Origin of the sequence: Streptomyces sp. NPDC021012 (assembly GCF_044333355.1) — a bacterium.
Taxonomy (GTDB): Bacteria; Actinomycetota; Actinomycetes; order Streptomycetales; family Streptomycetaceae; genus Streptomyces.
The window spans coordinates 507811-563996 of record NZ_JBIRQU010000002.1 but is presented as its reverse complement, the minus strand read 5'-3'; the positions used below and the strand labels follow the sequence as shown (position 1 = coordinate 563996).

Here is a 56186-nt window from a genome sequence, read left to right as displayed (position 1 = left end):
CAGTTCGGGATCGGTCTCGTCGGTCATGGTGCGCAGCGAGAGCGTGAAGGACTGGACGACGAGCAGCAGGGACCGGGCCTGCAGGTCGGGCCGGACGCGGCGTACGGAGCCGTCCTCGTGGCCCTCCTCCAGGGCCGTGTGGAGCAGCCCGAGCAGGGCGTCCTGGCTGGCGCCCCGCCGGTCGAGGATGTACGGCAGCAGCAGCTCGGGGTCGACGTCGAGGATCTTGTGGAACAGCGGGTGGGCCCGGAACGCCGCGGCTCCGGCGACGAGCCCCTCGACGATCCGCTCCCGCTGGGGCCGGTCGTCCTCGTCGAGCGGCATGGCGCCGGCGGCGACGGCGATCCACTCACGGGTCATCAGGTCGCCGACGAGGCTGCGCACATCGGGCCAGCGCCGGTACAGCGTCATCCGGGACACGCCGGCCCGCCGGGCGACGTCGGTGAGGGTGGTCCGGCGTACGCCGACGGCCAGCACGCAGTCGCGTGCGGCGTCGAGTACGGGATCCGCGTCCGCATGGTTGTGACGAATGGGCGTCATCTGTCACAGTGTAATGCCAGCGCAGGCCGAGTGGCAGCGTCGTTCGTGAAACAGACCGTGAGGAACCTCTCGAAGTGGACATGTTGTGGAGCGGCTGGGGCGACCCGGCCAAGGCGGCGCCCCTGCCCGAATCGGTCACCGGCCTCCTGCGGGACCTGCTCGGCGTCACCCCTCGCGAGAGCGGCCCGTCCGCCCTCGCCGACATCGACGTGCCCGCCCCGGCACTGACCGACGAGGCGGGCGCCGCCCTGCGCGCCGCCGTCTCCGCGCCGGACGGCGTACGGGACGACGCCGAGAGCCGCATCCGGCACACCCGCGGCAAGTCGACCCCCGACCTCCTGCGCATCCGCGCCGGCGAGGTCGACGACATCCCCGCCGCCGTCGTCCTCCCCGGCAGCCACGACGAGGTCCTCGCCGTCCTCGCGGCCTGCGCCGAACACGGCCTGTCCGCCGTCCCGTTCGGCGGCGGCACCTCCGTCGTCGGCGGCCTCGCGCCCACCACGAAGCGGCCCTTCGTCGCCCTGGACCTCCGCCGCCTCGACCAGCTCCTCGCCGTCGACGAGGTCTCCCGCACCGCGATCCTGCAGCCCGGTCTGCGCGGCCCGCAGGCGGAGGCGCTGCTCAACGCGCGGGGCTGGACGCTCGGCCACTTCCCGCAGTCCTTCGAATGGGCCACCGTCGGCGGCTTCGCCGCGGCCCGCTCCAGCGGCCAGGCCTCGGCCGGCTACGGCCGCTTCGACGAGATGGTCCTCGGCCTGACCGTCGCCACCCCCGAAGGCACCCTGGAGACCGGCCGGGCCCCGCGCTCCGCCGCCGGCCCCGACCTGCGCCAGCTCGTCCTCGGCTCCGAGGGCGCCCTCGGCGTGATCACGGCGGTGACCGTGCGCGTCCGCCCGCTGCCGCAGAAGCGGATCTACGAGGGCTGGCGCTTCGCCTCCTTCGAGGCGGGCACGGCGGCCCTGCGCCGACTCGCCCAGGACGGCCCGCGCCCCACCGTGCTGCGGCTCTCGGACGAGTCCGAGACCTTCATCGGCCTCGCGCAGCCGGACGCCATCGGCAACACCGAACTCCCCGAGAACCCGGGCTGCATGGCCATCGTCGGTTTCGAGGGCACCGAGCAGGAGACGGCCGCCCGGCGCGCCGCCGCCCGTGAGGTCCTCCTCGCCTGCGACGGCGAGTTCATCGGCGAGGAGGCCGGCGACAAGTGGGAGCACGGCCGGTACAACGCCCCCTACCTGCGCGACGCGCTCCTCGACGCCGGCGCGTTCGCCGAGACCCTGGAGACGGCCGCCTTCTGGTCCGCGATCCCCGGCCTGTACACGGCGGTGCGTGAGGCGCTGACCACCACCCTCACCGAGGCCGGCACCCCGCCGCTCGTCATGTGCCACATCTCCCACACGTACGAGAACGGCGCCTCGCTGTACTTCACCGTCGTCTCCGCCCAGGGCGAGGACGCCGTCGCGCACTGGGAGCCGGTGAAGCGGGCCGCGAACGACGCGATCCTGGCGGCGGGCGGCACCATCAGCCACCACCACGGCGTCGGCACCGACCACCGCGACTGGTACGCCCGCGAGATCGGCCCCCTCGGCATCCGCATGCTCCAGGCCGTCAAGGCCGAGGTCGACCCGTCCGGCGTGCTCAGCCCCGGGGTCCTGATCCCCGTCCGCTGAGCACCGCCCCCCGCACCTCTCCTCCCGAACCTCTCCTTCTGCCGCCCGGAGGCCAGATCCATGCGACAGTTCACCGCCGTCGTCAACCCCACCGCAGGGGGTTCCAGCGGCACGGCGGGCCTGCTCCCGCTGGCCCGGCTGCTGCGGGAGGCCGGCGCGCGGCTCGACACCGTCTACAGCCGCAGCCTGGAGCACGCGCGGGAAGTCGCCCGGGAGGCCGGGGCGAAGGGGCACACCGTGCTCGCCGTCGGCGGTGACGGCATGGCCGGCACCGTCGGCGGCGCGCTCAGCGGCACGGACACGGTCTTCGGCCTGGTCCCCGCCGGCCGCGGCAACGACTTCGCGCGTGCCCTGGGGCTCCCCACCGACGCCCCGGGCCTCGCCAAGGTGCTGCTCGACGGCGAACCGCGGGCCGTCGACACCATCGAGGTGGAGTCCGCCCGGCACCAGGGGGTCCACGTCCTCGGCAGCGTGTACGCGGGTGTCGACGCGGTGGCCAACCGCCACGCCAACGACTCCCGCCTGCTGCGCGGCGCGGCCTCCTACTACGCCGGGGGCCTGCGGGCGGTCCTCTCCTGGAAGCCCGCCGCGTACCGCCTCACGATCGACGGGGTCCGGCACGAGCGCACCGGCTACACCGTGGTCGCGGCCAACTCCGGCTTCTACGGGTTCGGCAGGAACATCGCGCCGGGCGCGCGGGTCGACGACGGCCTCCTCGACATCGTGGTCATCAAGGAGGCGCCCAAGCGTCTCTTCTTCGCCATGATGAACGAGCTGAAGACGGGCGTGCACGTGAAGCGTCCCCAGATCGAGATCCTGCGCGGGAAGGAGGTCCGCATCGAGGCCGACCGCCCCCTCCCGTACGGCGCGGACGGCGAGGTCGACGCGACCCTGCCGGTGACCCTCAGGGTGAGGCCGGCGGCCCTCCGCGTACTGGCCTGACCACGGTCCGGGACCGCCCCCGACCGGTGGACACGACCGATGTCGGGCGTCGACGAGCACCCCGGGCCGCGCAAACCTAGCGTGGAGGGTGGGAACCGACGCGACGGAGGGACCACGGGCATGAACACCGGCATGGAGAAGGCCAAGGGCAGGATCAAGGAGATCGCCGGAAAGATCACCGGCCACGAACGCCTGGAGGCCGAGGGCAGGACGGACCAGGTGAAGGCCAGGATCCGACAGACGGTGACGAGCGTGCGTCACAGGGCAGAGGGCATCAGGGACTCGCTCAAGCACGACCGCTGACCGCCACGGACGGACTCACCCCGGTGCCCCGCCGCGATCCCGACGACGCCGAGCGGCCCGCGGCACGAGCGCGTCCCACCGCGGGCGACCCGGCGCGGAGCCGGTGGCGCGGGACGATCGGCACCTGGCCGGCCGTCGGCCTCGTGGTCGCCGTTCTCGTCGGGGCCAACCTGCTGTTGCACCACTGGACCGGACCGCTCCGCCTGGTGACGGCCGTCGCGGTCAGCGCCCTGCTCCTCGGCGTGCTCCGCTGGTCGGGCGGCACCCTGGCGGACGCGGGACTGGCACGCGGGACACTGGCCCGGGGCGCGAGGTGGGCGCTGGTCCTGATCGGCCTCGTCGGACTCGTCTACGCCGTCGGAGCGCTGCTGCCGGACACCCGCTCGCTGTTCGAGGACCGGCGGTACGACGGGATGACCGGGAGCGGGTTGGCGGTGCGCGTCCTCGTGGTGGTCCCCGTCGGTACCGTCCTGGTGGAGGAGATCGCCTTCCGCGGAGTGCTCTACGGGCTGGTGCGCCGAGCCCGTGGGACGGTCTGGGCTACCAGCGTGTCGAGTCTGCTGTTCGGTCTGTGGCACGTCCTGCCGTCCCTGCACCTGGCGGCGGCGAAACCCGCGCTGGCGAGCGTCGTCGGCGACTCCGCGCTCGGCGCCGTCCTCGCGATCGCGGCCGCCGTCCTGTTCACGGCGGCGGCGGGCGTCCTGTTCTGCGAACTGCGCCGCCGCAGCGGCAGTCTGCTGGCGCCCATGGGCCTGCACTGGGCGGTCAACGCGCTCGGCTACCTCGTCGGCTTCCTGCTGCGCTGACCGGGCGATCGCGTCGGGCACACGGGGCTCAGCCGGCCGGATGGATGATCTCCCGCAGCCGGTCCAGGTCCTGCGGAGTGAAGCCCGAAGGCCTCATGACGGCGTTCCAGCCGTCGACGTACGCGGCCTTGTACGTGTGACCGTGCCCGTCCGGCACGCCCGTGGAGAACGGCAGGTCGGCGGTGACCTGCCAGAAGGTCACGAAGGGGATCCAGACCATCCCTTCGAGCACGTCGCTGCCGGGCGCCTGGCCGATCCAGTCGGGTTCGGAGAACGCCAGATCCGGGCTCCACCAGACGATCGGATCGGACGGGTGCATCAGGTACAGCACCCGCGTGCCGTTCCACTGCGCGTCCTCCGGAGGGATCCCGGCGGTCGGTTCGTCGGTGAACCGTACGGTCCGGCCCTCCTTGTAGACGGGCTCGATCTCCGGACTCCCCGCGTCGCGGTGGTCACTGAACTCGCGGAACAGGGTGTTGAAGTTCGGAGGACCGGCGAATAGGGTCCCGGCGGTGCGGTTGCGCAGGTCGTACTCTCCGCTGAAGGCCGCCTCGCCGCCGAACGACCCCAGGCTCTCGCCGGCGACGAACAGCTGCGGGCGCTTGTCCTGGGGCAGCTTGGACCAGACGTCGTAGACCGCGTCGAAGAGCTCCCGGCCGGCCTCGCGCGCCTTGGACTGGTCCACGAGGTAGGAGAGCCACGACGGCAGGTACGAGTACTGCATCGCCACGGTGGCGGAGTCGCCGCCGCCGAGGTACTCGAACGAGTCCACGGCGGCGGGGTCGACCCAGCCGCTTCCCGTGGTCGTCATGACGAGCAGGCGCGCGCGCTCGAAGCCGCCTGCCCGCTGGAGGTCCGCGACGGCCCGCTCGGCGCGCGCCTCCGCGTCGTCGGCGGTCTGGAGCCCCGCGTACGCCCGTACGGGCTCCAGCGCCGGGCGGTGGGTGAACGCGCCGATGTCCCGGGCCGACGGCCCGCTGCCGGTGAAGGCCCGGCCCTGGTAGCCCAGCGTGTCCCACGGCACCAGCGAACCGGGCCCGCCGGAGCGCAGGGTGGTGGTGGGTTGGTGCACGCCTTCGGGCGTCTCGTCGTCCCGCAGCGAGAACGCCTCGTTGGTCGCGTTCACGAAACCGGCGAGCAGTACGCCGCTGACGACGGCCCAGGCCAGGCCCGCCACGACGACCCAGCCGACCACGCGCGCCGCGCGCGGCCCGATCCAGCGGCGGAGGAGACGGGCGAGCCAGCGGTACAGGCGGCGCAGCCCCCGGCCCGCGAGCAGGAGGAGCCAGAAGACGAGCGCGGCCAGGAACGGGGAGGCGACGGCGGCGAGGACGTCGTAGTCGGTGACCCCCATGAGCTCGCGGATCTCGTGCTGCCAGTACTGGCCGAACCCGAACGCCAGGCCGAACAGCACGATCGCGCAGACGATCAGAACGCGCCACGACCTGCGGGAGGCGTCTCGCGCCTCCCGGTCGGCGAACGCGCGCCACACGTAGGCCGCGATCACGCCGAGCCCGTAGCCGATGGCCGCGCTGATGCCGCAGATCAATCCCTGGAGCACCCCGCCGCGAGGCAGCAGGGACGGGGTGAAGGAGAGACAGGCGAGGAGGAGCGCACCCCAGCAGCCGGGGAGCGTGAACCGGAGCGACCGACGCCGTTTCGCGGAGCCGTCATCCGGCACGGTGCCTTCGGTCTCGGCGGCCTCGCGGCCCGGGGAGCCGTCCGCCGGGGATGTGTGCGCGTCAGAAGCCATGGCTGTCCTCCGGGAAAATGGTCCCAAGGCCCGCCCCGGCCCGCCACCTGTGACTCCCCTCCCCGCGGCCGCCCCGGCGCGGGCGACCCGGACCGGCCCTCAGCGGGGTCCGTGGGTCTGCAGGAACACCACCGGGCCGTCGTCCAGGCGGCCGGCCGCGTCCAGGTCGAGCAGGGCCGCGAGCGCCTTGGCGGTGTAGGTGCGTTCCAGGGCCGGCCCGGTCTGCGCCGATACGAGGGCGAGGGCGCGGTCGCCGGCCGGGGTGGGGTGGGCGTAGCCGTCCCCCAGCCAGGCCGTCTCGGTGCGGATCGCGTCGGGGGCCGGCCCGGCGTCGTCCAGATCGGCACCCCGGGCCCGGAGCAGGGCCGTGGAGCGGCGGGCCAGCTTGAGGAGGGTGGCGGAGTCCAGCTTCAGGGTGTCGTTGACGACGACGCCGAGGACACGGGTGCGCAGCCCGGCGAGCCGCAGTCCGAGGGCGAGGCCCGCGGCGGTCCCGCCGGATCCGACGGCGGTGACGAGCCACGCCGGCTCCGGCAGTTCCCCGGCCTCGACCTGCGCGCCCAGCTCCAGGGCGATCTCGACCGCGCCGAGCGTGCCCAGCGGCGAGGAGCCGCCCGCCGGGAGGTAGTACGGCGGAGTGAGGCCGTGGGAGTGCCGGGCGAAGAGCCAGGGCGCGGCCAGGACCAGCCTGGTCTTGGTGTGCAGGAAGTGCAGCGTCGCGCCGGAGGCGCGCAGCCGTTCCAGCTGGGCCCGCACGTGCTCGTCCACCGGGTGGTCGATCAGACCCAGGGCCACCCCGAGCCCCGACTCCCGCGCGTACCGGGCGGTGGCGAGGCCCCAGTTGGTGCCGAGGCCGCCGACCGTGAGGATGGTCCTCGTGCCGCGCCGCCGGGCTTCCGGCAGCAGCCACTCCAGCTTGCGGACCTTGTTGCCGCCCCAGCCGCCGTCGCCGTATCCGCTCTCGTCCTTGATCCACAGCTCGGAGCGTGTGCCGAGGCCGGGCAGCCGCCGCACCGGCGTGGGGGCCTCGCCCAGCCGGAGGAAGGGCAGCGAGTCGGCCAGTTCGGGGCAGCGGCGGTGCAGCAGCGGGGGTGGCATGGAGGAGACGGTAGGGCAGCGGGCCACCGGACGGACCGGTTCCGGCGCCGGCCGGCTCACGCGGTCACGCGGTCACGGGGTCACGATCGGGAACTCCGGCTCGGGGGTGTCGAGGACGCCGAGCAGCTGCGGCAGGAGCGTGCGGTCGCCGGTCATGGTGATGCCGTCGGTGCCCTTTCCGGCGAGGAGGGAGATGAGCCGGGGCTTGGTCATCGTCAGGGTCAGGCCCGCGTCGGGGTCGGGGCGGGTGTCCGTGGTCCAGGTGAGCAGGCCGTTGGCGAGGCGCAGGTGCCAGTAGTCGGCGCCGATGTGCCAGTCCATGGTGATCCGCAGGGACCAGGCCTTCGGGCCGTCGACGCGGACGGCGAGGCTGTCGATGATCTGGCCGACGCCGAGCGCCAGGTACATGTCGGGACCGAGGGCGGCGGTGGCGTGCGGCGTGATGCCGTGCAGGAGTTCCTGGGCTCCGGTGAGGTAGAAGTTCCGCCAGACGGCGTTCTCGACGGCCTGTCCCAGGCGGGTGTAGAGCGCGGCGAGCTGCCGCCGGGCCCGGTCGTCGCCGGGGTCGTTGAAGACGGCGTGGTTGAGCAGGGTGACGGCGAAGCGCAGTTCGCCCCGGTCGGCGTAGTGCCGGGCGCGGGCGCGGACCGCCGCCTGGCCGCCCAGGGACTCCACCCAGAGGCGGGCCTCCTCGACGGGCGGGTGTTCCCAGAGGTGGGCCGGATTGCCGTCGAACCAGCCCATGTACCGCTGGTAGACGGCCTTGACGTTGTGGCTCAGCGAGCCGTAGTAGCCGCGATTGGCCCAGACGCCTTCGAGCTGGGGCGGGAGCCGGAAGGTCTCCGCGATCTCGGTGCCGGTCATGCCCCGGTTGATCAGCCGGACGGTCTGGTCGTGCAGGTAGCCGTACAGGTCCCGCTGGTGGGTGAGGAGGCCGACGATGGCGTCGTTGCCCCAGGTGGGCCAGTGGTGGGAGGCGAAGGCGACGTCGGCGGCGCCCTCGTAGAGCCCGATCGACTCGGTGAGGTAGCCGGCCCACGCGTGGGCGTCGCGGACCTGGGCGCCGCGCAGGGTGAGGATGTTGTGCATGGTGTGGGTGGCGTTCTCCGCCATGCACACCGCGCGCAGGTCGGGGAAGAGGAAGTTCATCTCCTCCTGGCACTCGGTGCCCGGGGTCATCTGGAACCGGATCCGCACCCCGTCGAGGACGGCCTCCTCTCCCGTGCTGCCGATGGACCGGGTGGGGGCGATGAGTCCGACGGTGCCGAGCGAGACCGTGAGGCCGAGCCCGCAGCCGACCTGCGCGCCCGCGTCCTTGGGGAGCGTGGAGCCGTACATGTAGGCGGCGCGGCGCGCCATGGCGGTGCCGACGTACACGTTCTCGCTGACCGCGTGCTCCATGAAGCCCTTCGGGGCGAGGACGGGCACGTCCCCGGCGCCGTCCGGCAGCACGCCCCGGCAGCCGCCGAAGTGGTCGACGTGCGGATGGGTGTAGATCATCGCCCGGACCGCGCGGTCGCCGCGGTGGGCGCGGTAGAGCCGCAGCGCCGCGGCGGCGGTCTCGGCGGAGATGAGCGGGTCGATGACGATGATGCCGGTGTCGCCCTCGACGATCGTCATGTTGGACAGGTCCAGGCCCCTGACCTGGTAGATCCGGTCGGTGACCCGGTACAGGCCCTGGCGCGACAGGAGCCGCGCCTGCCGCCACAGGCTGGGGTCGACGGTGTCGGGGACGCCCTCACCGCCCTCCGCGTCGGCGAGGAACCGGTAGGCGTCGGGGTCCCAGGCGGTCTTCCCGGCGGCGGTGGTGATCGGTCCGCCGGTGAACGCGGCGATGAACCCGCGGTCCGCGTCGGCGAAGTCGGCCTCGTCCTCGTACGGCAGCCCGTCGGTCCGCGTGGGGGTCCGAGGCCCCTCGGGCGGGTGCCCGTGCCCGGCGAGCGCCTGGGCGGTCTGCGGGTTCAGGGAGACGGAGGCGGCCGCGGCGCCCATCGCGGCGGCGGCCGCGACGAAGCCGCGCCGGTTCATCGGAGTCATGACAGGGTGACGTCCTTCCCGGTGCTCGGTGAGGACGCCCACTATTGCAGTGTGACTGCAATACGAGTCAAGGGGTCTGCGGCACGACCTCGAGGAGCGCCCGCAGCGTCCGCTCGACCGCCGCCCGGGCCGCCGGCTCGTCGAGCCCCCGACGGGAGCGCAGATGGTCCCAGACCGCCCAGGACGAGGAGGCCTCCAGCGTGTCGAGCGGCCCCCCGGGTTCTTCGGCGTCCGGCATCCGCCCCAGCTCGGGCGCGAACACCGCGGCGAGGTCAGCCCGGAACCAGGCGTCGCCCTCCGCCATCACCCCGCGCAGGCCCGGCGAGTCCGGTTCCAGACCGAGCCCGATCCTGCGGATCGGCGTCATCACCTCGTACATCCGGCCGCGCTGTGCCACGAGCGCCCCCACCTTGCGGGCCGTCCCCCACGCGGGCGGTACCGGTTCCGCGTGGACGCGCCACCGCTCGGCCTGCCGCCGCGCGGCCGCCACGTACAGCGCCTCGCGGTCGGCGAAGTGCACGAACACCGTCCGCTCGGACACGCCCGCCCGCTCCGCGATCGCCTTCCTGGTGGGTTCCCGGCCGCTCTCCGAGATCAACTGGAGCAGCGCGTCGAGCAGCGCGGAGTACGTCCACTCCGGGTCCCGGCGCCGCCGCCCCCGCGCGCCGCCGTCCGTACGCCCGGGGCCCTTTCCCGCCTCTGTGTCGCTCACCGCCCCATGGTGGCAGAGGGGCGGGAGGGCCGGAGGTCGCCCGCTCGGCGTACGTCAGCGCTTCGGGGAGGGGGAGAAGGGTTTGTGCGCACCCCCGTGGGCCCTCCGGTGGAGTCGGCGGGAACGGGCGGCGGCGGTAAATGGGTTGAGCCCGGGCGGTGGTGCCAGGAGGATCGGGGAACACCGATGAGTTCTTCCCGGCGCCGAGGTCTGTCCAGGTGACCCGCCCCGAGCGGAGGACACTCACATGACGGAAGGCACCATGCTCGCATCCCCCGCGGAGCCCGTGCTCCCACCCGCCCGCGTCACCGCCGTACTACGGATTCTCGTGCTGTCGACCTTCGTCGTCCTCCTCAACGAGACGATCATGGTGAACGCGATCCCGCGGCTCATGCGCGAGTTCGAGGTCACCGCGGCAGCCGCGGGGTGGCTGTCCACGTCCTTCATGCTCACCATGGCCGTCGTCATCCCGGTGACGGGATGGTTCCTCCAGCGCGTGACGACCCGGACCGCCTTCGGTACGGCCATGGCGCTGTTCCTCGCCGGCACGTCCCTGGCCGCGGCCGCGCCCGCCTTCCCCGTGCTGCTGGCCGCCCGCGTCATCCAGGCAGGCGGCACCGCCGTCATGATGCCGCTGCTCATGACGACGCTGATGACCCTCGTGCCCCCGCACGACCGCGGCCGGGTCATGGGGAACATCACCCTCGTCATCTCCGTCGCGCCCGCGCTCGGCCCCGCGGCCTCCGGCGTGCTGCTGCAACTGGGGACGTGGCGCCTGCTGTTCCTGGCCGTGCTGCCCATCGCCGGAGCCATGGCCCTCCTCGGCCGGCGCCGGCTCGTCAACATCGGCGAGCCGCAGGCCGGACCCATCGACTGGCCGTCCGTACCCCTGGCGGCGCTGGGCTTCGGCGCCCTCGTCTACGGCCTGAGCGGCCTCGGTGCCGAGAACTCAACGCAGGCCCCCGTGCCCCCGGCGGTCACGACCCTGGCCGGCGGCGTCCTGGTGGGGCTGTTCGTATGGCGACAGCTGGCGCTGCAGCGCTCGTCCACACCGCTGCTCGACCTGCGCACGCTGACGTACCGTCACTTCTCCGTGGCGCTCGGCCTGATGTGCCTGTCCTTCATGGCCCTCATGGGCGGGTTCATCCTGCTGCCGATCTACCTCCAGGAGGTGGCCGGCCTGAGCTCGCTGCAGACCGGGCTGCTCCTCATCCCCGGCGGCCTGACCACGGGCCTGCTCGGACCGCAGGTCGGCAAGCTCTACGACCGGCTCGGCGCACCCCGCCTCGTCGTACCCGGAGCCGTGCTCACCGCGGTATGCCTCGCCCTGTTCGCCTTCACGGGCGAACAGACCTCGCCGTGGCTGGTGCTCGTCCTCCACGTGGCTCTGAGCGCCGGCATGGCGTTCGTGTTCACGCCGATCTTCACGTCCGGCCTGTCCGTGCTGCCGCCGCACCTCTACCCCCACGGCTCCGCCATCCTGGGCTCGCTCCAGCAGGTCGCGGCCGCCGCCGGCACCGCCCTGGTCATCAGCGTCATGTCGGGACGCGCCGCCACGGCGGCGGCCGGCGGCGCCGACGCCACCGGTGCCCTGGCGACGGGCATCCGGTGGGGATTCGGCGTCGGCGCCGTGATCGGCGGGCTGACCGTACTGATCGCCCTGCTGGTCCGCACCCCGCCCGCTCCGCAGCAGCCCGCCGAGCCCAAGGTCCAGGACGAGGCGGCACCGCACCCGTCGGCGTGATCACGCCGGTCGCCCCTGCCGCACGGGCCCCGTGCGGCAGGGAGGGGTGGGCCTCAGGCCTCCGGCACGGGCGTGGCGTGGTGGTAGTACATCCGCCACCCGGTCGCGTCGTCCAGCTTCCGCCAGATCGAGCTCCTCCGGGCCCGCCTGCCGTCGAGCACCGTCTCGAAGGTCAGGTGCACGATCCCCGGTGCCAACAGGGTGCCGGTCATCTCGCCGGCCTCGTACCGCGGCCCGTCGTCGGCCGCGCCCTGCATGACCGGCATCCCCGAGAGCATCGACTCGCGATCCCACCTACGGCCCGAGGCGCCGACCTCCACGAACTCCGGATCGAGGAGCTGCTCCGTCAACGCCCTGGAGGACCGCACGGCCGGGCTCAGCAACAGCAACTCCCGCTCGATGACCTCGGCCACGCTGCTTTCCCCGTCCCCGTCACTGTCCATATCCATATCCATATCCGTGTCCATGGGAGCATCCTGCCCCGGCGCAGTGCGCGGCGATGACCTTCCCGCGCGGGTCCGGTCGGTACGTTCCCCGTACGCCCTCGAAGCGGATCGAAGCGGATCGGAGCGCCGGAACGACATGAGCATGCGGAACGACCACGACAGCGACACCCCGGACCACGAGCAGCGGCCCCGGCTCGTGGAACTCGAACCCCAGACCACCGCCGTCGTACGCGGCGCCGTGCCCCTCGGCGAACTGCGCACGTTCTTCGACGAGGCCTTCGGGGCGCTCGGGCGGGTGCTGCAGAGGCAGCAGATCCCGCCGAAGAGCGCCGCGTTCGGGCTGTCCCACGGAGGACCGGGGGAGACGCTGGACCTGGAGGTCGGGTTCGTCACGGAGCGGAAGGTGAGCGCCGAGGACGGAGTCGTCGCCGGCGGGCTCCCCGGCGGGAGGGTCGCGCGGATGACGCACCGCGGCGGGTTCGACGGGCTCGCGGAGGCCTGGGAGCGGCTCGGGGACTGGATCCGGGCGCAGGGGCTGCGGGGCGGCGAGGACCGGTGGGAGGTGTACGTGACGCGGCCGACGCCGGGCATGGACCCCCGGGACCTGCGGACCGAGCTCAACTGGCCGATCGCCGACTGACGGCGCGCCGCCGCGCGATCCGTACGGGCGAGCGCCTCCCGTACGGCCTTCAAGGCCCCGGGAGCCGCTCCGCCCCGCCGAGCCCCGGCGCGCCCCAGACCGGGAACCACCGCTCCATGTCCGGCTCCATCGCGAGATCGCCGGCCAGCAGCCCCCTGACCTGGAGCTCAAGGGCGTTGTCGCGGCTCTCCGCGCGATCGGCGCGCGGCGCGAAGGGGTAGAAGGTGCCGCGCTTGTAGAGGTACACGAGCGCGAGGTCGCGCGCCCGGTGCCCGTCGGCTCCCGCACCGTCGCCCGGTGCGCGGAACGCGGTCAGGGAGCAGAGCAGGTTGGGGCCGAAGCCGGCCTCCTCAAGGAGCGCGTTGACCGCGTGCAGGTCGTTGACCAGCGTGATCAGGTCCTCGGCGGGACGCCGTACGGTGAGCCAGGTGTAGCCGTACGCGTCCGGGGCGTACGTCACGGGGGACGCCTCCGGTCCGGCCGCCGCCTCGACGTCGAGGAGGTCCCGTACGTCCTCCTTCAGGCGCGCGAAGGCGCCGCCCTCCACCGCGGCGAAGCACACCGAGCCCGTGCCGGCCGGGACGAAGCCCGTGCCCGCCTGGAGGGTGAGCGCCGCGGCCGGCAGCCCGAAGAGACGGTCCAGATCGGGCCGGACCGGCCGGCTGCGCCCGAGGATGCTGTCGAGCAGTCCCACCGCCGTCACGCCCCGCCGAGCTGCGTCGAGATCCGCGTGAGCTGTTCGAGCCGCTGCTCCAGGGAGGGGTGGGTGGACAGGAGCCGGCTCAGGCTCTCCTTCGAGGAGAAGGCGGGCGCGAACCAGAAGGCGTTGTACGGCTCCGCCTTGCGCAGGTCCTTCGTCGGGATCCGGGCCATCTCGCCGCTCACCTTGGTGAGCGCGGAGGCGAGCGCCGACGGGCGGCCCGTGAGGAGCGCGGCGGCGCGGTCGGCGGCCAGCTCGCGGTAGCGGGACAGTACGCGGGTCAGGAGGAAGCTGACGACGTACACGGCCGCGCTGACCACGGGGACGAGGATCACGGCGAGGCCCATGGTGCTGTCCCGGCTGCGGCCGAGACCGCTGTAGAGCGCGACCCGCGTCATCATCCCCGCGAGGACGCCGAGGAAGGACGCGATGGTCATGACCGCCGCGTCCCGGTGCGCCACGTGCGACATCTCGTGCGCGAGGACCCCTTCCAGCTCCTCCGGCTCCAGGCGGCGCAGCAGGCCGGTCGTGACGCAGACCAGCGCGGTCTTCTCGCCGCGGCCGGTGGCGAACGCGTTCGGCACGTCACTCTCGGCGACCGCCACCTTCGGCTTCGGCATGTCGGCCAGCGCGCAGATCCGGTCCACGGTGCCGTGCAGCTCGGGGGCCTGCTCGCGGGTCACCTCGCGTGCCCCCATGCCCAGCGCGGCGATCCGGTCGCTGAACCAGAACTGCCCGACGAACAGGGCGCCCGCGATCAGCAGGATGACCGGCCAGGATCCGCGCAGCAGCACCAGCAGGACGCCGACGAAGACCACGTACAGCAGGCCGATCAGGAACATCGTCGTCGCCATGCGCGCCGAGAGCCCCCGGTCGGGGCTGTAGCGCGAGCGGGACGAGGACCGGGTTCTGGGCATCCGCGCACCCTCTTCCACCGGCGGGCGGGATCGGTTGGACCCCGGGCGGGGCAAGCCTTCCGCCCCCTCCTGCCAGTGTGCTCCCCCGCACGCCGGAACGGACGGACGGAGCCCGGCCGGGCCGCTCTCAGACGGGTGCGACGGCAGGGGCCTGACCGTGGCTCCGCAGGACGCGCCGGGCGACGGACGAGACGTGCTGCTCGTCCGGGCCGTCGAGGATCCGGGCCGTCCGTCCCGTACGGAACAGCGCCGGCAGGGGCGTGTCCGGGCCGAGTCCGGCCGCGCCGAAGACCTGGACGGCCCGGTCCGCGACGTCCTGGAGCGTGCGGGCCGCCGCCGTCTTGGCGAGGCCGACCTCCACGTGGGCGTCGCGTCCGTCCGCGACCAGCGCCATCGCCTCGTGCACGAGCGGCCGTGTCGTCCTCAGTGCCAGCAGGGATTCGAAGACGTGCTGTTGGACGAGCTGACGGTCCGCGAGCCGTCCCCGGGCACCCTCGCGCGCCGTGGCGCGGTCGCAGAGGAGGTCGAAGGCCCGCTGCGCCTGGCCGATCCAGCGCAACGCCCGCAGGGTGCGGCCCAGGTGGAGGCGTTCGCCCGCGACGGCCAGGGCCTGGCCGGTCTCGCCGACGAGATGGTCCCCGCCGACCTCGACACCGTCGAACTCGATCTCGTACTGCCCGGTCGCGCCGAGAACCGGGAGCTCGCGCACCACCCGGAAGCCGGGTGCGCCGGTCGGCACGAGGAGGAGGGACAGGCCGGTGCGCTCTCCCGCCGATCCGCCCGTGCGGGCGAGCACGGTCACGAGGTCCGCGTCGCCCGCGTGCGACACGAACCACTTCCGGCCGGTGATGCGCCAGCCGCCGCCGGGCCGCCGCTCCGCCCGGGTCGCCGTGAGCGCGGGCTCGGTCCCGGGCGTGCCCGGCTCCGTCATCGCGTAGCAGGCACGGAGGTCGCCGGAGACCAGGCGCGGCAGGTACTCCGCGCCCACCCGTGCGGATCCGTGCCGGGACAGCATGGTCACGTCGAGGAGGGAGGCCGATCCCAGGGCCGCGGGACCGTGGTCGCTGGCCCCCTCGGCCTCGGCGATCGCCGCGTACGCGCTCAGGGCCAGCCCGCCGCCGCCGAGTCCGGCCGGCAGGGGCAGCGCCCACAGGCCGGACTCACGGGCCTCCGCGCGCAGCCGTTCCCGGAGGGCCCCGGCGGTCGGGCCGCCGGCGTCGAGAACCGGCTCGGCGGGGAAGACGCGCTCACGGACGAACGCGGAGACCTTCTTCCGCAGCGGATCGACATCCGCCGGGCCGTGATCCGTTACGTCATGATCCGTCACTGTTTCCTCCGTCTCGGGAACTCGGCAGAACACGCGTCCGACTGCCTGCCCGTGGAAGGGGTCGGGCGTACCGGCTCCCCAGTTCCCGCGACCGTGAAGTCCCCGCGCGGCGGTCACCACCGCCGCGCCAGGAGAGGAGAGCCATGGCGTCATCAGCGACCGCGCGCACCGCGGCGGTCCGCCGTCCGCTCGGACCAGACCGTCCGCTCGACGCACTGCGCTGCGACATCGGCGGCCCCGAGGCCCTGACCCGCGTCGTCTCCGACCATCTGGGGAGACTCGGGGCGGCGGTGGTGCGCGACGAGGGCCGGGAGGACATCGCGCTCGGCGGCGGCGGGTTCGCACCCGTCACGGCCCGTACCACCTGGGGACCGGCCGGTTCCGGAGTCGAGGACGAGGCCACCGCCCAGGCCGCCACCGGCGTCATGGCCGTCCACGGCCGCCGCCACGGGGCCCCGCGCGGCCTCGGCGTCGACTACCTGGCCACCGCCACCGGCGTCCTCGCCGTCCAGGGCCTGCTCGCCGGGCTCGTCGGGCAGGCCCGGGGCGGTCCGGCGGCCCGCGTGTCCACGACGGCCGACCGGGCCGGGCTGCTCGCCGTGTCCCAGTACGTCGCCGCCGCCGGCGCCGACGAGCCGGAAGCCGTCGACCCCGCCCCCGGGGGACCGCCGTTCACCTCCGCCGACGGCGTCCTGTTCGAGCTGGAGACGCTCGACCCGGGGGCCTGGGCGGAGTTCTGGCGCGCCCTGGAGGCCCCCGCCGACGCGATACGGGCGGGCTGGCGGCCCTTCCAGTTCCGGTACGCCACCGCCTGCGCGCCCCTCCCCGCCGGCCTGCACGAGGTGACCCGCCGCCACGCCTGGGCACGGATCCGGCAGGCCGCCGCGCTGTCGGGAGCCGAGGTGTGCCGTCTCCGTACGCTCGCCGAGCGCGCGGCAGAGGACGACGGCGCCGATCCCTGGACCCTGCGCGCGCTGGACCGGGGCCGCCCGGCGACCGTGACGACCGCCGCCATGGCGGTCGTCACGGCGGACCGGCCGCTGGCCGGACTGACCGTCCTGGAGGCGGGCCGCCGCATCCAGGCGCCGCTGGCCGCGCACCTGCTGGGCCTGCTCGGCGCCCGCGTGGTCCGGATCGAGCCGCCGGGCGGCGACCCGCTCCGGGGCATGCCGCCGGCCTGCGGCGGGACCTCCGCCCGCTGGCTCGCCCTCAACCGGGGCAAGGAGGCCGTCGAGATCGACATCAAGGCGCCCGGCGACCGGAGCCGACTGCGCGAACTCGTGGCCGGCGCGGACGTGTTCGTCCACAACTGGGCCCCGGGCAGGGCCGCCGCGCTCGAACTCGACGCCGAGCACCTGACCGCCGTCAACCCGTCCCTCGTCCACGCCTACACCGGAGGCTGGGCCGGCCGGCTCGCCGACGCCCCCATGGGCACCGACTTCATGGCGCAGGCCCGCACGGGCGCCGGAGAGGCCGTCCACCCGGCCGGCGAACCGCCCGTACCGTCCCTGATGACGCTCCTCGACGTCCTGGGCGGCCTGCACGGAACGGAGGCCGTCCTCGCGGGCCTGCTCCTGCGCGAGCGCACGGGCCGGGCGGTACGGGTCGAGTCCTCGCTGCTCGGAGCGGCCGACACCCTCCTCGCCCCCGCCCTGCGACGGGCCGCCTCCGGCGCCGACCCCCGGCGCCCCGCCGGGTTCCGGCACCCGCTCAGGACCTCCGACGGCTGGATCGCCCCCAGCGACACCTGCGCGCCGGCCGCCACGGCGTACGACGTCTCGGGCCTGTGCACCGGGGACGCCCTGGACCAGCTGCGCGGCCACGGCCTGGCGGCCACCGCCGTCACCACCGATCTGGCCGCGCTCCACCACGACCCGCGCCTGTCCGGCCCGATCGGCCGGGACGCGCACGGCGCCCCCGCCGTTCCCGACCCCTGGAGCCTCGCGTGACCGTCACCCTGACCGACCTGCTGCCCGCCGGACTCCGCCGCTCCTGGGTGGTGGACGGCACCTGTCCCGACCTCGACCTCTACAGCCTCTACCGGGCGAGACAGATAGCCGACCTGCACCGCACCGCCGTGATCGACGCCAAGGGCGCGCTCTGCTACACCGCGCTCGACCGCAAGGTCCGCTGTCTGGCCGGGGGCCTGCGCGGTCTCGGCATCGGCGCCGGGGACGTCGTCGCGGTCCAGCTCCCCAACGACCGCCACGCCGTCGTCGCGGAACTGGCGCTCGCCGCGCTGGGCGCCGTCGCCCTCCCCTTCCCCGTCGGGCGCGGCGCCGTGGAGGCCGAGTGCCTGCTGCGCCGCGCGGAGGCGGTGGCCGTCATCGCCGTGACCGAACACCGCGGGCAGCACCACGCGGCCGACCTCCGGACCCTCGCCCCAGGGCTGCCCGCCCTGCGCCACGTGATCGCCGCGGGCCGCGGCACCGCGCCCGAAGGAACGATTCCGCTGGCCCGGTTGACGCGCACCGACCCCGCCGGGTTCGTCCCGGCCCGCCCCGACCCCGACACCGCCGCGCGCATCCTGGTCTCGTCCGGGTCGGAGGCGGAGCCGAAGATGGTGGCGTACTCGCACAACGCCCTGGCCGGCGGGCGCGGCAACTTCCTCGCCTCCCTCATGCCCGACGGCACCCCGCCCCGCTGTCTGTTCCTCGTCCCGCTCGGCTCGGCCTTCGGGTCGAACGGCACGGCCGTCACGCTCGCGCGGCACGGCGGAACCCTCGTCCTGCTTGACCACTTCACGCCCGAGGCCGCGCTCGCCGCCGTACGGGAGCACGCGCCCACCCATGTCCTCGGCGTGCCCACCATGATCCGGATGATGCTGGAGGCCCTGGAGAAGGCGGACGGCCCGCTGCCCGCCCCCACCGCGCTCGTCCTGGGCGGCGCGCCCCTCGACGAAGCCACCGCGACGGCGGCGGCCGAGGCGTTCGGCTGTCCGGTCGTCAACCTCTACGGGTCGGCGGACGGCGTCAACTGCCATACGGGACTCGGGGGTTCCGTGCCGCCCACCGACCGCTCCGGGGTCGTCGCGGGCCGTCCCGACCCCCGGGTCGCCGAGATCCGCATCGCCGACCCCGACACGTGTGAACCGCTGCCCGAGGGGCGGATCGGGGAGATCGTCTCGCGCGGACCGATGACCCCCCTCCGCTACGTGGCCTCCCCGGACCTCGACGCCCGCTACCGCACTCCGGACGGCTGGGTCCGGACGGGCGACCTCGGCTTCCTCGACGAGGAGGGGGTCCTCCATGTCGTCGGGCGGCTGAAGGACATCGTGATACGCGGCGGCGCCAACATCAGCCCCGCCGAGGTCGAGCGGGAACTCGTCTCCCATCCCCGGGTGCGGGACGTCGTCTGCGTCGGGGTGCCGGACCCGCTGATGGGGGAGCGGCTCGCCGCCTGCCTGGTGGGCAGGGGCGCGGAGGCCCCGACGCTCGCGGAGCTCGGCGCCCACCTGGAGGAGCGCGGACTCGACCGGCACAAGCACCCCGAGCACCTGCTCGTGCTGTCCGAACTGCCGCTCACCGCCGCCGGAAAGCCCGACCGCGCCGCGCTGCGGCGCCGGATCGCCGAGCGGGGAACCGCCCTCGTCGAGGCGTGACGGCGGACGGGAGGGGAGGGGCGCCCCGGCGGCGCCCCTCCCCTCCCGCGCGTGGTCCGCCCGGTCTCAGCCCATGGCCTTCTTCAGCCCGGCCGCCGCGTCGCGGTACACGGCGAGGAGATCCAGGTCCTCGCCCGGGTAGTTGACGATCTCGACCTGCTCGGCGCCCGAGTCGGGCAGCACCGTGCCCGTCGACATGTGGGCGTTGTCGAGGACGAACGCGGGCTTCTTCGCCGAGAGCGCGGCGAGCTGGGCGGGCGTGACCGGTTCGGGGCCGTACGTGCCCACCGGCGTGGCGCCCGCGAGGCCGGCCGCCCAGGCGCTGAAGACCTGGGTGACGACGGCCGGGCTCTTCCCGCCCGGCCAGGCGGCCCTGAGCTCGCCGTTCAGCTTCGTGACCTCGCCGTCGAGCCGGGCCTTCCACCGGGCGGCGGCGTCCTTCGTGCCGAACAGGCCGCCCAGACGGGTCACTTCGGCACCGGCCTTCGCCGGGTCGTTGTCGAGGTTCACCTCGACGAGCCTCGCCTTCGAGCCCGCCGCCTCCTTGATCTTCGCGGCGTACGGCTCGAACGGCGCGTACAGCACGAAGTCGGCCTTCGCGACGGCGGCCAGGTCCGACGGCTTCGGGTCGTAGTCGGGGGCGTGGTGCACGGACCGGGGCACGATCACCGTGATGTCCTCGGCCCCGGCCGCCTTGGCGAAGGCGCCCTCCCAGGTGGTCGTCACGACGACCACCGGCCGGTGGTTCCCGTGCTCGGCGGTGTCCGAGGGGGCGGCGTCCCCGCCGCACCCGGTGAGCAGCGGCGGGGCCGCGCTCAGTGCGAGGAGGGAAGCGATGCGGGCGTGACGGACGCGGGTGCGCGCCATGAGCTGGTTCTCCGTTCGGGGACGAGATGTGCGGCGAGGACCACGGCCCCCGCCGTCAGGACGAGGACCGGGCCCGGGGGCCAGTCCAGCCACAGGGCCAGGAGGAAACCCGTCGCGTTGACGGTGACGCCGATGCCGACCGCCCACAGGGTGATCGACCGCAGCGAGCGGCCGAGGCGGCGGGCGGCCAGGGCCGGCAGCAGGGTCAGGGCGTCGACGAGGAGCGCGCCGGTCAGCTTGATGGCCCCGGCGACCGCGACGGCGACGAGGACGAGCAGCGCGGTGGTGAGGAGGCGTACGGGCACGCCCGAGCACTGGGCGAGCTCACGGTCGTACAGCAGCAGCCCCACCTCGCGGCGCCGCCACCAGAGCAGCGCCGGCACGGCCGCGGCGAGCGCGCCGAGGACCACGAGGTCGGGGGTGCCGACCGAGAGGATCGACCCCCAGAGGAGGGCGAAGGCCCCCGAGGCGTTGACGCCGGAGACCGCGAGGAGGAGGAGCGCGGCGGCGATGGCCAGGCTCATCAACAGGCCCATCGCCCCGGACAGTCCGGCCGGTGTGCGCGCCAGCGGGGCGATGCCCGCCCCCGACAGGGCGCAGGCCGCGAGGGCGCACAGCATCGGGTCGAGCCCGGTCAGCAGGCCGACGGCGATGCCGAGCAGCGCCACGTGCATCATCGCGAACCGCACCGGCATGATGTCGAGTCCGACGATCACCACTCCGATCACCGGCAGCCCGACGGCCGCGAGCAGCAGGGCCGCTCCTGCCCGCTGGACGGGCACGAGCTGGAGCACGGCGCCGAGATCGGCGGCCGCGAGCGTGCTCACCGGACCTCCCGCAGGCGGCCCGCGGCCATCTCCAGGACCCGGTCGCACCGCCGCGCCAGGGCCCGGTCGTGGGTGACGACCACGAGCGTGACCGGCAGCGCGGTCAGCACGTCGGCCGCCTCCTCCTGTCCCTCGAAGTCGAGGGCGGCGGTCGGCTCGTCGGCGAGGAGCACCCGCGCGCCCGCCGCGACGCAGCCGATCGCCCGCGCCAGGTACATGCGCTGCAACTGCCCGCCGGACAAGGTGTCCACGGGCCGCGCGGCCAGGGAGCCGACCCCGAGCCGTGCCGCGGCCTCCGCGGCCTCGGCCGGCGCCCCGCCGCTCGCCAGGAGCTCGTCCCCGCGGAGCGGGAACCGTCCGGCCGCGGGCTTCTGCGGGATCCAGGCGCACGACCTCCGCCGCCAGGCCCACTCGGCGGCGGAGCGCGCGCCGCGCCCGCCGACCTCGATGGTGCCGCTCGCCCGCCGGTGCAGTCCGAGGACCGCGCGCAGCAGCGTCGTCTTCCCGGATCCGTTCGTCCCGGTCAGCGCGATCCGCTCACCGGCGGCGATCTCCAGGTCGACCCCCGCCACGGCCTCGGTGCGGCCGTGCCGACAGACGACTCCGCGCATGCGTATGTCCAGTCCGCCCATCCTCTGCCTTTCGCCGCTGCCGTGCCGGTGCGGTGAAGGAGTCGGACGGGGAGGACGTCCGGTTCCCGTCCTTCCGCGGTGCGTTCCACCCCTATGCTTCTACATGCATGTAGAAGATCGAGATGTGAAGGAGAGGACGCCCCATGGTGTTCAAGCGTCTGCTCGGCTCGCTCGGCGTGGGTGGCCCCGCCGTGGACACGGTGCTCGACCCGGGTGCCGTGACGCCGGGCGGTGTTCTCGGCGGGCAGGTCCATCTGCGGGGCGGCGACGCCGACTTCACCGTCGAGCGCCTCACCCTGGAGCTCCTGGCCCGCGTCGAGGCGGAGCACGACGACGGGGAGTCCGAGGGCGCGGTGGTCTTCCACCGGCACGTGGTGGGTGGGAACTTCCGCCTGGCCGCGCACGAGCGGTACAGCGTGCCGTTCTCCTTCCCGGTGCCGTGGGAGACGCCGATCACCGAGCTGTACGGCCAGGACCTCGGCATCGTGCTCGGCGTCCGCACCGAGCTGGGCGTCGCCGGCGCGCGGGACAAGGGCGACCTCGACCCGCTCGCGGTCCGCCCGTTGCCCGCCCAGGAAGCGGTCCTGGAGGCGTTCGGTCAACTCGGCTTCGGCTTCGGGTCCGCCGACCTCGAACTGGGCCGCGTCGGGGGCACCGGGCAGCAACTGCCCTTCTACCAGGAGATCGAGCTCGTCCCGGCACCTCGGTACGCCCACCGGGTCAGCGAGGTCGAGGTGACGTTCCTGGCCGGTCCGACCGGGATCGAGGTCGTCCTGGAGGCCGACAAGCGCGGTGGTCCCCTCTCGGAAGGCCGTGACGAGCTCACCCGGTTCACCGTCGGCCACCACGACGTCGACCGGGTCGACTGGAACGCCGAGGTCGACGGCTGGATCCGGCAACTCGTCGAGCACCGCGCCCCGTACGGCGGTCATGCCCACAAGGACGAGTACGGCCACCACGACGACCACGACCACGGGCACGGCTCGGGCCCCGGAACGGGCACCGCGATCGCGGCCGGCGCCGCCGGACTCGCCGTCGGTGTGGTCGGCGGCATGGTCGCGGCCGAAGTCGTCGACGAGATCGGCGACTTCTTCGAGGGCGACGACGAAGAGGACGAGTACGACGGCGGCGACGAGGACGAGTGACGCGCGAGCGTACGATCGGCACCTTCGCCGGGACGCCGGGCCGGCCGGTCCCGCCGGGGCGGCGGCGCACCGGTGTGCCGTGGACGATCATGGTCGGTATCGTCGCTGATCACGCCGGTGCCGACGTCGCGGCTCCGGAACGCTTCGAGACCCGCGGCTGACGCACCGGCGCGCGGGGATGCGGCGCAGGTGCGGACGGGGGACTCTTCGGTGTGGCGTGACAGGCTGCGGGCGCGGTTCCGGTACTGGTTCGACGGCACGATGGACCGGGGGACACCGGCCCTGATCAGCTGGCTGGCCCTGGCCTCGCTGCTCCTCATCGTGGCGGCTTCGACCCTGGTCGTCCTGTTCACGGACACCGACGCCGAGGACAACGGCGGCTGGTTCGGCGTGGCCTGGATGAGCCTGCTCCGCACCCTCGACCCGGGCACCATGGGCGGGGACACCGGAGGCCCGGTGTTCCTCGGCCTGATGCTGATGGTGACGATCGGCGGCATCTTCATCGTCAGCGCGCTCATCGGTGTCCTGACCACCGGCCTGAACCAGAAGATCCAGGAGATGCGCAAGGGCCGCTCCCAGCTGATGGAGCGCGGGCACACGATCGTCCTGGGCTGGTCGGACCAGGTCTTCACGGTGATCGCGGAGCTCGTCGAGGCGAACCAGAGCGAACGCCGCTCCTGCGTGGTCGTCCTCGCCGACCGCGACAAGGTCGCGATGGAGGACGCGATCCGGACGCGGATCCCCGACACGGGCAGCACCCGCGTCATCTGCCGCTCCGGCAACCCCCTGGTCCGGGCTGACCTGGAGCTGGTCAGCCCGGACACCGCGAAATCGATCATGGTGCTGCCGCCGGTCGGCGACGACAGGGACGTCGACGTCATCAAGGTCCTCCTGCTGCTGCACAGCCGTACCTGGCGGGGACGCCGGCCCCACGTGGTGGCCGCGGTGCACGACTCGGACAACCTCGCGGCCGCCCGCCTGGCGGCGGGGGAGGGCGCCCTGGTCATCGACGCCGAGGACATCGCCGTACGCCTCATGGCGCAGGCCCACCGGCAGACCGGCCTGTCCGGCGTCTTCGACGAACTGCTCAGCTTCGTCGGCAACGAGTTCTACCTGCGCGAGGAGCCCGCCCTCACGGGGACGACGTACGGAGCGGCGCTCCACGCCTTCGAGACCGGGACGCCGGCCGGGCTGCGCAGGAGCGACGGCCGGGTGCTGGTCAACCCCGCCATGGACACGGTCGTCGAGCCCGGCGACCAACTGCTCGTGCTCGCCGAGGACGACCTCCTCATCCGGACGGCACGGACCCCGTCGCCGATCATCGAATCGGCCATCACGTCCGCCCCGGACGAGCGGCCCCGGATCGACCGGACCCTGCTCATCGGAGAGAACTCCCGCACGACGAAACTCGTCAGGCTCCTCGACAGCTTCGTCCAGCCCGGCTCCACCCTCGACATCGCCGCGCCACGGCGGCCGGACGCCGCCCTGAACCAGAGGGTGACCAACCTCCGCGTGGGGTTCAAGCACTGCGAACCGACGCGCAGGTCCTCGCTGGAATCCCTCGACCTGGGCGGCTACCAGCACATCGTCGTCCTCTCGGACGACACCATCGCCCCCGGGCCCGCCGACGACCGGACCCTGGTGACACTGCTCCACCTGCGGGACATAGAGGAACGCCTCGGAGACCCGTACTCGATCGTCACCGAGATGAACGACGACGCCAACCGCGAGGTCGCCCAGGTCACCAAGGCCGACGACTTCATCGTCAGCACCAAGGTGATCAGCCTCCTGCTCACCCAGCTAACGGAGAACCGCGACCTGTACGAGGTGTTCACCGACCTCTTCGACCCGGAGGGCTCGGAGATCTACCTCAAACCCGCCTCCCACTACCTCGTCCCCGGAGCCGGGGCGAACTTCGCCACCGTCGTGGAAGCGGCACGGCGCCGGGGCGAGACGGCGATCGGCTACCGGCTGGCCCGGCACGGCGAGGAAGCACCCGGCTACGGGATCTTCCTCAACCCGCCGAGGAGCGTCCCGCTGGTCCTCGGACCCGAGGACGCCGTCGTCGTGCTCGCCGAGGAGGAAGAGCCGTCCACGCCGGCCCCTTCCCCCGCGTCGACCACGGCGCGCACCCCGGCGACGGGCCCGTCATGAGGAACGGGGGCGTCGGCGGGGGCGCCTCTAGACTGGGGGGCGTTCGGGCGTACGTGGAACGGGAGAGCAACGGTGGCGGCAGACGCGGGTGACTTCACGGACCCTCCTGCCGAGGTACTGGCCGAGGCCGCGGCCGCCTTCGGGCTCCTCTCCTCGCCCTCACGGCTGCACATCGTCTGGGCGCTCGCCCAGGGCGAGAGCGACGTGACCGGGCTCGCGGAGCGGGTGGGCGGCGCGCTCCCGGCGGTCAGCCAGCATCTGACCAAGCTGAAGCTCGCGGGTCTGGTGCGGTCCCGGCGCGAGGGGCGGCGGCAGGTCTACTTCGTCGACGACCCCGAGGTGGTGACCGTCGTCCGCGTGATGGTCGGCCAGCTCACCGCCCGCACCGACAGGGCGCTGACGCTCGTACGACGCAGCGGCTCGCGTGCCTGAGAGGACCGCTCCCGGCCCCCTCCTCCAGGAGGCTCCGGGCCCGCTCACCGCGCTCCAGGTGCTGCGGGCGCTGGACAGCGGACCGCGCGGTCTGACGGAGGCCGAGGCGGAGCGGAGGCTCGCCCGGTACGGGGAGAACGTCCTGCCCGCCCGGCGGCCGGTTCCCTGGTCGCGGCGGTTCCTGCGCAGCCTGCGCGACCCGTTCACCGCGGTCCTGCTCTGCCTCGGACTGGTCTCGGTGGCCGTCACCGCCTGGGGCACCGGCTGCGTCATCCTCTTCCTGGTCGTGGTCAGCTGCCTGCTGCGCTCCTCCGGCGAGCACCGGGCCGACCACGCCATGGCGGCGCTGCGGGAATCGGTGGCCACGACCGCGACCGTGCTGCGCCGTCCCGACACCGACGGACCGGCGGCACGGCCCCGGGAGGTCCCCGCCACCGAGCTGGTGCCCGGCGACGTGATACGGCTGGGGCCGGGAGACCTGGTCCCCGCCGACGTACGGCTGCTGAGGGCCGCCGGCCTGCGCCTGCAGGAGGCGGCGCTCACCGGGGAGTCGGCGCCCGTGGCGAAGTACCCCCTCGACGCTCCCGACGGCACGCGCCCCGCGCCTCTCGCCCAGCCCCATCTGTGCTTCCTCGGGAGCAGCGTCGCGTACGGCAGCGCGACCGCGGTGGTCGTCGCCACCGGAGCCCGCACCCGCCTCGCCTCCGCCCACAAGGCGAGCGAGCGGCGCCGGGGCAGCGCCTTCGACCAGGCGGTCCACGGCATCTCCTGGACGCTGATCCGGTTCATGCTGCTGACCCCGCCGCTGGTGCTCATGGCGGGCGCGGCGCTGCACGGGAGGGGACTGGAGACGCTCCCCTTCGCCGTCGCCGTGGCGGTCGGCCTCACCCCCGAGATGCTGCCCGTCGTCGTCACGACCGTCCTCGCCCGCGGGGCCGCACGGCTCGCCCGCGACCACAAGGTGATCGTCACACGCCTGCCAGCGCTCCACGACCTCGGCGCCGCCGACGTCCTGTGCCTGGACAAGACCGGCACCCTCACCCAGGACCGGCCCGCCGTCGCCCGGGCCATGGACGCGCACGGACAGGACGCGCCCCGGGTACTGCGCTGGGCGGCCGTCAACGCCTGGTGGACGCTCCAGCTCGCGGAGCTGCCCACCCCCGACGCCCTCGACGAGGCGGTCCTCGACGAGGTCGACGAGGCCGACCTGCTGGACTGCGACGGGGTCGCGGCCCTGCCCTTCGACCCAGGGCGACGCCTGGCGACCGCCGTCGTGCGCAGACCCGGCCGCCTCGGCACGCACACCCTGGTCGTCAAGGGCGCCGTGGAGGACGTACTCGAACGGTGCGCCGTGGACGACGCCGAACGGCGGCGCCTCCTCGCCCTGGCCGCCCGCGAGGCGGACACGGGCGCCCGCCTCCTCGCCGTCGCCCTCGCCGAGCGCCCGGCCCGCCACCGGGACTACACCCCGGCCGACGAACGCGGACTGGACTTCCTCGGGTTCGTCGTCCTGCGCGACACCCTCGCCCCCACCGCGGCGCGGGTCCTCGGCAGCCTCGCCGACCGCGGTGTGGCCGTCCGCATCCTGACCGGCGACCACCCGGGCACGGCCGCCCACACCTGCCGCGAACTCGGACTCGACCCCGGCACGGTGCTCACCTCCGAGGACATCGACCGCCTGGACGACACCCAACTGGCCCGGGCCGCCGGGCACACCACCGTCTTCGCGCGCTGCGCCCCCGAGCACAAGGCCCGCGTCGTCACCGCGCTGCGCGCCGGGGGACACGTCACCGGATTCCTCGGCGACGGCGTCAACGACGTGCCGGCCCTGCGCGCGGCCGACGTGGGCATCTGCCCGAAGGGCGCGGTCGCCGTCGTCAGGGACACCGCGGACGTCGTCCTGGCCGAGAAGGACCTCGCGGCGGTCGACGACGCGATCACCGCGGGCCGGCACAGCGGCGGGAACATCGCCACCTATCTGCACCTCACCCTGTCGTCGAACCTCGGCAACGTCATCGCCATGCTCGCCGCGGCGCTCCTCCTGCCGTACCTGCCGATGCTCCCCGCACAGGTGCTCGTGCAGAACCTGTGCTTCGACGCCGCCCAGCTCGCCTTCGCCTACGACCGCCCCGACCCGGCCGCGCTCCGGCGCCCCACCCGGCTGCGGCCCGGGGACTTCCTGCGCTCCCTCACCCGCTTCGGACTGCTCAACGCGGTCGCCGACGTGGCCACGTTCGCGGTGCTCCTCCTCACCACCCGGGCCGCTTCGGACGCCCAGGACGCCTTCCACGCCGGCTGGTTCACCGAGAACCTGCTCACCCAGGCACTGGTGATGCTCCTGCTGCGCGGCGCCCGAGGACGCGACGGAGCGCCCGGTCCCGTCCGGTACGCGGCCGCCGCCCTCGCCGCGGTCGGCGTCCTGCTGCCCGTCTCCCCGCTCGGCCCGATGCTCGCCATGAGCCCCCTGCCCCCGCTGTACTACCTGCTGCTCGCCGCCGTCCTCTCGCTCTACGCGGCAGCGCTGAAGGCGGCCAGGTTCCGGATGTCTCAGCCGTAGGAGAGGTTGGAGCAGAGGTCGTCGTCCGCGGAGCGGGTGTCCTTGGTCGGCACGGCCACGGGGGTGCCGGGGGTGGCCGAGGGGTTGTCCGCGTAGGACCGTCCGAGGACGACGCTGATGCCCGGGGCGGACACCGGACGCAGTTCGGCGGCGGGGAAGAGCCGGGCGACCGTCGCGGCCTGCTCCTTCTGGGCGGAGCCGTACTCGATCACGGTGGCGGTGTGGTCCTGGGCGGCCGCCGTGACCGTGCCGGTGACGGTGAACCCCGCGGCCCTCAGCCGCTCGGCCGCCCGGGCGGCCAGGCCACGGGTCCGGGTGCCGTTGTAGACGGCGACGGAGATGCCCTCCCCGGAGACGGGTGAAGGGGACGCACTGGCCGTGGGGGAGGGGCCGGCGTCGCCGTTCTTGCCGCCGGTGTTCTGGCCGTCGAGGGTGCGGTCGGCCTTCAGGGCCGCCCACAGGGCGTCCGCCTCGGGCTCGACGACCGCCACGCGTGCCCCCTGGTAGCGCCAGGGGATCGTGATGAACTTCGTGTTGTGCAGGTCGACGTCCTTGAGCGACATCGCGAACGAGATCAGCTTGTCGGCGGATCCGAGGCCGGGGTCCACGGTCAGGGACGCGGTCGCCGCGTTCGCCAGGGGCAGCAGCCTGGTCGGGGTGAGCCCCTCGCCCTTGACCTTCTTGAGCAGGCTCGCCACGAACGCCTGCTGGCGCTTGATGCGGCCGATGTCGGAGTTGTCGCCGATCCCGTGCCGCAGCCGCACGTAGTCCAGGGCCTTCTGCCCGGAGACGGTCTGCTCGCCCTTGGCGAAGATGCGCTCGCCCCGGGTCGCGCGCTTCGGGTTGAGGTCCTTCTGGTACACGTCGTTGGGCACGCACACCCGTACGCCGTCGACGACGTCCGTCAGGGAGGCGAAGCCCCGGAAGTCGACGACGACGGTGTGGTCGACGCGCAGCCCGGTCAGCTTCTCGACGGTGTTCTGCGTGCACGCCGGGTTTCCCTTGGCGGTCTGGCCCACGGTGAACGCCGAGTTGAACATGGTGTCGCTGCGCGGCCGGGTCCACGTGCCGTCGGGGAGCCGGCAGGGCGGGATGTCCACGAGGGTGTCGCGGGGGAAGGACACCGCGACGGCGTGCTCGTGGTCCGCGTACACGTGCAGGAGGAAGGCCGTGTCGGAGCGGCCGATGTCGTGCTCGTCCCCGCCGCCGAGCTCGCTGTTCCCACCGGTCCGCGCGTCCGAGCCGATGACCAGGACGTTCTGTCCCTTGCCCGCGGAGGCGGGCCGGTCGTCGGAGAGGCCTTCCTCGCCGAAGGTGGCGATGTCGCCGTTCAGCTTGAGATAGACCCAGCCCGCCCCGGCCGTCGTCAGCACGAGGAGCGCCAGCGCCGCCATGAGGAGACGTCCGCCCCGGCCGCGTCCGCGGCGCCGTTCAGGTGCCGCCGACCGATGTGCGTGCGTGCTGCGGTTTCCGCCTGTCATCTGTCTGCCTCATTCGTCCCGGCCCTGTAATGAGGAGACGGCGGGCTCCGCCAAAAGGTTGCACGGCTGCGCAACAGTCGGAGCTCTGCCGGCCCCGCTCACGGACTGGCCGGGTCGTACCCGTAGCGCAGTGATCCGTCCTCGGTGCCCGCGTCGAGCCGGTAGACGTGGAGCGCCTCGACGCGCACCTCGGTGTCGGCCCCTTCGACCGTGCACGGGTAGGTCACCTGCAGCATGAGCGGTCGGCCGGTCACCGTCACTCGCACCCCGTCCGCGGGACCGCCCGAGAGCACTGCGCTCCGGCGGGCCGCCATGTCACTCGTCCCCATGAGGCAACTTTAAAGCTTGCGCAACTCTTGAAGTGACGTGAAGTCCGTCACTCGCCGACACCCCCGGGAGGTGGAGTACTTGGTTCCATCCGGTTGTACGGTTGCGCAATGCGGCAAGTTTCCTGCCGGTGAGTCGACAAGAGGGAGAGTGGCGAAGTGCTCCGCAACGCACTGGAACCATGGCATCTGCTGCTCGTGGCGATCGTGTTCATCGCGCTGTTCGGATCGAAGAGACTGCCGGACACCGCCAGGTCCCTGGGCAAGTCCCTGCGCATCCTCAAGAGCGAGACGCGCGCCCTGCGCGAGGACGGCACGGAGGCCGGCCGGGGCGAGGGCGGCCGGCCCACCGACTGAGGCGGGGAAGGCTATTCGTTGACGAGCACGGGAACGGAGAGCACCGCCGCGACGGGCGTTCCGTGCGGGTTCTTCGCGGCGATCGAGAAGTCGATGCCCGTGCTCTCCGCCCGCGGTTTCCCGGAGTGGCCCTCCTCCTCGTGGTCCTCCTCATAGGTGAAGACCCCCGAGCCGAGGAGGTGGCCGCCGGCGTCGTAGAAGGCGGCATGCAGCTCCAGGGCGATCACCTCGCTGACGTCGGAGGTGATCGTCAGGTGCCCGGTCAGGGCCCGTCGGCCGTCCAGGGCGAGGCGGGCGAAGCGCACGCGGTCGGTGAACGGCCCCTCCTCGACGCGTACCTCCCCCTGCTTCGGTGCCACCGAAAGCAGGGGAGCGGGCGCGGGAGCCGTGCGCGGGGCGGGAAGCGAGGCCGGGGGTTGTGCGGTCGTCGGCCGGGCGCCGGTGAGCCCGGCGTCGGCGGAGGCGCCGCAGCCGGTGAGCGGGGCGAGGGCGGCGATCAGGGCCACCGTCGCGGCCAGGGGGCGCAGTCTCATCCGTCATGTCTCCAGACGATGCGCGCCGCGAGGGGCCCGGGTTCGCGTCCGGGCCCCTCGCGGCGGTCGGGTCAGTGGCCGCGGGGAGCGTGGCCGAACAGCGAGCGGTACATCTTCGTGTACAGGTCGGTGTTGTTCTGGCTGACGGCGAAGCGGCTGCCGCCCGGGCCGTACGCGTACAGCGGGACGTCGGCGCCGGTGTGGTTGCCGGAGAGGTACGACAGCCAGAGGCTGGCCTCCGGGCTGCCGTCCCGCACGTCCGCCGGGTCGTCAGGGGTGCGGAAGGTGGCCGGGGCGAAGTTCTTCGGGTCGTTCGCGCCGGCGCCGTTGACGGGGCCGGAGGAGCGGGCCGGGTCCTTGACGTTGGCCGAGGACGAGCGCGACGGCGTGGAGGTGTTCGCCGGGTTGCCCGCGTCGGTGTTGGCCGGCGGGGCGGCCGCCTCGGCGTTGGTGAAGGAGCCCTTCTCGATGATGTTGAAGCCGGCGCACTCGTGGTCCGCCGTCACGATCACCAGGGTGTGGCCGTCCTTCTTCGCGAAGTCGACCGCGGCCTTCACGGCGTCGTCGAAGGCCTTGACCTCGTCGAGGGTCTGCGCGGCGTCGTTGGCGTGCGAGCGCTTGTCGATCTGGGCGCCCTCGACCTGGAGCAGGAAGCCCTTCTCGGAGCGGTGGTTCAGCAGGGAGATGGACTTCCGGGTCATCTCCGCGAGCGTCGGCTCCTGCTTCTGCGGCGCGTCGTCCGGCAGCTTCGCCTTGGCGTTCTCGACGGTCAGGTTGCCGCGGTTGAACAGACCGATGACCTTGCCGCTCCTGACGTCCGCCAGGTCGGCCCTGGTGGCGACCTTCTGGGTGGCGGCGGTCTGCGCGGGCAGCGCCGGGTCGCCGAAGCTGCCGAGGACCCGGTAGCCCTGCGCCTGGAGCGCCTTCTGGTCGTCCGGCTCGAAGCGGGCCAGGCCGCCGCCGAAGACGACGTCGGCGGTGCCGTTGCGGGCGATCTGCTCGGCGATCGGCGTGATCAGGGTCTGGTCGGCCGGCTTGTCCTCGAACGTGCCGTCGGCCTTCTTGGGCAGGCAGGAGGCGTCCGAGTAGACCGGGCCCTGGCAGCCGCGCAGCAGCGCGTGGCTGAACTGGGCGGCCGGGGTCGCGTCGGTGATCTCGGCGGTGGAGACGTTGCCGGTGGCGAAGCCGGCCTGGTGGGCCTGCTCCATCAGCGTCGCGACGCGGTTCTCGTAGGCGTCGACGCCGAGAGCGGCGTTGTAGGTCTTCACGCCGGACGACCAGGCGGTGGCGGAGCTGGCGGAGTCGGTGACCAGCGCGGGCTGGTCGCTGTCCTTCTCGACGGCGTACGTGGCGACGGCGCCGTAGTTCGGCAGCTTCTCCATGTTCAGCCGGCCGGTGGCGCCGTAGAAGCGCTCGCGCCCGGCGGCGACGTGGGAGCGGCTCATGCCGTCGCCGAGCAGGTAGATGACGTTGTGTATCTCCTGATTCCCCTCGCCGTGCCGCGGCGTGGAGCTGGCGGTGACGGCGACGCCCGCGGTCACCGCGCCCGTCACACCGAGCACGAACAGGGTCCTCATGCCTCTACGCATGGAAGAGATGTCTCCTTGGGCATTCTGACGTCCGCTCACGGCTCTACCGGCCGTGAGCGCACCCGGGTACCCGGGCGTTGCGAGGCTAGGCACGCCCGGTGTACGAGCGGCGGCCCCCAGGTGACGTCCCGGCCAACGCTGCCCGCATGGTCCCCGATCGGGCCGTCGGGAGCCGCAACCCCCCACGGGCCTTTCGCGTCATTCCCGCTGTGTACGGTTGCGCAACTGCGCAATACAAGGTTGCCGGGGGACGGATCGGGTCCGCCCCGGCACGGGAGAAGAGGACACCGCCGTGGGCGTCATCAGCTGGATCATCCTCGGGCTCATCGCCGGAGCCGTCGCCAAGCTCCTGCTTCCCGGACGGGACCCGGGCGGCCTGATCGTCACCACCCTCATCGGCATCGCCGGCTCCTTCGTCGGCGGCTGGCTGTCCGCCCGCTTCCTCGACCGGCCCGTGGCGAACGAGTTCTTCGACCCGGCCACGTGGGGAGCGGCCATCGCCGGCTCCTTCGTCCTGCTCGTCGGGTACCGGATCCTGTTCGGCAACTCGCGCGACTGACCCACGCGCATGCGTACTTCACGTTCCGCGACGCCGTCGGGAAGAGGATGATTCCCCGCATGATCACACTCACGAAGGAAGACGGCCCGGCGGACCTGGACGGGGTCACCCACATGTCCATAGGCGTGTCCTGGGACCCCACGGCCGGAAGCAGCGGCGGGGTGATGGGGAAGCTCCGCCGCAAGAAGGGCACCGACCTGGACCTCATCGCCATCGCGATGCACGACGGCGATCCGGTGCGCCTGGCCGGTCTCGACTCCCTCGACCCCATGGGCAACGGTTCCCTGGTCCACAGCGGAGACAACCAGACCGGCCACGGCGACGGCGACGACGAGACGGTGACCGTCGAGTTCGCGCGGATCCCGCCCCACGTCACCTCGATCGTGTTCGTCGCCGCCGCGTACAAGAAGGGCAGTTCCTTCCAGCAGGCACGCAACATCAGCTTCAAGGTGTACGACGCGACCGGGGGCAGCTCCCAGCAGGTGGCCGACATCTGGCCCAGCCTGCTCACCAGCGACAACGGCTGCGCCGTGGCCAAGGCCATGCGCGTCGGCGACGGCTGGAAGCTCGAAGTGATCAACCAGACGGGCAAGATCAAGCAGGGCGACGAGCAGGCCCTGATGCGGTTCGCCGCGAGCAGGTGACGCGTACGCGGCGCGATCGCGCGGAGTCGGTGCGGGGCGCCTGAGCGCGCCCCGCATGCGGCAGGCCGCGGCGAGCCGTCACCGGCCGTCCTCCACGGGTCCCGAGGTGGTCCAGCCCGGCGCATGCGTGTGGTGCTTCAGGCTGGCGCGGTCGGCCTCCCCACCGCAGCTCGCGCAGACCACGCGCGGGTCCAGCACCTCTCCGCAGCTGTGCTCCAGGACCACCGGCCGGGCGTCCGCGTTGAGGTGGCGGTCGCCCCAGGCCATCAGGGTGACCAGGACGGGCTCCAGCTCCTCGCCGGCCGGGGTGGCCCGGTACTCGTAGCGCTTGGGGCGCTCGCTGTACGCCACCTTCTCCAGGATCCCGGCCTCGACGAGCCGCTTGAGGCGGGTGGTGAGGATGTCGCGCGGCGCCCCGGTGTTGCGGGCGATCCGGTCGAAGCGGCGGACGCCGAGGGAGATCTCGCGCAGCACGAGCAGGGAGTACTTCTCGCCGACGAGCGCGAGGGTGTCGGCGATCGAGCAGGGGCGGGGCGCGGCCTTCATGGGCCCAGGTTAGTACAAGAGAACAGGGGAGGGTTTGATAATCCAACTCACTGGGCTATGTTACCCACACGTGTTGGTCCAGATTTCCAACCCTCCTTGTGGGAGTCGTGTCATGCGTGACGCCGTCATCGTCGAAGCAGTCCGTACGCCGATCGGGAAGGGCAAGCCCGGCGGATCCCTCGCCGACGTCCACCCCGTCGCCCTCCTCTCGCACACCCTGCGCGCCCTGATCGACCGCTCCGGCGTCGACCCCGCCCTCGTCGACGACGTCATCGGGGGCACCGTCGACCAGGTCGGCGAGCAGGCCATGAACACCACCCGTTACGCCTGGCTCGGCGCGGGCCTGCCCGAGACCGTGCCGGCCACCACCGTCGACCGGCAGTGCGGCTCCTCCCAGCAGGCCGTGCACTTCGCCGCCCAGGGCGTCATGTCCGGCGCGTACGACATCGTCGTGGCCTGCGGCGTCGAGTCCATGAGCCGCGTCCCCATGTGGTCCAACGTGCCGCCCGGCGCCGACCCCTTCGGCCCCGGCGTGGCCACGCGCTACCCCGAGGGCCTGGTGCCGCAGGGCATCAGCGCCGAGCTCATCGCCGCCAAGTGGTCCATCGGCCGCCAGGCCATGGACGAGTTCTCCGCCGCCTCGCACGCCAAGGCCGCGCGCAGCTGGTCGGACGGCTTCTTCGACGACCAGGTCGTGCCGTACGGGGACGTGCGCCGCGACGAGTCGGTGCGGCCCGCGACCACGCCCGAGATCCTCGCCGGCCTCCGGCCCTCCTTCGAGGACCCCGGCTTCGCCGAGCGCTTCCCGCAGATCGAGTGGTCGGTCACCGCCGGGAACAGCAGCCCGATCAACGACGGCGCCTCCGCCGTCCTCGTCATGGCCGCCGAGACCGCCCGCGCCCTCGGCCTGCGCCCGCTGGCCCGGCTGCACTCCTTCGCCGTCACCGGATCCGACCCGCTGCTCATGCTCACCGGCGTCATCCCCGCCACCGAGAAGGTGCTGCGCCGCGCCGGACTCTCCCTCGACGACATCGACCTCTTCGAGATCAACGAGGCCTTCGCGAGCGTCGTCCTCGCCTGGCAGCAGGAGACCGGCGCCGACCCGGCGAAGGTCAACGTCCACGGCGGCGCCATCGCCCTCGGCCACCCGCTGGGCGCGAGCGGCACCCGGCTGACGACGACGCTGGTCCACGCGCTGCGGGCGCGCGGCGGACGGTACGGCCTCCAGGCGATGTGCGAGGCCGGGGGGCTGGCGAACGCGATGGTCGTCGAAGCGCTGTGAGGCGGACGAGGGCGGACGGGGCTCAGTGCTCGCAGAGGGAGAACTCCCGCTCGTAGAGCTGCTCGTTGTGCTCGGCCACGAAGAACTTGCGTTCCCTCATGAGCTGTTCGCGGAAGTCCTCGGCCTGTTCGAGCGTCATGGTCGAGGTGTCGGACCACGGCTGCTGCGGCGGTACGTCGGACGTCGAGACGATGTTCTCCGACGGGTCGACGAGGAAGAACGCGAGGATCTTGCGATGCCCCGGGCGGGTGGGGTCCGCGAGGCGGAACGAACCGACGCGGTGCTGCAGGACGTTCGGGAACGCCAGGCAGCGGCCCGCCGGGGTCGCCGTCGATCCGAGCATCTGGTTCAGCCCGTCCTCGTCCTCCAGGCCGTAGACCTCGCGCACCCCGTTGTCGTCGTTCTGCTCGTACTCCGGGTCGTCGAGCGCCGCCCGGAAACCCAGTCGGCTCTCGGTGATGTTCTCGCTGTCCCAGTAGTAGATGCCGGTCGAGACGATCCGCTCGTTCAGCATCCCCTCGACGTGCCAGGAACCGCCGGGGTACTCGGGCTTGTCCGGGGTGAGGTGAACGGTGGCGAGCTTGACGATGACCTGGAGGCGGCGGCCGCGCAGGTCGACCCGGGCGGATTCCCCGGGCGACTCGGGCGGGGTGAACTCCGGGGCGTCCGGGACGACCGGGACGCGGTTCTCCCACCACGCGTCGTGGGCCTCTTCCCACGCGCGGACGGCCTCCTCGTAGGCCCCGTCGTCGCCGTAGGAGGACTTCTCCGGGTACTCCGGCTCCGAGTCGTACCACCCGTAGGGATCGGCCTCGATCCGCAGGGGCCGAGGGTGCCGCAGATCGGTGAGCACGTTCTCCAGCAGCGGCAGCATGCGCGCGAACAGGTCCGGCAGGACGGAGGCCAGCGCGCGGTGCCTCTCGGGGTGGACGTTGTTGACGTACGAACGGAAGGCGACGCCGCCGTCGTCATGGACGTCGACGTCCGTGGGCAGCCACTGGAACCTCTCCGAGAACTCGTACTTCGAGTAAGGCGTCGTCGGATTCCGCCACGCCCGCTCGGGCGCACCGCTCACCTCTCTCACCAGGCAGAACAGTGAGGGATGAACCAGATCCAGCACCTGCCCGTCGGACCCGGGATGCCAGTCCCGCTCCGCTTCGGGAACCTCTTCCAGGACCCGGACCGCCTCGCGCAGCCGGGCCCTCAGCTCGTCGTCGACCAGCGTGTCCGACTGCCACACCCCGTCGACGGCGGACACCTCGGCGCCGGTCCCTCCGTCCCGCAGCGCGGCGTAGTGCGCGAGTTCGGCGATCACGTAACGAACCTGCGCCTCGGTGAGGCCCTGGGCGAGGGCCTCACTCGTCCACCGGGAGACGATGCCGGCATCGTTCCTCTTCTCGAACCACTCCGGCTTCGCCCGGATGTGCGCGCTGCACCGCATCATCTGGAGTTCCCGCAGCGTCCGGGGCGTCGCGAACGGCAGGGAACGGGAAGCGTGGAAGGGCAGCGGGAAAGCGGACAGGACGGTCAATTCTCTTGGTCCTTCGAGTCGGTGTGCGGTGGCCGGAAGGATACGTCAGCGGACTGACACCGCCCGGCGGCGCGGGCCGGAACCGGTGGCGGGGCCACCGGTTCCGGCCCGCGCGGGCGCCGCTCGTCACATCGGCTCGGGGAAGATGTCGCTGACGCTCCAGGAGACGCTGAAGCAGGGCGGGAAGGCGTGGGTCTCGGTGTCCTGCTCGGTCTCCAGGGCCTGGAGCGCGAGGATCTGGTCCATGGGTGATCTCCTCTTTCCTGTCGGGATGGTGTCGATCGGTCACCGCATACCCGGGCGCGGAGGCGTTCGCCGCCGTGCCCAGGGGTTCGTGGGAGGCCCGTCCGGCGGCGTCAGACCGCTGCCGGGAGCCGGGGACGGGCCTGGTGGGGCTCCGTCAGGAGCGGGCCGGCCAGCAGGCGGTGCAGGGCCAGCAGGACACCGGCCCCGCCACTGGACAGGTCGGCGGTGAACCGCTGCGAACCCGCTCCGAGGAAGCGGACACCGCGCCGGTACGGGACGGCGTACTTCAGCAGGCCGGTCGCGGCGCGCACGGCGTCCTCGCGGGCGGCGTCCGTGCCGGTGAGCTCGGCGTGCCCGGTCAGGAACCAGGCCAGTCCCGCCAGCCCCCGGTACAGGCCCGCCTCCTTCGTGGCGCGGGAGACCCGGACGCCGGCGACCAGCCGCGGCAGGGCCTCGGCGCAGCGCTCGTCCGGCGCGGTGGCCACGTAACGGGTGAGCGCCGCCGCGAGACCGGCCGCGCCCGTGGCCAGGTACGGCATGGCACGGGTGAGCCGGGCGTCGTCGGAGAGGGACAGGGTGCCGTCGTCCAGCGGAAAGGTCCGGTCCAGCTCCTGGTGGAGCAGCAGGCGGCCCGCCTCCAGGAAGCGGTCCTCGCCGGTGGCGCGGGCGAGGCGGTGGAGGAAGAGGGCGAGCCCCGAGCGGCCGTGCAGCAGGCCGCGGGCGTCGTGCTCGCCGAGGGCGGCCGACAGGTCGGGGGTGCGCAGCAGGCCTTCCCCCGCCGCGGCGGCCCGCTCCAGGTGGCCGTCCTCACCGGTCAGCCGGTGCAGGGCGAGCCAGCCCAGGCCGACCCCGGCCCGCCCGCCGGCCAGCGTGCCGCAGGAGGCGGTGAGCGGGTGGCCGTCGGCGTCCCGGAGCAGGTCGACGGCCTCGTCGAGACGGCCGAGGTCCGCCAGCACCCGGGCGACGCCGGCCGAGCCGACGAGCAGTCCGGGAGGCAGCTCGCCGCGCAGCGCGAGCGCGTCGTGGCGCAGCCGTCCGAGGATCTCCTCCGGCACCGCGGCCCCGGCGCGGCGCAGGGCATGCACCACCCCGGCCGTGCCGTAGGCCAGGCACACGTTGTTGGTCCGGAACGCCTCGGGCGAGGGCGGGAAGGCCCACTCCGGCCGGTCGGCATCGGCCGTCTCGAGGAGCCCCGCGGCCACCTCCTCGGCCAGCCGGGCGAGGCAGCCGCGCGGATCGGCGTCCAGCTCGGCGGGGGAGGGCGGGCGGCCGGGACCGTCCTGGTCCCGCGCCCGGTCCGCCGGGTCCTCCGTCGGGTGGAAGGCGGTCGCCCGCCGCCACAGGTCCCGCGGCGGAGCCACGTCCGCCAGATCGCGGCGCAGGAGCGCGAGGTTGGCGGGGGCGTGTTCGGCGGTCTCGTTGAACGGCGCCAGGAAGGCGAGCGCGACCGCCGCCGCGCCGTACCGGTCCCGCAGCAGCGGATCGGTGTCGGCCCGGCGCAGGCCGGGCGGCGGCGTGAACCCCGGAGTGCCCATCCCGGACGGGGCCGCGGACAGCGGCGAGGCCGTCTCGAAGTCCACGAGACGGACCCCGCCCGACGGCGTGACCAGGACATTGCCCAGGTTGAGGTCACCGAACCGGTAGCCGGCGGCATGCAGCCGCTCCAGCGAGTCGTCCAGCCCGGCAAGCAGCCGCCGGCAGGCCTCGTAGTACGCGGCGACGGACTCGGCCGTGCGGTCGGCGCGGGCCAGCGGGGTGGACCGGCTCAGCCAGCCCACCAGCGGCTGCCCCGTGACGTACTCGGTGACGAGGAAGTCGTGCTCCCACTCCGTGAAGTGCTCCAGCGGCTCCGGGCCCACCCCCGGGGCCGCCGCATGCAGCTCGCGCAGCACCTCGTACTCGTGCCGCAGCCGCTGCCGCGCGTCGGTCCCGTCGAAGACCAGGCCGTTGTGGGCGCGGGCCTCCTTGAGGAAGACGGTGCGGCCGGTCCGCCGGTCGCGGGCCCGGTAGGTGCCTCCGGCGTTGCTCAGGCGCACCGCGCCGGTCACCTCGTAGTCGCGGATCAGGACCGGACCCGTGTGCGGCCGCTCCTCCCGCTCGACGAAGGGGTCCGTGATCCCCGCGGGCAGGTGGAAGACGGGCAGCCGCGCGTCCACGACCTCGCGGCCGGAGCCGTCGCGGACCAGCCCCTCCCGGGTGCCGTCGGCCCGGAGCCGGCTGCGGGCACCGTCGAAGGAGCCGTAGCGGTAGTGGACCGTCCGCGAGTCGCGGAAGCGCCGGTCGGTGAGGACGTACGGCCCCTCTTCCCCGTCGAGCGCGTCACGCAGGCGTTCGAGCAGTCGGCGGGCGGTCGCCGTGTCCGGCGGGTAGACGGCGCAGAACTTGCCCGCCTGGGTCCGCGAGCCGTGCTTGTGGTGGAGGAACAGGAAGAAGAGCCGGGCGCTCAGGTGCTTGAACGGCACCCTTTCGGAGAAGCAGATCCCGGCGACCGTGTCGAGCACGTGCTGCGCCCGGTCGAGCCGCGCCGACACGTGGATCTTCCAGCCCTGCTCGGCGAGCCCGGTCCGCGGACTCCCCCAGACCGTCCAGATGCCCTGGGCGGAGCCGCGCAGCCCCGGCGGCACCTCACCGGGCGCGAAGCGCGGCCCGGGGTCGGCCACGCCGGCCAGCGGCAGGTAGTACTCCCGGTCCGCGAGCGCCTCGCCGAAGCCTTCGAGCACGGGATCTCCTCACAGGGTGGTAGCGGTCCGCCACAAAGATCCCGCGCACCGGACGCCAGGACCGGCAGGTACGGAGGCAGTTCGGCGGCGGATACGGACGGCCGCCCCGCCCCGTGTTCACCCGCGCCGGTGCGGCCTCCTCATGCCTTCGGCGGGGCGGTCGGCTGGGGGGCGGACGCCAGGCGGCGGATCGCGACGACGGCCGCGTCGTCGTTGAGGTGTGCGTCGACGTGGGCCAGCAGGTCGTCCTGGAGACGGCGCAGGAACTCGTCGGGGTCCTCCGCGGCCCACTGCGGCGCGCGTTCGGTGAACGGGTAGAAGCGTCCGGCGGCGTCGCGCGCCTCGATGACGCCGTCGGTGTAGAGGAGCAGCAGATCGCCGACCTCGAAGGGGAAGGTCTGGACGGCGTAGTCGGAGATGCCGAAAGCCCCGCCGAACCCGATGGGGAGGTGGCTGGCCTCGGCCACGAGCGGGATGAGCCGGTTTCCCCGGAGGACGAGCGGCGGCGGATGACCGCAGCTGATGAGGTGGACGACCGGATCGTGGTCGGGGATGTCGAGCAGCACGGCGGTGGCGAAGTCCTCGACGGTGTCCTGCTCCGTCTGCGGCCGCCACTGGCTGGTGTCCCAGCGGAACGCGGCGTCCAGGTGGACGGCGAGGCGGGGGAGGGTGGCCTGCCGGTGGGCGGCGGCCCGGAAGGCGCCGAGCAGCAGGGCGGTGTTGCTGATGGCGCCCAGGCCGCTGCCGCGCACGTCGCCGATGAGGAGCCGGGTGCTGTGGTGGGCGGTGCGGGCGGCCGCGTACAGGTCCCCGCCCAGCTCGGCCTCCTGCTCGGCGGGGACGTACAGGCCGGCGATCCGCAGCGGGCCGGCGTGTGTCGGCAGCGGCCGCAGCAGCACTCTCTGGGCCGCCTCGGCCACCGACCGCACCTGGTGCAGCTGCCGTTCGTGCCGCCCCCGCACCACGCAGACGGCGACACAGACGGCCGAGACGACGATCAGGGCGGCGATCTGGGCCTGGATGTTGGTGGTGCCCGCGACCCCTCTGAGTACGCCGATCAGCACCTGGGCCGCTACCGCGAGAGCCCCTATCGCCGCGGTCGTGCGGGCCCCGGCGAACGCCACCGTGATCGCGGGCGCCGCCACGAGCAGGGGACCGAGGTGGACGTGCGGCGGGGCCAGCACATCCACCACGCACACGGTGACGATCAGCGCGATCGGGATCACGAGAAGCGCGGGCGCGTGTCCCGGCCGCCAGGAACCCCGGGCGTCCAACCATGTTCGAAGGTCCATGGACCAAGCCTTCCATCCGCTTCCGCGAGGTGGGGACGCGCCGCTCCGGGGAGACCGGTGTCCGGGCGCACGGGACGCCTCCTCCGGCAGCGACCCAGGAGGGGTGCGGATAAGCTGAAACAAAAGGTGTGTTCAGGGGCATTGCTCGTGCCTGCCTTGAGCCCTCTGATCCGAGGGAGGACCGCTATGGACCCGTTGCCGGTCGAGATCAAGGTCAACGTCGAGGGTGACGTGTCGGCCGCGCTGTTGGCCCTCGGCGGGACGCACGGCGCGGTGACGACTCGTCGCGTCTGGTTCGCCGAGGACCGGGACGGAGTCGCGGAGGGTCGGGTTCCGCTGCTGGACGGCGGTGTGATCGTGCGGTTCAGAACCGGATCGCAGCCGGACGACCTGACCGTCAAACTGCGTCCCTGCACCCGGGAGCAACTGGTCGGCCGGTTCTCGGAACCCTTCGAGGCGGACTCGTCCACGTACAAGATCGAGGAGGACCGGTCGGGTGACCGCCGTGTGCTCGCCGCCTCCTTGACGCGCGCGCACCCGGCGGGGGCGCTCGCGGACGCCGTGCTGCCCGAAGCGGATCCGGCTGTGCGGTTCGACGCGGTGCAGGAGCGGTTCCTGCGTGCTTGCGCCCCCGCAGTCCCGTTCGACGGTCTGGTCGCGCTGGGGCCCGTCCTGTCGACGAAGGCCGACAAGGTCCAGCTCGATGATCTGGACGTGACCCTGGAGGTGTGGTCGGTCGCGGGCATGGAGTTCCTGGAAGCGTCGATCCGGGTGAAGCCCAAGGACAAGGACGACGCCGAGGAGTTCGAAGCGAGGGCGGAGCGCAAACAGCGAGAGCTGGAGGAGGCGGTGAGGGAACGCGGGGTGGTGCTCTCCGAGAACTCCGAGAACAAGACCCGGCGTGTCCTCACCGCGTTGGCGGGCGGCTTCGGTCATCGGGCCGGCGGCAACGGTGCGAGCGCCGGTCGACAGCTCAGATGGCAATGACGGTGAGGTATTCCCCGAGACCGGCGCGTGCCGCCGCGGCCAGCTCCTCCAGGTCGCCTTCGATCGTCTGCTCGACGGAGACGACACCACGGAGCGGCACGACCTCGTGCAGCTCGCCGCCGCCGACGGGCTCTCCCTTGAGCGTCACGCGGGCCGCGCCGAAGACCTCGCTCCACCACGCCGGGGCAGGGGGGTCCTTCCGCCCGTTGTCCTGAGGGGCCGTGTCGGTCGAGGCCGCGATGTCGAAGAGCTTGTCCTTGACCATGACGAACACGGCCTTCCGGACGGCGTCGGTGTCGCCGAGCCAGGTGCGGAGGGCCGGGTCCAGGGGGGTGTCGCCGGTTTCGGCCCGCGTGATCCGGACGGCTCCGGAGTCGACTCCCGACCGGTACGCGGTGGCCGCGGTCTCGCCGGCGGGCCAGGGTTCACCGGGTGACGACGCCGCCGCAAACACCTCGTGAAGCTTGTCCGGGGCGACGCGCAGGTCCGCGGTGAAGGTCTCCGCCCCGGTGTCGAACTGTTCGGTGAGGACGTTGCGGATGGTGAACGGAGGCGCGGCGGCGTCCCGCAGCCTCGTCACGACCGCTTCGGCCGCGGCCGGGCTGAAGGACACCAGGAAGGAACTGAGGGCCTGTGTGCCGATGCCGCCGCCGGGGCCGCCCTGGACGCTCAGGAACAACGGGCCCGGGCCGGCGGGCGGCTGCTCGACCACGCAGGACACGGTGTTGCCCGTGAGCGGCAGCATGGTCAGTTCGGGCTCGGGAGCCCCGTTCCGGTGGGGGAAGAGGGACGCGATCCGCGCGGGCGGGTCGGGATGGTCATGGGTCGCGAGTGTCCGGGTCATGCGGGTCAGGACGTCGCCGGGCAGGGCGGCGGTGCAGGTGAACTTGCAGGAACCGCCGAGGTACTGGGGATGGGGGCCGGCGGGGGCCCGGACCATGACGGTGGCCGAGAAGGCGAGGTCGGTCGTGCCGGGCCGGGGGGCGAGGGTCACGCGGGGCGGCTGGAAGTAGTAGCGGGTGGGAGAGCCGTCCGCCGCGAGATCGGCGTTGCGCACGTCGGGCCAGACGCGGACGTCGACGGCCGGCCGCCCCTCCCCGCCGCTGTCGACACGGATCACGAGCGCGTCCGGGCCGTAGACCGGCCCGGTCGGGAGAACGCTGCCTGGCATCGCGGATGCCCCTGTCGGTCGAGGGTGGACTCACCTGTCGTCAGTGAAGGGTCGACGAGGTCACGGTGAGGATGGGGTCGTCGATGAAGTCGTGCGCGAGGGAGACGGTCCGGACGCCCGATGACGTCGTCACGGTCAGCAGGACCGTGCTGTCCAGACCGGTGACGGCGGAGTCCACCGGCAGCGAGACGTGCACGAAGTCGACGGTGTGCGAGGGCGTCAGGGTCAGCGAGGGCACCGGGTCGTCCGGGTTGAACGCGAGCGTGATCTGCGCCGTGATGGAACTGACGCCCTCCGCCGCGAAGTTCAGTCCGGCGGCGTTGACGGTGAGCGGGTGCTGCACCTCCTGCACGGTCTGGGTGTGGAACGCGAGGAACTTCAGCATGGCGGCCTTCGGCAGGGGCTCGGCCACGTGGAGGCCGCGTGTCACCTCGACCGTCGTGCCGGCTCCGACTCCCTGGAGGGTGGTCGTCTGACCGGCGGCCAGCACCGCACCGCCGAGGGGGACGATCGGCTCCGGACCCTGGCCGTCCCGGACGTCGGCGCACCTCAGCAGCTCGAGGTCGAGAGGCCCCTGGTTGACGGCTGTCGCCGTGGGCGGGTGCCCGGCCCGAGCGGTGGCCGTCAGTTCGTCGGCGTGCGCGGTGTGGCGCAGGCTCAGCAGCAGCGAGGTGCGCACAGGCGGGTCGAAGATGTCGTCGAGCCGGACCACGATGCTGCCGAAGAGCGGTGCGGGGTCGGGTGCGGCGAGTTGCTGCAGGAACAGGTTGACGATGGTGGCGGCGGGCGTCGGCCGGTCGTCGGTGATGTCGACGCCCACGGTGATGGTGGTGCCCTCGCCGGCGCCGAAGGACGCCTTCCCCGTGGGGAAGCCGTCCAGGGTGGAAGCGGCCCGGGTGTCGAGCCCGCCGGGCAGGGCGACGCGCAGGGTGCGTCCGACGGCCTCGGGTATGCCGGAGATGTCCGCCCGCAGGCGGGCGAGGTCGATCGGGTCGGCCATGGGGCCGACGGTGAAGGTGAAGTGGAACCGGCAGCCGCTGATGGAGGCGGGCGACTCGTCGACGATGGAGTCGCAGGAGGCGAGGGCGCCGCGCTTGGTGACGAGGATGCCGTAGGCGGCCGGGACGGCGATCACCGTGCCGGTGACCTGGCCGAAGAGGACGCGGCGGAGCGACGGGTACTTCGTCGTGAGGTCGCCGATCGTGGTGAGTTCGCGGAACTCCGAGCGCTCCTTGGCGGGGTGGTCGAGGTCGTCGCCGTCGATGATGGGCCGGGTCATCCCCTCGGCGCTGATCGTGAACCGGCTGCGGTAGGTGTCGGTCTTGTACGTGAGGCCGAGTGCGAGGTCGCGGTGGAAACGCGCGGTCGAGGGGAAGAAGACGTAGGAGCCGAAGCGGTCGAGGAGCGACGGTTCGAGGGGGGCGCCGGCGGTCAGCCCGCCGTCGCCGAAGACCTCGAACTGGAAGCCCTCGAAGATGGGGCCGTGGACGGGGAAACCGACGTCGGGCTCGGTCACGAGGGTCGTCTGGTAGCCGGAATAGGTCGCGTCGAACGCCAGCCCCAGTCTGCCGCTCCGGGTGAGGTGGATGTAGACGGCCTTGACCAGCGAACCGGTCAGCTCGAAGCTGGCGGTCAGGGCGGCCTCGTCGAAGGAGGAGACGCTACCCGCCACCCGCCTGTCGAAGGAGGTTCCGTCGTCCCGTGTGACGGGCACGACCAGGGAGACGCCGGGGTCCAGGTCCGGCACCTGGGACAGGTCGGCCTCGGCGGTGGGGGAGTCGAGATGTTCCGGCATCACCGGGAGAAGGGTGACGGTGAGGGTGGCCCGGTTGACCGGTCCGCCGTCCTCGTCGGAGACCTCTCCCTCTTTCTGGACGACGTCGAAGGCGAAGTTCGGGTCTTCGTCGAGCAGGACGAACTCGGGGAGGTACCAGCTCCCTTCGACGGTGGGGCCCAGCGAGTCCGCCACCATGTCGCTTTCCAGGCGGGGCATCGACGGTACGTCCGGGGGGAGTTCGGCGGTCCTCGACTCGTTGACCACCGAGTCGATGTGATCGCCGGTCCGTGCCACCAACCAGGTCTGCGGCACCGCGACAAGGAATTCGTCAAACGCTTGTTCCAGTAGATCCATGGTGACTCTCCGGCGGGTGTCGACGGCCCCGTCCAGGGCGGATCGTCCGTGATCCGCCCTGGCGCGACCTTCCGAGTCCGACGGTCATACGTGGACGCCGCGGGCCGCGGCGACGTACCGGTTGATGGTGTCCCTCATCTCGGCGGGCGCCGCCGGCAGCGGCGTGGACAGCTGGGAGACGACCGTGAGACGCCCTTCCGGCACGCCGATCCGGACCGGCTGCGGGGACGAGTAGACAACCGGCTCGTCGGTGAAGTCGGGGCCGTCCACCTCGACGGTCACGGTGTAGCTGAACTCGGTCTCCTTGATGTACTTGTCGGAGAAGACCTCCCACACCGCGTCGTTCGCGGTGGCCGCGGTGACCATGATGGGCGGGAAGGTGTCCTCGCCGATGGTCGGCTTGATCTGGACGATGACGTTGGGCGGGAGCTGTCGCGAGAGCACGAAGTGGACGTAGACGTACCCGACCGCGCTGGCGGTCAGGACCGGTGCGTGGTCGGTGGTCAGCTCCTCCATCTCGGCCACCGCCGGGTCGTTGGGGGCGATCTTGGGCGAGAGGTTGACCCGGGGGTCGTGCCCGTCGAAGATCAGCTTCCGCCGCAGCTTGACCTGGTCCGACGGCCAGCCGTCGACCGGGTTGTCTAGGCGCAGGAACGAGATGTTGACGAAGTCCTTGGCGGTCTGCGCGTCCCAGACCGCGGGCCGGTCGGGACCGTTCGGCTGGGACTCGCCGGGGACGTAGTGCTGGCCGCTCGTACGCATGGTCAGGTTGACCTGCCCGTTCTCGGTCGGCCGCGAGAAGTCGGGGTATCCGGCCTCCAGTTGGACCGCGAGGAGCGGATCGGCCGGCGCGTTGCCGCTCGGCTTGCGGAAGATGACCCGGCTGAATCCGGCGACCTGCACCTTCTTGAAGAACTCGCCGATGTCGATGACGAACAGGTACTTGTTGAGGTTGGCCCGGACCGCGGGCAGCAGGTCGTTGAGGTCGCCGCTGACGTTCTGGGTGATGGCGACGGTCTCGTCGAGGACCAGCTGCTGGTTGAGGCGGACGCTCCGCCGTTCGTGCGTGGACTTGAGGGACACGGCCGAACCGCCGAACAGCTCACTGACCCACCCGCGCTCGGTGGTGGCCTTGGTGTCGGTCTTCGACGGGTCGAAGTCGAAGATCTCCTGCTTGACCAGGTCGACCGCCGTCTTCTTCATGAGGTCGAGGTTGTCCATCACCCATTTCTTGGTGCCCTCGTCGAGCACCGCGTTGTTCTGGGTCATGTGCGTGGTGATGGCGCCGCTGGTCACGCAGTTCTGATACGCGAACTCCGCGTTGATCGAGTTGATCCTGAACAGACCGCCGGCCGACACCGCGGCCGAGAACGAGTCGTACACCTTGTCCACGTCGACGTTCACGTCGATCGTCACGCCGTTGATGTAGAAGGTCTCCTGGAGGGCGTTGGAGACCATGAACGGGGGAGAGGCGCCCGCCTTCAGGGCGCTCGCGATCTCGCCCGCGGCGGGCAGGTTGCAGGTGACCAGGAACGAGCAGATGCCCTGCGCCTCGATGCTGCCCTTCCCGCTGTACTGGGCGGTCATGCGGATGAGGCCGCCCGACAGCGAGGGATCCTGCACCGCGCAGACCACGGTGCTGTTCGTGATCGGGACGATGCCGAGCGACGGCTCGGGGTCGCCGTTCTGGAAGTTGAAGAAGGGGGCGAGCCGCTGGGGGGTGTTGTGCTCCCGCTGCTTCAGCTTCTCGACGGCGCCCGTGATCACGCTGGGCGGGATCGCGAACGTCGTGGAGAACGAGCAGAAGCCGCCTCCGAGTTCGGTGCCCGCCAGGTCGGACGGGCTGATGTGCGTCTCCTCCGACAAGAGGCCCTTGAACAGGGTCATCTCGAAATCGAAGTCCCCCGGCGAGTCGTGCTTGCGCGCGAGGAAGACCTGCGCGGGCTGGAAGTAGTACTGGGTGGGCAGGCCCGCCGCACGCAGCTCCGGGTTGTGCGCGTCCGGATAGACCTGCACCTGGAACGGTTTGCCGGTGTCGTCATTGACGGTGACGACGACGAAGTCCGGGCCGAACAACGGCCCGACTCCCGACACGAAGTCAGCCATGAGGGGAACTCCCTGCTGGAGGATCCAGCCGATCTGCTGGAAGTGACACCCGGTTCGGCCCGGCGCACACGACTGACGGCCGCCGCTACGGGGCCGGCGGTCGGGGCCGGACGGCGGGTGCGCTTGCATCTGTAGGGGGAAGGGACGAGAACTTCGGCTCCGTCCCGGCGGGGACGTACCCGTCGCGGCGATTCAGGCTTCCTCGAAGACGAGGTCCTCGGGCGGATGCGTCATCCGCACGGTGTGGTCGTCGGTGACCTCGACGATGTGGTGCAGACCGGCCCGCCGCTCGCCCGTGGACAGAATGGAGTAGCGGTCCTGGACACCGGCCAGGAAGGCGGGGAAGCAGGTCAGCGACATGGTGTCGAGGTGGAGGTAGTCCATCAGACGACGGAAGAGCTTGGGCAGGATCACCACGTCGTCGGTGAGCGAGGCGATTCCGGTGACCTTCGCTCCGGTCGTGGTCACGTCGCTCGGATACAGGCCCCGGCCGGCCTGTCGTGCCTCGGCGGCCGCGGCGGCCAACTCCGTGCGCAGGCTGGTGAACAGGCTGCGGTAGAAGGTCGGGTAGGCCAGCCCCTCGGCGAGCAGCTGGTGGTTGACCGTGGTCCGCAGCACGGCGACGTCCACGTCGATGTCCAGGCCGCTGGTGCCGGGCGGAGTGCCGCTCCCGGCCAGGGCCACGCAACGGCCGTGGACATCGGCACCGCGGGTGAGGATGAAGCCGGGGACCGTCTCCGGGGTGGTGGCGGTCACGGTCTCGTCCGAGCCCCGTTGCACGTCGGTGAAGCCGAGCCGGCTCAGGAGTTGGTCGCGCGCCGCATGCGCGAACTGAAGGGGCTGATGGTCACGGTTGGGGCCGTAGTGCGTTTCGAGCGCGTCGATCGCGTCGAGACGCAGCGTGGCGCGCCCCAGGGCGTTGTGCTCGACGGCACGCCCGCCGCCACCGCCGACGAGATTCCACTGGGTGGGGTCGTCGGCCGTGAAGTGAACCGTGTCCCCGTCCGGTTGCGATTCCTTGACTTCGTAGAAGCCCTTGATGAGCAGCATGGGCATGGTGGCTCCTCCGTACGGGGAGGTCCTCGCGGCGCGTTCGCTGCACGTCGTCGCGGAGATTCAGAGGTGACTGACGAGAGGAAGGGGACTGAGGGGCGAGATCCGTGCTGCCGCGTCGGTGGCGATTGAACCCACCCTCGTCGGGGTAGTAGTCCACTCGACGGACTGGTCGACGCGGCGCACCGGCCTCGCGAGGTGTGGCACAGAACGTAGCCGGGTGAGTCACTGTCCCCGTGCACACCCTGTGACTCGTCCGGCGTCATGTGACGCTCGGTAACGAGTCTCGCGCGCATACAGTTTGGTGTTAACACCAGCATATCCGGGTCATGCCACACCGCAGCCCGGGGAGTTCCCCGGGCGAAGTTACGGGTGGGTTCAGAGGCGGTCCACGCAGTCGGTGAAGGAAAGGATCAGCAGGGTCCAGGAGGCGCCGCCGAGCAGCCCCACGAAAGCGGCGGCCGCGACCGGGCCGAGCAGTTTCTCGAGGATCTTGATGATCACACCTGCCGCGATGCCGGCGAGCGCCAGCACGAGAGAGCGGTCCGAGTCGCGCAGGTTGCGGTTCCACTCGACGACCCGGCGGATGGCGTCGGCGCCCAGGGCGCGCAGATCGTCGATGATCGAGTCGACCGTGGTCTCCACCCGTGCCCCGTAGCACTCGGCGAATTCTTCGATGGCCATGTCTCTCCTCCGTTTCTTCCGTTTCCTCGGTCGACCGGTTCGGCGGGGTTCCTAGACCTGGGCCTGAACCTGGTCGAGCGTTTCGCGCGTCGCCTGAAGCAGCTCGGTCAGACGCATGTTGGGGGTACGGTCGTAGGCGGCGAGGATCGAGGAGATCTCGGGCGCGACGTTCACCGTCGGGTCGGCGAGGACCGAGCAGACGGTGAATTCGAGCGAGCTCTCGTCGAACCCTTCGCGCACGAACTCGTCGAGTTGGCTCAGGTAGCCGTTGATGTTGTCCAACGCTCCGCCGATGACATCGGGGGCGGGTACGTCGGCAGCGTCCATTTGAATGCCGCGGTTGGAGAGCGCGGCGGCGAAGTCCTCGGCGAAGGCCATGGGGTTCTCCCGAGTCGTCAGCAATGGTGACGGAGGGCCGAACGGTCCCTTCACAGTCCATTCTGGCGCTGGGAGGAGCCTTTGGCGCGGTGTACCGACCCGTGAGGACACCACGCCGTCCCTCGTGATCGCCCGGAGGGAGCGGGTGCTCGAAGGGCGCTCGTGCCGGTCAGTTCGTGGGGCACACGGGGCCGACCGACTGGTCCGGCAGGTACGTCGAGCGTTCTTCCGGGGTGAGGTCGCGGTTCACGGTGGAGCAGATCCGTTCGACCGCTTCGGCGGGCCGGGGAAAGTCCGCGTTCCACAGCCGTACGGTCATGTCGAAGCCGCCACTGGCTGCGGTGTGCCCGTCAGGAGCGAACGCGACTGAGAGCACGTCAGCGGTGTGCCCCGACAGGAACGCCCGGGACGCGCCGGTCCGCGTGTCCCACATCATCACGTTCCAATCCGCGCTTCCCGTGGCGAGGGTGCGGCCGTCAGGGCTGAACGCCACCGCGTACACGGCGTCGGAGTGCCCGATCAGGGTGGTGCGCGTGGCGCCGGTGGCCACGTTCCACAGCCGAGCGGTCTGGTCGGCGCTGCCGGTGGCGAGAGTGCGTCCGTCGGGGCTGAACGCCACGGACAGGACCTGGTCGGAGTGGCCGGACAAGGTCTTGTCCACCTTGCGGGCGGCCACGTCCCACAGGCGTGTCATCCCGTCGGCGCTGCCAGCGGCCAGAGTGCGTCCGTCGGGGCTGAACGCCACCGCATACACCCGGTCCGACCGCGCGAACAGAGTGGTGCGGGTCGTGTGGGTACTCACGTCCCACAGCCGTACCGTTCCGTCGGCGCTGCCGCTGGCGAGGGTGCGTCCGTCAGGACTGAAGGCCACCGAATACACCATGTTCGTGTGCCCGGTCAGCTTGGCGCGGGCGGTGCCGGTGGCCACGTCCCACAGGCGTATGGTCTGGTCGGTACTGCCGGTGGCGAGGGTGCGTCCGTCGGGGCTGAACGCCACCGACTGCACGTCGGCGATGTGTCCGGTCAAGGTGGCGCGAGGGGTACCGGTGGCGAGGTCCCACAGTCGCGCGCTGCGGTCGCCGCTGCCGGTGGCGAGGGTGCGTCCGTCCGGGCTGAACGCCACCGCGGACACCCCGCCGGCGTGTCCGGCCAGGACGGTGCGCGTCGCCCCGGGCCCCACGTCCCACAGCCGTACCGTCTTGTCGCGGCTGCCGGTGGCGAGGGTGCGTCCGTCAGGACTGAAGGCCACCGAATACACGATGTTGGAGTGACCGACCAGGGCCATCAGCGTCGCACCGGTGGCGAGGTCCCACAGCCGCGCGCTGTGGTCGGCGCTGCCGGTGGCGAGAGTGCGGCCGTCGGGGCTGAACGCCACCGAGAGAACCGAGTCTTCGTGCCCGCTCAGCGTGGCGCGGAGGGTGCCCGCAGGCACGTTCCACAGCTGCACCGCGTTGGCGTTGCCGGTGGCGAGGGTGTGCCCGTCGGGGCTGAACGCCACCGAGTACACCGGGCCTTGGTACCCGGCCAAAGTGGTGCGGGCGGTGCCGGTGGCCGCGTCCCACAGCCGCACGGTGTTGTCCCAGCTGCCGGTGGCGAGGGTGTGCCCGTCGGGGCTGAACGCCACCGAATACACCTGGTCGTTGTGTCCGTTCAGGATCGCGCGGGTCCTTCCGGTGGCGGTGTCCCAGAGCCGTGCGCTGTGGTCGGTGCTGCCGGTCGCGAGGGTGCGTCCGTCGGGGCTGAACGCCACGGAGGTCACGTTGTAGGTGTGCCCGTTCAGGATCGCGCGGATTTCTCCGGTGACGGTGTCCCAGAGCCGCGCGTTGTGATCGGCGCCGCCGGTGGCGAGGGTGCGTCCGTCGGGGCTGAAGGCCACCGAGGACACCGTGTCGGAGTGGCCGTTCAGGACGCGTCGGCTCTTGCCCGTGGCCACGTCCCACAGCCGCACGGTGCCGTCGGAACTGGCGCTGGCCACGGTGCGGCCGTCAGGGCTGAACTTAACGGAGCTCACCGAGAGGGCGTGACCGGCCAGGTGCCGATGCGCGGGGAGGCTCGCGGCGGACTCCAGGCTTTCGAGAGCGTCGGGCGTGGGGCTGGTGCGGTACGCCTGGACGGCCAGCAGCGAGGCGAGCTCAGGATTCGAGGTCATCATCCCGTTGGCCTGGGCGGCGAGTTGCCGGGAGAGCGCGGCCTGTCGTGCGGAGACGGCCGAGCGCCACTGCCACACGGCCCCGCCCGCGGCGGCGAGCGCGAGGACGAGGAAGCAGGCGAGGAGGGCGTTGAGACGTCTGCTGCGCCTGATCGCCGCCTGCTGTCGGTCCTTGCTGGCGGTGAGGAAGGCCGCGATGTCGCCCGGCAGGTGACGTCTCTGCGACCAGTCGAGGCCCTCCGCGAGGGCCGTTCCCCCGAGGAGGTCTCCCGGGTCGGCCTTCTCGGCCCAGCGGTCGCGCCGTTCCCGGGTGTGGTCGAGCCATTCCTGGAAGCGGTGGTCCTGGTCGACCCACTCGCGCAGGGTGCTCCAGTCGCGGATGAGCGCGTCATGGATCAGTTCGGCCACCGGTTGTCCGGGCGGCGCGTCGGGGTGCCGGCGGTCGTGCCGTGTGCGGGTCGTGATGATGCGATGGCGGGTGAGGGCGGCCAGAACCTCGTCGATGTCCTGGTCACCCCCGGGTGCTCCGTCGGGATCGGCGGCCAGGTCGCGTAGTTCCGCGAGAGGGAGCTGCGCCCGGATCGCCGGCACCTGGTGCCGGGGGTCCGCGGGACGTACGAGGGAGGTCAGGATGCGCCGGGCGATGGGCAGTTGGTCGGGACGCAACTGGTTCAGGGCGGTGTCGCACCACGTGGTCAGGCTTCCGGGGACCGCCCCGATGCGCTGGTAGGCGTCGTGGGTGAGGTATCCGTCGTGACGCCGCTCCCACAGCTGGCTGAGCGTCAGCTCCAGCAGGGGGAGCAGCGTCACGGGCGCCTGGAGGGCCGTGGCCCCTTCGGGCGTGGCGGCCAGGACGTCACTGACGATCTGCTCGGGCAGCCCCGGCTGGAAGTGGATCCCGACGTCCTGGGCGGGCAGGGTGATGATGTCCTTCAGGTCCGGCCGGCTCAGCGTTCGCGGGACGTTGAGGATCCCCGGCATGGCGGCCTGCAACAGCCGGGGGGCCAGGGCGGCCAGCTGCGGGTAGAAGTCGTCGCGCATGATCAGGACGACGTCGAGCTCGGAGCGGTCGGAGATCGCCTCCGTGATCTGGTCCGCGATCGCCGACCGACGGTCCTCCCCGTCGCCGCCCGGCTGGGTGAGGAACTCCTCGAACTGGTCGATGACCAGCACGATGCGGTGGTACGCGGGCTCGGCCGTCAGTCTTCGGGTCACGGCGGCGGCGAGTCCGGCGGAGGCGGCCCCGGGCAGTCCCGCGCGTTCGAGTTCGGCCGGAAGGTCCCGCATCGGCCGGGCCAGAAGGGGCAGCCACCGGTCGCTGTCCGGCAGTTCACCCGCGGCCAGCGCGGGCAGGACACCAGCCTGGACCAGGGACGATTTGCCCGAGCCGGACGGCCCGAGCAGCAGGGTGAGCCGCTGCCGCCGAGCGAGGTTCGCCAGTACGTGGCGCACCGCGTCCTGCCTGCCCTCGAACCAGCGGGCCTGCTCCACCGTGAACGGTTCCAGTCCTCGATAGGGGCAGGTCTCCCGCTCGGCCAGGTCCGGCCACACCTCCCGCAGGACCTGCGCGGGCGTGGCGTACGCGATGCCCTGCCCCCTCTCGTACGCGTCGGGAGCGGTGATCTCGGTGATCATGCCGATCACCAGACCGGTCACCTCATCGAGCACCGGCCCCCCGCTGAAACCCGTGGTGAGGTCGTTGGCCGCCGTGAGCTGCAGATGCGCGCCCCTGCTCCCGGTGGCCGGCAGCAGATCACCCGCCACGCCGTAGCCGAAGTGCCCCTCCAGCGGGGCCTGGACCGGGAAGCCGAAGGAGCTCACCGGATGGCCCCGGCGGCCTGCCGCGGAGCCCAACGGCAGCGGCGGTGGAGCCGGGGGTGTGCGCGGCAGCCTGACGACGGCCACGTCCTCGCCCGCGGGGGCACGCCACGGCGCTTCCAGGACGTGCCCGTCCATCCGGGGCGCGCCCTCCGCATGAGGGAACGCCAGCCGCACCTGGCCGCCGGGCCCGCTTCCCGCGGCCTCGACGACGTGCGCACACGTGACCAGGATGTCCTCGGCCACGAGGAAGCCCGACCCCGCCACCGTCCCGTCCGGCCCCAGGAGCTGGGCCACGGCGGGCGGCAGCCCCGGCATTCCCTTGCCGCCCGCTCCCGGAGCCGGGGCGTCGGAACCTGTCACCACGGATCACCCCGCTCTATCGGACACGGTGCGAGGACGGTCGGAACCGCTTGCCTTCCACGCCACGGTCACCGTCAGATGGCAGCCGGCACCGGTCTTGGTGATCACCGCCCCGGCCGCGACCGAGAGGTCGATGCCGAACTGGACGGTGATGTCGTCGGGGCGGGCCTTGCGCAGTTGGTCGAGGGCCACGCGTGCCGCCGCCGTCACCGGCCCGAGCGCCTCCTGCAGCGTTTCCGGCAGGTCATGGATGGAGTCACCGATGCGGCCGGCCTTCACCGGTCCCTCCGCCGCGGTCGGAGCCTCGACCAGGACGTAGCCCCCGCCCTCCAGCGGAATCCGGGCAAGAGACGCCACGACTCCTCCTCCGCCTGCCGTACACGGAGACAGACGCGGTCACGCCCGCTCCCGGGTCCCGGCCAGCCTCGCAGCACCGACGGCCCACCGCACGACGGAGTGGGCCTTACGCGTGAGCCTTCCTCCGCGCGGTCGCAGGACGACCGGAGCCGCTCGGCGGGGGCGACGGGCACGAGAGTGCGGGCCGACGGGGAAGACGCCCGGCCGGCGCTTCACCGGCGACTACCTGCTGGCCGTCACCACCCTGAAGTCGTTCGCCCGCACCGTCGCCCGCTTCCTCACCCGCTACGGCGCCTTCCGCGCGCCGACCCTCGCCCAACCACCGCTTCCCCTGGGCGAGATGACCTCCACCGAGGAGGCCGCGCTGTTCCGACTGGCCGGCCGGCTCGAACGCGCCCGCCCCTGGTCCTCACGGGTACCGGACACCGTCCCGTAGGGGAAAGGCCGCCGGGGGGCGTCGTTCACGCCGTCGCCCCTGCGCGCACGGGAAGGCCGGCCAGGCGCCACTCGAGCATGCCGTCGTCGAGCCGGATCGCCCGTCGGCCGTGGCCGGTGAGCAGGCGTACGGCGTCGTGGGCCAGCGCGCAGTACTCGCCGCGGCAGTAGACGACCACCTCGGTCTCCTCGGGCAGCTCGCCGATCCGGTCGGCCAGTTCGGCGACCGGAATGCTGAGCGCCCCGGGAATGTGTCCCGCGAGGTACTCCTCCGGCGGCCGGACGTCGAGCACGACCACGTCGCCGGCCTCGACCCGCGCCAGCAGTTCCTCGTGGGTGACCTCGGCGGCGCCGTCCTCGCCGAGGTAGGCGTCGCGGGCGGCGGGGACGGCGGCCTGGTGGCGGTCGGCGACCTTGCGCAGCAGCGCGAAGAGCCGGGCGACGTCGTCGCCGGCGAGCCGGTAGTGGATCCGTACGCCTTCCCGGCGGGTGGCGACGAAACCGGCCTGCTTGAGGGTCTGCAGATGCGCCGAGGCGGTGGTCAGGTTCAGCCCGGCGGCCTTCGCCAGCGCGTCCACGGTGCGCTCGCCCTGCGCGAGCAGATCGAGCAGCTCCAGGCGCTTGCCACTGGCCAGCGCCTTGCCGCTGGCGGCGAACGCGTCGTAGAGGGCGGCCTTCGCGCCGCTGGTGGTGGCATCCCGCATTGCATCCTCCAAATATCTATGGATTACTGTAATGGATGTCGGACGGTGACGCCTCCCGCCCGCCCCTTCTGCTCGTGAAGGACGACAGCACGATGGGATTCCCCGAAGAACACCCGATTCCGCCGGCCGACGAAGGACCCGGCGACAGCGCCCGCCCCGTCGACCCGGGCGACGGCCGCGGTGAGCGGCTCGTCCGGGGCGCGGAGGGCACCCGCCCGTGAAGACCGCCCACGTCCCGACCGCACCGGCACAGGCCGCCGGCCGTCCGGTACGCCTCGGCCTGCGCGAGAACCGGCTCCAGTTCACGCTGCTGGTCGTCGTCAACGTCTGCGTCGGCGGACTGGTCGGCCTGGAACGCACCACCGTCCCGCTCATCGGCTCCGAGACGTTCGGTCTGACCAGCGACCTGGCCGTCTTCTCCTTCATCATCGCCTTCGGTCTCACCAAGGCGTTCACCAACCTCGCCGCCGGGGCACTGACCTCCCGCTTCCGCCGCAAGCAACTCCTCGTGGCGGGCTGGCTGATCGGCGTCCCCGTCCCCTTCGCGCTCGCGTACGCACCGTCGTGGGGCTGGATCGTCGCCGCCAACGTCCTGCTCGGCCTGAACCAGGGCCTGACCTGGTCGATGACCGTCAACATGAAGATCGACCTCGTCGGCCCCTCGCGGCGCGGCCTCGCCACAGGACTGAACGAGGCCGCCGGCTACACCGCCGTCGGCGTCACCGCCCTGCTCACCGGCTACCTCGCCACCAGCCACGGCCTGCGTCCGACCCCCGAGCTCATCGGCGTCGTCTTCGTCGTGGCGGGTCTCGCCCTGGCCCTCGTGGTCCGCGACACCGCCGCCCACGTCGCCCTCGAACTCGCCCACCACACCGAGCCCCTGCCCACCGGCGA

The 56186-nt window shown here is 72.5% G+C and carries 50 protein-coding genes (2 of these 50 only partly in view); 21 read left to right on the top strand and 29 right to left on the bottom strand.

Annotated features, from left to right (window positions below):
* Window positions 1-540: the 5' portion of a TetR/AcrR family transcriptional regulator gene (locus ACH4TP_RS07910; protein WP_389224836.1), read on the bottom strand. It extends 60 nt beyond the left edge of the window; only the first 540 of its 600 coding nucleotides appear in the window; it begins with the start codon at window positions 538-540; its stop codon lies beyond the left edge, outside the window.
* Window positions 541-614: 74 nt separating this feature from the next.
* Between ACH4TP_RS07910 and ACH4TP_RS07905 the strand changes: the two genes are divergently transcribed.
* From ACH4TP_RS07905 to ACH4TP_RS07890, 4 genes are all read left to right on the top strand, one after another.
* Window positions 615-2210, top strand: a complete 1596-nt coding sequence (locus ACH4TP_RS07905; RefSeq protein WP_398179334.1) for an FAD-binding oxidoreductase — start codon at window positions 615-617, stop codon at window positions 2208-2210.
* Window positions 2211-2270: 60 nt separating this feature from the next.
* Window positions 2271-3152, top strand: coding sequence for a diacylglycerol/lipid kinase family protein (locus ACH4TP_RS07900; protein WP_398436415.1), 882 nt, complete (start codon window positions 2271-2273; stop codon window positions 3150-3152).
* Between the two features lie 120 nt (window positions 3153-3272).
* Entirely contained in the window at window positions 3273-3455 is a 183-nt protein-coding gene (locus tag ACH4TP_RS07895; protein WP_398436414.1) for a CsbD family protein, read from the top strand.
* 23 nt (window positions 3456-3478) lie between these two features.
* Window positions 3479-4261, top strand: a complete 783-nt coding sequence (locus ACH4TP_RS07890; protein WP_398436413.1) for a lysostaphin resistance A-like protein — start codon at window positions 3479-3481, stop codon at window positions 4259-4261.
* A 28-nt stretch (window positions 4262-4289) separates the two neighbouring features.
* Here ACH4TP_RS07890 and ACH4TP_RS07885 read toward each other — a convergent pair whose 3' ends face one another.
* From ACH4TP_RS07885 to ACH4TP_RS07870, 4 genes are all read right to left on the bottom strand, one after another.
* The gene (locus tag ACH4TP_RS07885) at window positions 4290-6014 is read right to left on the bottom strand and encodes an alpha/beta hydrolase (protein ID WP_398436412.1); all 1725 of its coding nucleotides are present in this window, start codon (window positions 6012-6014) and stop codon (window positions 4290-4292) included.
* Between the two features lie 99 nt (window positions 6015-6113).
* On the bottom strand, window positions 6114-7112 hold the full coding sequence (locus ACH4TP_RS07880) for a 1-aminocyclopropane-1-carboxylate deaminase/D-cysteine desulfhydrase (protein ID WP_398436411.1): 999 nt from the start codon (window positions 7110-7112) through the stop codon (window positions 6114-6116).
* A gap of 72 nt (window positions 7113-7184) precedes the next feature.
* A complete protein-coding gene (locus ACH4TP_RS07875) occupies window positions 7185-9149 on the bottom strand; it encodes an alkyl/aryl-sulfatase (protein WP_398179352.1) in 1965 nt (654 codons plus the stop codon).
* Between the two features lie 67 nt (window positions 9150-9216).
* Window positions 9217-9861 (bottom strand): TetR/AcrR family transcriptional regulator, encoded by a 645-nt coding sequence (locus tag ACH4TP_RS07870; protein WP_398436410.1) that lies wholly within the window; start codon window positions 9859-9861, stop codon window positions 9217-9219.
* Window positions 9862-10108: 247 nt separating this feature from the next.
* On the opposite strand from ACH4TP_RS07870, the gene ACH4TP_RS07865 reads away from it, so the two are divergent.
* Entirely contained in the window at window positions 10109-11605 is a 1497-nt protein-coding gene (locus tag ACH4TP_RS07865; RefSeq protein ID WP_398436408.1) for a DHA2 family efflux MFS transporter permease subunit, read from the top strand.
* A 53-nt stretch (window positions 11606-11658) separates the two neighbouring features.
* Here the strand turns inward: ACH4TP_RS07865 and ACH4TP_RS07860 are convergent, their stop codons facing one another.
* Complete coding sequence (locus ACH4TP_RS07860) at window positions 11659-12048, bottom strand: DUF4440 domain-containing protein (RefSeq protein WP_398436406.1); 390 nt, start codon at window positions 12046-12048, stop codon at window positions 11659-11661.
* Window positions 12049-12187: 139 nt separating this feature from the next.
* Here ACH4TP_RS07860 and ACH4TP_RS07855 point away from each other — a divergent pair, with 139 nt between their 5' ends.
* On the top strand, window positions 12188-12691 hold the full coding sequence (locus ACH4TP_RS07855; protein ID WP_398436404.1) for a GyrI-like domain-containing protein: 504 nt from the start codon (window positions 12188-12190) through the stop codon (window positions 12689-12691).
* A 49-nt stretch (window positions 12692-12740) separates the two neighbouring features.
* Here ACH4TP_RS07855 and ACH4TP_RS07850 read toward each other — a convergent pair whose 3' ends face one another.
* The 3 genes from ACH4TP_RS07850 to ACH4TP_RS07840 all read right to left on the bottom strand — a co-directional run bounded on the left by ACH4TP_RS07850 (window position 12741) and on the right by ACH4TP_RS07840 (window position 15635).
* On the bottom strand, window positions 12741-13385 hold the full coding sequence (locus ACH4TP_RS07850) for a hypothetical protein (protein WP_398179367.1): 645 nt from the start codon (window positions 13383-13385) through the stop codon (window positions 12741-12743).
* A gap of 5 nt (window positions 13386-13390) precedes the next feature.
* A complete protein-coding gene (gene htpX, locus ACH4TP_RS07845; protein WP_398179370.1) occupies window positions 13391-14308 on the bottom strand; it encodes a zinc metalloprotease HtpX in 918 nt (305 codons plus the stop codon).
* A 127-nt stretch (window positions 14309-14435) separates the two neighbouring features.
* Window positions 14436-15635, bottom strand: coding sequence for an acyl-CoA dehydrogenase family protein (locus ACH4TP_RS07840; protein ID WP_398436403.1), 1200 nt, complete (start codon window positions 15633-15635; stop codon window positions 14436-14438).
* Between the two features lie 143 nt (window positions 15636-15778).
* Between ACH4TP_RS07840 and ACH4TP_RS07835 the strand changes: the two genes are divergently transcribed.
* Complete coding sequence (locus ACH4TP_RS07835) at window positions 15779-17584, top strand: CoA transferase (RefSeq protein WP_398436401.1); 1806 nt, start codon at window positions 15779-15781, stop codon at window positions 17582-17584.
* Entirely contained in the window at window positions 17581-19236 is a 1656-nt protein-coding gene (locus ACH4TP_RS07830) for a class I adenylate-forming enzyme family protein (RefSeq protein ID WP_398436399.1), read from the top strand. The genes ACH4TP_RS07835 and ACH4TP_RS07830 overlap by 4 nt, the downstream gene beginning before the upstream one ends.
* A 66-nt stretch (window positions 19237-19302) precedes the next feature.
* Here ACH4TP_RS07830 and ACH4TP_RS07825 read toward each other — a convergent pair whose 3' ends face one another.
* From ACH4TP_RS07825 to ACH4TP_RS07815, 3 genes are read right to left on the bottom strand one after another with little or no spacing between them, the layout of a single operon-like run.
* Window positions 19303-20103: an ABC transporter substrate-binding protein gene (locus ACH4TP_RS07825; protein ID WP_398436397.1), complete on the bottom strand. Its 801-nt coding sequence runs from the start codon at window positions 20101-20103 to the stop codon at window positions 19303-19305.
* Entirely contained in the window at window positions 20052-20930 is an 879-nt protein-coding gene (locus ACH4TP_RS07820; RefSeq protein ID WP_398436395.1) for a metal ABC transporter permease, read from the bottom strand. Before ACH4TP_RS07820 ends, ACH4TP_RS07825 begins: the two co-directional genes overlap by 52 nt.
* The gene (locus ACH4TP_RS07815) at window positions 20927-21562 is read right to left on the bottom strand and encodes a metal ABC transporter ATP-binding protein (protein WP_389224873.1); all 636 of its coding nucleotides are present in this window, start codon (window positions 21560-21562) and stop codon (window positions 20927-20929) included. The genes ACH4TP_RS07820 and ACH4TP_RS07815 overlap by 4 nt, the downstream gene beginning before the upstream one ends.
* A 143-nt stretch (window positions 21563-21705) precedes the next feature.
* Between ACH4TP_RS07815 and ACH4TP_RS07810 the strand changes: the two genes are divergently transcribed.
* The 5 genes from ACH4TP_RS07810 to mgtA all read left to right on the top strand — a co-directional run bounded on the left by ACH4TP_RS07810 (window position 21706) and on the right by mgtA (window position 27850).
* Complete coding sequence (locus ACH4TP_RS07810; protein WP_398436393.1) at window positions 21706-22707, top strand: sporulation protein; 1002 nt, start codon at window positions 21706-21708, stop codon at window positions 22705-22707.
* The gene (locus ACH4TP_RS07805; RefSeq protein ID WP_389224877.1) at window positions 22704-22868 is read left to right on the top strand and encodes a hypothetical protein; all 165 of its coding nucleotides are present in this window, start codon (window positions 22704-22706) and stop codon (window positions 22866-22868) included. The genes ACH4TP_RS07810 and ACH4TP_RS07805 overlap by 4 nt, the downstream gene beginning before the upstream one ends.
* A 49-nt stretch (window positions 22869-22917) precedes the next feature.
* Entirely contained in the window at window positions 22918-24861 is a 1944-nt protein-coding gene (locus tag ACH4TP_RS07800) for a potassium transporter TrkA (RefSeq protein ID WP_398436391.1), read from the top strand.
* Between the two features lie 72 nt (window positions 24862-24933).
* Window positions 24934-25293: an ArsR/SmtB family transcription factor gene (locus ACH4TP_RS07795; RefSeq protein WP_389224881.1), complete on the top strand. Its 360-nt coding sequence runs from the start codon at window positions 24934-24936 to the stop codon at window positions 25291-25293.
* Window positions 25286-27850 (top strand): magnesium-translocating P-type ATPase, encoded by a 2565-nt coding sequence (gene mgtA / locus ACH4TP_RS07790; protein ID WP_398436389.1) that lies wholly within the window; start codon window positions 25286-25288, stop codon window positions 27848-27850. The genes ACH4TP_RS07795 and mgtA overlap by 8 nt, the downstream gene beginning before the upstream one ends.
* Here the strand turns inward: mgtA and ACH4TP_RS07785 are convergent.
* Together ACH4TP_RS07785 and ACH4TP_RS07780 are read right to left on the bottom strand one after the other, a co-directional pair.
* Window positions 27841-29331, bottom strand: coding sequence for an LCP family protein (locus tag ACH4TP_RS07785; protein ID WP_398179394.1), 1491 nt, complete (start codon window positions 29329-29331; stop codon window positions 27841-27843). The genes mgtA and ACH4TP_RS07785 overlap by 10 nt on opposite strands.
* 98 nt (window positions 29332-29429) lie before the next feature.
* Window positions 29430-29660, bottom strand: coding sequence for a hypothetical protein (locus ACH4TP_RS07780; protein ID WP_389224886.1), 231 nt, complete (start codon window positions 29658-29660; stop codon window positions 29430-29432).
* Window positions 29661-29816: 156 nt separating this feature from the next.
* Between ACH4TP_RS07780 and tatA the strand changes: the two genes are divergently transcribed.
* Window positions 29817-30014: a Sec-independent protein translocase subunit TatA gene (gene tatA / locus ACH4TP_RS07775; protein ID WP_389224888.1), complete on the top strand. Its 198-nt coding sequence runs from the start codon at window positions 29817-29819 to the stop codon at window positions 30012-30014.
* A gap of 11 nt (window positions 30015-30025) precedes the next feature.
* Here tatA and ACH4TP_RS07770 read toward each other — a convergent pair whose 3' ends face one another.
* Together ACH4TP_RS07770 and ACH4TP_RS07765 are read right to left on the bottom strand one after the other, a co-directional pair.
* On the bottom strand, window positions 30026-30547 hold the full coding sequence (locus ACH4TP_RS07770) for a hypothetical protein (protein WP_398179399.1): 522 nt from the start codon (window positions 30545-30547) through the stop codon (window positions 30026-30028).
* A gap of 71 nt (window positions 30548-30618) precedes the next feature.
* Complete coding sequence (locus ACH4TP_RS07765; RefSeq protein ID WP_389224892.1) at window positions 30619-32136, bottom strand: alkaline phosphatase; 1518 nt, start codon at window positions 32134-32136, stop codon at window positions 30619-30621.
* 292 nt (window positions 32137-32428) lie between these two features.
* On the opposite strand from ACH4TP_RS07765, the gene ACH4TP_RS07760 reads away from it, so the two are divergent.
* Together ACH4TP_RS07760 and ACH4TP_RS07755 are read left to right on the top strand one after the other, a co-directional pair.
* Complete coding sequence (locus ACH4TP_RS07760; protein ID WP_389224894.1) at window positions 32429-32695, top strand: GlsB/YeaQ/YmgE family stress response membrane protein; 267 nt, start codon at window positions 32429-32431, stop codon at window positions 32693-32695.
* 59 nt (window positions 32696-32754) lie between these two features.
* On the top strand, window positions 32755-33339 hold the full coding sequence (locus ACH4TP_RS07755; RefSeq protein WP_389224896.1) for a TerD family protein: 585 nt from the start codon (window positions 32755-32757) through the stop codon (window positions 33337-33339).
* A gap of 78 nt (window positions 33340-33417) precedes the next feature.
* Here ACH4TP_RS07755 and ACH4TP_RS07750 read toward each other — a convergent pair whose 3' ends face one another.
* Window positions 33418-33885 (bottom strand): winged helix-turn-helix transcriptional regulator, encoded by a 468-nt coding sequence (locus ACH4TP_RS07750; RefSeq protein ID WP_398436385.1) that lies wholly within the window; start codon window positions 33883-33885, stop codon window positions 33418-33420.
* 112 nt (window positions 33886-33997) lie between these two features.
* On the opposite strand from ACH4TP_RS07750, the gene ACH4TP_RS07745 reads away from it, so the two are divergent.
* Complete coding sequence (locus tag ACH4TP_RS07745) at window positions 33998-35167, top strand: thiolase family protein (protein WP_398436383.1); 1170 nt, start codon at window positions 33998-34000, stop codon at window positions 35165-35167.
* A 22-nt stretch (window positions 35168-35189) separates the two neighbouring features.
* Here the strand turns inward: ACH4TP_RS07745 and ACH4TP_RS07740 are convergent, their stop codons facing one another.
* The 3 genes from ACH4TP_RS07740 to ACH4TP_RS07730 all read right to left on the bottom strand — a co-directional run bounded on the left by ACH4TP_RS07740 (window position 35190) and on the right by ACH4TP_RS07730 (window position 40956).
* Window positions 35190-36698, bottom strand: coding sequence for a DUF4246 domain-containing protein (locus ACH4TP_RS07740; protein WP_398436381.1), 1509 nt, complete (start codon window positions 36696-36698; stop codon window positions 35190-35192).
* A 356-nt stretch (window positions 36699-37054) separates the two neighbouring features.
* On the bottom strand, window positions 37055-39664 hold the full coding sequence (lanKC, locus tag ACH4TP_RS07735; RefSeq protein WP_398436379.1) for a class III lanthionine synthetase LanKC: 2610 nt from the start codon (window positions 39662-39664) through the stop codon (window positions 37055-37057).
* A 140-nt stretch (window positions 39665-39804) separates the two neighbouring features.
* The gene (locus ACH4TP_RS07730) at window positions 39805-40956 is read right to left on the bottom strand and encodes a PP2C family protein-serine/threonine phosphatase (protein ID WP_398436377.1); all 1152 of its coding nucleotides are present in this window, start codon (window positions 40954-40956) and stop codon (window positions 39805-39807) included.
* 186 nt (window positions 40957-41142) lie between these two features.
* Between ACH4TP_RS07730 and ACH4TP_RS07725 the strand changes: the two genes are divergently transcribed.
* Window positions 41143-41943: a hypothetical protein gene (locus ACH4TP_RS07725; protein ID WP_398436375.1), complete on the top strand. Its 801-nt coding sequence runs from the start codon at window positions 41143-41145 to the stop codon at window positions 41941-41943.
* On the opposite strand, the gene ACH4TP_RS07720 is transcribed toward ACH4TP_RS07725, so the two are convergent.
* The 8 genes from ACH4TP_RS07720 to ACH4TP_RS07685 form a co-directional block, all read right to left on the bottom strand.
* Complete coding sequence (locus ACH4TP_RS07720) at window positions 41930-43114, bottom strand: hypothetical protein (RefSeq protein WP_398436374.1); 1185 nt, start codon at window positions 43112-43114, stop codon at window positions 41930-41932. The genes ACH4TP_RS07725 and ACH4TP_RS07720 overlap by 14 nt on opposite strands.
* A 40-nt stretch (window positions 43115-43154) precedes the next feature.
* Window positions 43155-45203, bottom strand: a complete 2049-nt coding sequence (locus tag ACH4TP_RS07715) for a hypothetical protein (RefSeq protein WP_398436372.1) — start codon at window positions 45201-45203, stop codon at window positions 43155-43157.
* A gap of 126 nt (window positions 45204-45329) precedes the next feature.
* On the bottom strand, window positions 45330-47351 hold the full coding sequence (locus tag ACH4TP_RS07710) for a hypothetical protein (protein WP_389237203.1): 2022 nt from the start codon (window positions 47349-47351) through the stop codon (window positions 45330-45332).
* Between the two features lie 192 nt (window positions 47352-47543).
* Entirely contained in the window at window positions 47544-48407 is an 864-nt protein-coding gene (locus tag ACH4TP_RS07705; RefSeq protein WP_389237201.1) for a nuclease, read from the bottom strand.
* A gap of 375 nt (window positions 48408-48782) precedes the next feature.
* Window positions 48783-49088, bottom strand: coding sequence for a hypothetical protein (locus ACH4TP_RS07700; protein ID WP_389237199.1), 306 nt, complete (start codon window positions 49086-49088; stop codon window positions 48783-48785).
* 51 nt (window positions 49089-49139) lie between these two features.
* Window positions 49140-49466 (bottom strand): hypothetical protein, encoded by a 327-nt coding sequence (locus ACH4TP_RS07695; RefSeq protein WP_398179428.1) that lies wholly within the window; start codon window positions 49464-49466, stop codon window positions 49140-49142.
* A 169-nt stretch (window positions 49467-49635) separates the two neighbouring features.
* On the bottom strand, window positions 49636-53796 hold the full coding sequence (locus ACH4TP_RS07690; protein ID WP_398436370.1) for a trypsin-like peptidase domain-containing protein: 4161 nt from the start codon (window positions 53794-53796) through the stop codon (window positions 49636-49638).
* A 6-nt stretch (window positions 53797-53802) separates the two neighbouring features.
* A complete protein-coding gene (locus ACH4TP_RS07685; RefSeq protein WP_398436368.1) occupies window positions 53803-54153 on the bottom strand; it encodes a CU044_2847 family protein in 351 nt (116 codons plus the stop codon).
* Between the two features lie 112 nt (window positions 54154-54265).
* On the opposite strand from ACH4TP_RS07685, the gene ACH4TP_RS07680 reads away from it, so the two are divergent.
* Entirely contained in the window at window positions 54266-54589 is a 324-nt protein-coding gene (locus ACH4TP_RS07680) for a hypothetical protein (protein WP_398436366.1), read from the top strand.
* 25 nt (window positions 54590-54614) lie between these two features.
* Here the strand turns inward: ACH4TP_RS07680 and ACH4TP_RS07675 are convergent, their stop codons facing one another.
* Window positions 54615-55292, bottom strand: coding sequence for an ArsR/SmtB family transcription factor (locus ACH4TP_RS07675; RefSeq protein WP_398436365.1), 678 nt, complete (start codon window positions 55290-55292; stop codon window positions 54615-54617).
* 35 nt (window positions 55293-55327) lie between these two features.
* On the opposite strand from ACH4TP_RS07675, the gene ACH4TP_RS07670 reads away from it, so the two are divergent.
* Both ACH4TP_RS07670 and ACH4TP_RS07665 read left to right on the top strand, forming a co-directional pair.
* Window positions 55328-55513 carry a hypothetical protein gene (locus ACH4TP_RS07670; protein WP_398436363.1) on the top strand — a complete coding sequence of 62 codons (186 nt, stop codon included), beginning with the start codon at window positions 55328-55330 and terminating at the stop codon, window positions 55511-55513.
* Window positions 55510-56186 carry the 5' portion of an MFS transporter gene (locus tag ACH4TP_RS07665; RefSeq protein WP_398436361.1) on the top strand. It continues 607 nt past the right edge of the window, so the window shows 677 of its 1284 coding nt (coding positions 1-677); it begins with the start codon at window positions 55510-55512; the stop codon falls past the right edge of the window. Before ACH4TP_RS07670 ends, ACH4TP_RS07665 begins: the two co-directional genes overlap by 4 nt.

What these genes read in the sequence shown, in the direction of transcription:
- ACH4TP_RS07865 (WP_398436408.1), top strand. Translation starts at nt 10,109, where the DNA reads ATGACGGAAGGCACCATGCTCGCATCCCCCGCGGAGCCCGTGCTCCCA.
- htpX (WP_398179370.1), bottom strand. Translation starts at nt 14,308, where the DNA reads ATGCCCAGAACCCGGTCCTCGTCCCGCTCGCGCTACAGCCCCGACCGG.
- ACH4TP_RS07745 (WP_398436383.1), top strand. Translation starts at nt 33,998, where the DNA reads ATGCGTGACGCCGTCATCGTCGAAGCAGTCCGTACGCCGATCGGGAAG.
- ACH4TP_RS07705 (WP_389237201.1), bottom strand. Translation starts at nt 48,407, where the DNA reads ATGCCCATGCTGCTCATCAAGGGCTTCTACGAAGTCAAGGAATCGCAA.
- ACH4TP_RS07755 (WP_389224896.1), top strand. Translation starts at nt 32,755, where the DNA reads ATGATCACACTCACGAAGGAAGACGGCCCGGCGGACCTGGACGGGGTC.
- ACH4TP_RS07835 (WP_398436401.1), top strand. Translation starts at nt 15,779, where the DNA reads ATGGCGTCATCAGCGACCGCGCGCACCGCGGCGGTCCGCCGTCCGCTC.
- ACH4TP_RS07780 (WP_389224886.1), bottom strand. Translation starts at nt 29,660, where the DNA reads ATGGGGACGAGTGACATGGCGGCCCGCCGGAGCGCAGTGCTCTCGGGC.
- ACH4TP_RS07885 (WP_398436412.1), bottom strand. Translation starts at nt 6,014, where the DNA reads ATGGCTTCTGACGCGCACACATCCCCGGCGGACGGCTCCCCGGGCCGC.
- ACH4TP_RS07675 (WP_398436365.1), bottom strand. Translation starts at nt 55,292, where the DNA reads ATGCGGGATGCCACCACCAGCGGCGCGAAGGCCGCCCTCTACGACGCG.
- ACH4TP_RS07750 (WP_398436385.1), bottom strand. Translation starts at nt 33,885, where the DNA reads ATGAAGGCCGCGCCCCGCCCCTGCTCGATCGCCGACACCCTCGCGCTC.
- ACH4TP_RS07710 (WP_389237203.1), bottom strand. Translation starts at nt 47,351, where the DNA reads ATGGCTGACTTCGTGTCGGGAGTCGGGCCGTTGTTCGGCCCGGACTTC.
- ACH4TP_RS07720 (WP_398436374.1), bottom strand. Translation starts at nt 43,114, where the DNA reads ATGCCAGGCAGCGTTCTCCCGACCGGGCCGGTCTACGGCCCGGACGCG.
- ACH4TP_RS07810 (WP_398436393.1), top strand. Translation starts at nt 21,706, where the DNA reads ATGGTGTTCAAGCGTCTGCTCGGCTCGCTCGGCGTGGGTGGCCCCGCC.
- ACH4TP_RS07895 (WP_398436414.1), top strand. Translation starts at nt 3,273, where the DNA reads ATGAACACCGGCATGGAGAAGGCCAAGGGCAGGATCAAGGAGATCGCC.
- ACH4TP_RS07815 (WP_389224873.1), bottom strand. Translation starts at nt 21,562, where the DNA reads ATGGGCGGACTGGACATACGCATGCGCGGAGTCGTCTGTCGGCACGGC.
- ACH4TP_RS07855 (WP_398436404.1), top strand. Translation starts at nt 12,188, where the DNA reads ATGAGCATGCGGAACGACCACGACAGCGACACCCCGGACCACGAGCAG.
- ACH4TP_RS07725 (WP_398436375.1), top strand. Translation starts at nt 41,143, where the DNA reads ATGGACCCGTTGCCGGTCGAGATCAAGGTCAACGTCGAGGGTGACGTG.
- ACH4TP_RS07900 (WP_398436415.1), top strand. Translation starts at nt 2,271, where the DNA reads ATGCGACAGTTCACCGCCGTCGTCAACCCCACCGCAGGGGGTTCCAGC.
- ACH4TP_RS07785 (WP_398179394.1), bottom strand. Translation starts at nt 29,331, where the DNA reads ATGACAGGCGGAAACCGCAGCACGCACGCACATCGGTCGGCGGCACCT.
- ACH4TP_RS07770 (WP_398179399.1), bottom strand. Translation starts at nt 30,547, where the DNA reads ATGAGACTGCGCCCCCTGGCCGCGACGGTGGCCCTGATCGCCGCCCTC.
- ACH4TP_RS07700 (WP_389237199.1), bottom strand. Translation starts at nt 49,088, where the DNA reads ATGGCCATCGAAGAATTCGCCGAGTGCTACGGGGCACGGGTGGAGACC.
- ACH4TP_RS07765 (WP_389224892.1), bottom strand. Translation starts at nt 32,136, where the DNA reads ATGCGTAGAGGCATGAGGACCCTGTTCGTGCTCGGTGTGACGGGCGCG.
- ACH4TP_RS07730 (WP_398436377.1), bottom strand. Translation starts at nt 40,956, where the DNA reads ATGGACCTTCGAACATGGTTGGACGCCCGGGGTTCCTGGCGGCCGGGA.
- ACH4TP_RS07860 (WP_398436406.1), bottom strand. Translation starts at nt 12,048, where the DNA reads ATGGACAGTGACGGGGACGGGGAAAGCAGCGTGGCCGAGGTCATCGAG.
- ACH4TP_RS07695 (WP_398179428.1), bottom strand. Translation starts at nt 49,466, where the DNA reads ATGGCCTTCGCCGAGGACTTCGCCGCCGCGCTCTCCAACCGCGGCATT.
- ACH4TP_RS07670 (WP_398436363.1), top strand. Translation starts at nt 55,328, where the DNA reads ATGTCGGACGGTGACGCCTCCCGCCCGCCCCTTCTGCTCGTGAAGGAC.
- ACH4TP_RS07875 (WP_398179352.1), bottom strand. Translation starts at nt 9,149, where the DNA reads ATGACTCCGATGAACCGGCGCGGCTTCGTCGCGGCCGCCGCCGCGATG.
- ACH4TP_RS07825 (WP_398436397.1), bottom strand. Translation starts at nt 20,103, where the DNA reads ATGGCGCGCACCCGCGTCCGTCACGCCCGCATCGCTTCCCTCCTCGCA.
- ACH4TP_RS07880 (WP_398436411.1), bottom strand. Translation starts at nt 7,112, where the DNA reads ATGCCACCCCCGCTGCTGCACCGCCGCTGCCCCGAACTGGCCGACTCG.